Origin of the sequence: Thalassolituus marinus, assembly GCF_020320395.1 — a bacterium.
GTDB classification, from domain to species: Bacteria; Pseudomonadota; Gammaproteobacteria; order Pseudomonadales; family Oceanobacteraceae; genus Venatoribacter; species Venatoribacter marinus.
In genome coordinates this window covers 143,527-193,403 of sequence record NZ_JAEDAH010000088.1, presented here as the reverse complement: position 1 = coordinate 193,403, position 49,877 = coordinate 143,527, and the positions used below count along the sequence as shown (strand labels likewise).

The window sequence follows — 49,877 nt, the reverse complement described above, 5'->3', positions numbered from 1 at the left end:
TCGGTTTTGTTTGGGTTTTGGCGAATGCAAACTTAACCGATTTTACTGCCGTTCTCATTTTTCACGCTTAAATGCGATGAACCAAAAAAAAAGCCCGGAATGAACCGGGCTTTCTTTAATCAGGCTTCCACTTTCGCTTTAGGTGGACGGCCACGACGCTTTGGCGCTGCCGCCGCAGCAGATGCTGCTGGCTTCGCTTTCGCTGGACGACCACGACGCTTAGGCGCTGCTGCAGGTGCAGCGGCTTTTGCCTTAGCCGGACGACCACGACGCTTCGGCGCTGCTGCTTCAGCTGCTGGCTTCGCCTTTGGTGGACGACCGCGACGCTTAGGTGCCGCATCTGCCGCTGGCTTAGCTTTAGCCGGACGGCCACGACGCTTAGGCGCTGCTGCAGGCTTAGTCAGAGCTTCTGCTTTGGCTTTCAGCTTTTTAGCTTCAGCCGCTGCTTTTGTATTCTCTTTTTTAGTGCGTGCCGCAACTTTAGCTGCATCCTGCTTGCTGCGGGTTTTCTTCCACTTAGCTTCAAAAGCGGCAACGGCTTTAGCCAGATCAGCATCTGCTTTAGCGGCCAGTGTGGCAGCAAAAGCTTCAACAGCTGCTTTCGCTTTAGCAGCGGCTTCTTCGCCTTTCGCTTCAATTTCAGCCGCTTTAACTGCGATGGTGGCAGTACGTGCAGCTGCTTTCAGAGAAGCCAGTTTTGCTTTTTCTGCTTTCAGAGCTGCTGCAGCAGTTGCCGCCGCACGCTTACCAGCAGGGGTTGTTTTTGCTTTAGCAGCATCTGCTTTTTTACCAGCAGCTTCTACCTTAGCCATTTGTTTAGTGACGGCTGCGGCTGCTTTTTCAGCTGCGGCTGCTGCTTTTGCTACAACAGCAGGTACTGCATCAGCAGCTTTAGTCGCTGCCGGCTTACGACCGCGTTTAGCTGGAGCTTTTTTAGGTCTGGCCATTTTGCTTTCCTCTGAAGTTTTTCTGATCAGGTAATCTGAACGCTAGCACAAATATATATGCACTGAAGCTAACCAGAATCAATAATAGTATTTTTATTATACAAATACCAAAATATTTAACGGACTAAGCAGGCCAGAGCGGTCTTTTTACTTACCGGGTGTAAAATAAGGCGCCGATATTTATTCTCGCGAGTCGTTAAATCATAAAGCCGGAAAATGAATATCACTCTGCCAGAGGATTATATAACCGAACCTCAGTTCGTATTAATGGAATGAATTCTTCTGACTTATAAACTGTTAAGTAAATACAGAAGCCGATATTCAATTAAGGTAACTTATTGAATGTCCTGAAAAAAGTTTGACTATTCAGTGACGCTTTACGGTTTTCTTACTATCCGGCTGAATACGCCGTGCACAAAAAAAGGGCCTTACGGCCCTTTTCTTCAATCGCGTCTGTTACTTCTGCAGAGAAGCCATTACACGATCAGTGATTTCCTGCAGGGAGCCAATACCTGGAATATGAGCATACTCAGGAGCCGCTTCACCTTTTTCTGCACGCAGAGACTTATAGAAGCTAACCAGAGGGGCAGTCTGATCGTGATAGATCGCCAGACGTTTACGAACGGTCTCTTCCTGGTCGTCATCACGCTGAACCAGATCTTCACCTGATTCGTCGTCTTTACCTTCCACTTTTGGTGGATTGTAAACAACATGATAAACACGACCGGAACCCGGATGAACACGACGGCCGCTCAGACGTTTTACAATCTCTTCATCAGCAACATCGATTTCAACAACATAGTCGATATCAACGCCTGCTTCGAGCAGCGCTTCAGCCTGAGGAATGGTGCGCGGGAAACCATCAAACAGGAAACCATTTGCACAATCTGCTTCCTGAATACGCTCTTTCACCAGACCGATGATGAGTTCATCAGAAACCAGACCACCGGTTTCCATGATTTCTTTTACTTTCAGGCCGAGTTCAGTACCAGCTTTCACCGCTGCACGCAGCATATCGCCAGTTGAAATCTGCGGAATAGCAAATTTGTCACAAATAAACTGAGCCTGAGTACCTTTACCAGCACCTGGCGCACCCAACAGAATTACGCGCATGCGCATACTCCTCGTGGTTAATAGAAACTGTTCAGCAGGCCTAAATTGTTCAATTTTCGACCAGCCTTGAGAAAAATAGGCCTAACCTTACTCCGAGCGCCACTATTGCTCAAGTGATTGTCACGAAAATACAGCCGTGAGAACGCCAGACTTTGGTATAGACGACAAAAAGAAACCGCGCCAATACTGGCGCGGTGCGGGGAATCAGCCAGTGTTACGCATACCAGCGGCGATGCCGGCCATACTGACTTTTAACGCCTTTTCAACTTCAGCGCTGATCACATCCTGATCCTGACGCTCGCGATAGAGCAACTCAGCCTGCAGGTAGTGCAAAGGATCTGTGTATGGATTACGTACACTCATCGACTGCTGCAATGCCAGGTTATTCTGCAGCAGGCTTTGCTGCTCCTTAATCTGCAGAACATGAGCACGAATAGTGGCCATACGACTGCGAAGCTGACTTCCAAGTGGCTGCAATTCAGGCTCCACCAGGCGCGCTTCATAATAATGGGCGATTTCTGCATCGGCTTTCGACAACACCATTTCCAGCATATCGATATAAGTACGGAAAAATGGCCAGCCCTGATACATCGATCGTAGCTCATCAAGCTTTCCGGCAGCTATTGCTGTGCCGAGAGCTTCGTCAGAGCCTAACCATGCGGGTAACATCAGACGCATTTGCGTCCAGGCAAAAATCCACGGAATTGCACGCAAGGTTTCAATACCACCACCGCTTTTACGCCGCGCCGGACGGCTACCTAATGCCAGCTTGCCCAGTTCCTGCTCAGGGGTTGCTGAACGAAAATAACGAACAAAGTCGGCGGTATCGCGCACCATCGCCCGATAGGATTTGACGCCGTCAGCAGCCAGCTGCTCCATCATCTCACGCCATTCCTCACCCGGAGCTTCTGGCGGTAGCAGGTTCGCTTCGAGTACAGCAGAAACGTATACCTTCAGGTTACGGGTAGCGACGTCGGGTAAACCGAATTTAAAGCGGATCATTTCGCCCTGCTCTGTCACCCGCAAACCATTTGCCACTGAACCCGGCGGCTGCGCCAGAATCGCCCGGTGAGCAGGGCCACCACCACGCCCAACGCTGCCACCGCGACCATGGAACAGGCGCAGACGAATGCCTTTGTCGCGAGCCACCGCAGATAACGATTCCTGCGCCCGGTACTGGGCCCATACCGCAGCCAGCTGTCCGGCATCCTTGGATGAATCGGAGTAGCCGATCATCACTTGCTGAGCGCCCTGACAGTAATCACGGTACCATTCCAGTGACCACAGTTTTTCCATACGTGGTGATGACTGTTTCAGGTCATCCAGGGTTTCAAACAAGGGGACAATGGGCAGATGATCACGTACGCCACAGGCTTGTAACAGCAATGCAACGGCCAGCACATCCGATGGCTCACTTGCCATGGAAATGATGTAACACGACACCCCGTCGCCGGCTCTGGTAGCCAGTACGTTCATAGTATCCAGTACTTCCTGTGCTTCAGCCGAGGGCTGCCAGCTGACCGGTATCAAAGGACGGCGCGACTTCAGTTCAGTGATCAGAAACGTCTGCTTTTTCTCTTCGTCCCAGCTGTGGTAATCACCCCAGCCGTAAAAATGACAAATCTCCTGCAACACATCAGCATGACGCGTAGATTCCTGACGAACATCCAGTCGCAATAAAGTCAGGCCAAAACAGGCAACGCGGCGCAGGGTATCAAGGAGCAGGCCATTAGCGACGCTCTCCTGTCCGCAGTCGACCAGGCTGTGATAGCAAAGCATTAACGGTTGCAGCAGCTCTTCTTCATCCAATAATGGCTGGCAGTGGCTGTCCTGACCTTTCGCCATCGCCGCCGCCCACACCTTGGTATCTTCCAGGCGTTCTCGCACGCTATGCAGACAACGCCGGTACGGCTCAAGCGTTTCCTCGCCAATGTAATGTTTCAGCTCGGCAGATGCTGCAGACATCGATAACTGCATGCTTAACTCTTCAACGTCGCGTAAAAACAGATCGGCCGCCATCCAGCGTGCCAGATGCAGCACTTCACGGGTAACCACTGAGGTTACGTTCGGATTGCCATCACGGTCCCCCCCCATCCAGGAAGAGAAACGCACCGGTGCCGCGGTCAGTGGTAATGCACCGGCACCACGCTCACGCAATGATTCATCCAGATTGCGCAGTAAATCCGGCACAGCCTGCCACAACGAATTTTCAATAACGGCAAAACCCCATTTTGCCTCATCTACAGCAGTAGGACGCACCTGACGAATTTCATCGGTGTACCAGATTTCTTCCACCAGAGAAGACAATTGCTGTTCTATGTGTGGCAGCGATGGATGGTCATCACGCAGGTCATCACGCTGTTGTAGCAGACTCGCGATCAGGTCGTATTTCTGAATAAGGGTCCGGCGGGTAATTTCAGTAGGGTGAGCCGTCAGTACCAGCTCAATATTGGTATCGGCCACTTTGTGTGTCAGTTCGACACCATCCACACCGGAGGCCTGCAGCCGGTCGAGCAGGGAATTAAACATCTGCTCGACTTCATCCTGATGAAAATCCTGACGGCGCCAGCTGGCTCCATGCTGTTGCTCAGCAATATTGGCGAGATTCAGGAACTGATTGAAACCTCGCACTACAGGAACCAGTGCGTCATCCGGCATGGTTTTCAGCAGTGCCAGCAGGCGATCACGTTCAGCGTTGTCACCAGCACGGGCTTTTTTCGCCTGTTTACGGATATCTTCAATACGCCGCAGCATTTCGTCGCCGTACTGATTTTCGATGGTGTGACCGAGAAGGTTTCCCAGCAGGCGGACTTTATCTCTCAGCAAGGGGTCTAACTGCAAGGCTTCCTGTTTGCTCATAACTGCTCCTCTGCCCATGATTCTATGAGTGTGCGGAAATTCCATGAGTAGCAATATGGCACTGAAACAGCAACCGATGCCACACCCTTTCCACGATAGTCGTACAGGCCACAAATTGCATCAAATGTCAGGATTTCGGTAACACTTTGTTGACGAAGCAACCTTTCTCCCCACGAACGTTCTAAGCTGAAGGAACTCAGCAAAGGAATTAACCGCATGAAAGCTTCAGAATTATTAACCCATTGGGAAAAGGAATTTGGCGAGCCGCTGACCGAAACTCAGTATGCGCTGCCATTAAATGTACGCGATGCTGCACGACTGGAAGCACTGGCAGAAATGTTTCCAGGATGTACGAAAGAAAGACTGTTGAGAGACCTGATCAGCGCTGCTCTGTCTGATCTGACCAGCGGATTCCCATACGTCGCCGGAGACAAAGTCATTGAACGCGATGAAGAAGGCTTCCCGGTGTATGAAGATGTCGGGCCAACGCCACAATTTCTGGAGCTGACCCGAAAGCATATGGTACGCCTGCAGAAAGACGCACATTAACAGGGCTCAGTCTGCCTTAGCTTCCTGTTGCTTGGCGTACTGCCAGGCACTTTCCATGCTGTCCTGGGTGGCGGTTTGCCAGCCACCCTGTTCGGCTATGCGCTTTTCAACGTCGGCAAAGCGCCGACTGAAACGATCATTGGCTGAGCGTAAAGCAGTTTCTGGGTCAATTTTCACGTGCCGTGCCAGATTGGTCACAGCAAATAAAAGGTCACCGATTTCATGCTGCAGCCGGGACTCATCCCTTTGCTCCAGCTCGTCCTCCACTTCGGCCAGTTCTTCGCGGATTTTATCCACAACGCCTGCGATATCAGGCCAGTCAAAGCCCACCTTGCTGACTTTCTTCTGAATTTTCACCGAACGTGTCAGCGCCGGCATTGCCACCGGAACATCGTCCAGCATACTTTCCGCTATCTGTGGCTTAAGGGCTTTTTCCTGCTGCTTGATCGCATCCCAGTTGGCATTAATCTCTGCCTCTTGCGGACTGACCGCCGGGTCGCGCTCACTGTGCAGGGTTCCCAGTGGAAAAACATGAGGATGACGGCGAATCAGCTTTTCCACCAGGCGGTGGATTATTGACCCTAAGTTAAACAGCTTACGTTCATCAGCAATCTGGCCATAGAAGATCACCTGAAACAAAAGATCGCCCAGCTCTTCTTCCACATGCGACCAGTCCTGGCGTTCAATGGCATCAGCCACTTCATAAGCCTCTTCCAGCGTATGCGGAACGATAGTGGCGAAATCCTGCTTCAGATCCCACGGACAGCCGGTCTGCGGATCACGCAGACGGCGCATCAGATACAGCAGATCGTCGAGCTGATACATCACAGACGCGCTCCATTGCGCACGCGTTTGGCAGATACCACGTTCGGCAGCTGTGCAATTTTATTCATCAGACGACCAAAGCGCTCAAGGCTCTCAACCTCGATGGTTATCTGCATGTTGGCCGTGTTCTCACCCTGATTCGACAGCGTGTTCACGGCGATAACGTTAACCCGTTCATTCGCCAGCACAGCCGACACATCACGTAGCAAACCAGTCCGGTCGTACGCCTGAATCAGCATGTCCACAGGGTAAGTGTGGTGCGGACGGTTACCCCAGCTTACCTGCAACACCCGCTGTGGTTCGGTCGCTTCCATATGCAGCAAATTGTCGCAGTCACTGCGATGCACGGTCACGCCACGCCCGATGGTGATGTAGCCTTTGATATCGTCACCCGGCACCGGCTGACAGCATTGCGCCAGATGGGTCAGCAGATTGCCGACGCCTTCAATATAAATGCCGTCAGATTCAGTATTACGCGTCGCGGGCTCAGAGCGGCGTGCCAGCGGCAGCTCCTGCTGCGGGGTACCAGAATCCACTCGCTTCAGTACCGCATGTACAATCTGACCGACCCGCAGGTCTCCGGCGCCAACAGCAGCGTACATGTCGTCAACGGACTTCATGTTCATGTCCTGCGCGACATCCACCAGCGGTTCGTTGGCCAGATCAAGACGGTCCAGCTCGCGCAGCACCATCTGCCGGCCTTCGTCGATATTCTGATCGCGTGCCTGTAATTTAAACCAGTGCGCAACTTTAGCCCGCGCCCGCGTGGTGTGAATATAACCCGCATCCGGATACAACCAGTCGCGGCTTGGGTGGGCATTGGCGCTGGTGAGAATTTCAACCTGCTCACCGTTTTTAAGCAGATACGTCAGCGGTACGATGCGGCCATTTACTTTAGCCCCACGACATTTATTGCCGACTTCGGTGTGCACGCGGTAAGCGAAATCAACCGGGGTTGCCTTCGGCGGCAGATCCACCACGTGACCTTCCGGAGTGAACACGTAAATCCGATCCGGATTAATATCTGCACGTAATTCACCCGCCAGTTCCGGCAGGTCGTCCAGTTCTTCGTGCCATTCCAGTACCTGACGCAGCCAGGCGATTTTCTGTTCGTAGCCCTGATCCTTGGCATTGAGGTCAGTGCCTTTGTATAACCAGTGAGCACAGACACCAAGCTCGGCATCTTCGTGCATAGAGTCTGTACGAATCTGTACCTCAAGCACTTTCCCTTCCGGCCCGATTACCGCGGTATGCAGAGAGCGATAGCCGTTTTCTTTCGGGTTGGCGATGTAGTCATCAAATTCGTTGGGAATATGTCGCCACTGGCTGTGAACAATACCAAGCACGGCGTAACAATCGCGTACTTCCGGCACCAGAATACGCACTGCGCGAATATCGTAAATCTGAGAAAAATCCAGATTTTTACGATTCATTTTACGCCAGATACTGTAGATATGTTTGGCCCGGCCATACACATCACATTTGATACCAACGCCGTGAATTTCTTCACGCAGGCGTTGCACCACTTCATTAATGTAGTCCTGCCGTGCCAGACGTTTTTCATCCAGCAGCTTAGCAATTTTCTTGTAGGAATCCGGCTGCAGATAACGGAAGGCCAGATCTTCCAGCTCCCACTTCAGATGACCAATACCCAGACGGTGAGCCAGTGGCGCATAAACGTTAAAGACTTCTTCCGCCACACGACGACGCTTGTCTTCCGGGCCATCTTTTACCGCACGAATGGCGGTGGTTCGTTCGGCCAGCTTGATCAGGGCGACACGGACGTCATCAATCATGGCAACCAGCATTTTGCGCAGGTTTTCCACCTGAGCTTCACGCTGACCCAGCACGATTTTATCGCTGGTTTTCTGAATCGCGCTGATGGCCGCCATACGCAACACACCTTCAATCAGTTTGGCGACTTCTTCACCAAACTCACGCTCAACTTTCAATAACGCCAGACGACCTTCACGCACCGCTCTGTAGAGTACGGCCGCAACCAGAGAGGCACTGTCAAGGCGCAGATCGAGAAGAATCTGAGCCATTTCCATACCCATCTGCATACTGTCGATAGACCAGTAAGTACGGTTGGCGATTGCTTCATCGGAAACCTGTTTGGCAATATGCAAAGCACGACCAAGGACCTCCGGGTCCTTGATGTCATATTGCTGCTTAACGTTCTGCAGCCAGCTCTCTACATCCAGTGAGCCGTCATGAAGCAGTGGGTGGTCTTCTCTGACCTTAACCATGACTATTAGCCTTCTGTCGTCGCCTGAAACCGTACGCAGGATTCAGGGCTTATATAATGATTGTCTTATGACACGTCAGACGTGCCATCCATTCCCTTGTTCAGCTGTCAGCGACGACCCGCTTCCAGCAACACCATGGTTTCAACATGGTGCGTCTGCGGGAACATATCCATGATCCCGGCTTTTTTAACTTTATAACCTGCAGCCACCAGCACATTCAGGTCTCGCGCCAGCGTCGCGGCATCACATGACACATAAAGTACGCGCGGTACCTTACGTTCGACGAGCTCGTTCATCACACCTGCGGCACCGGCACGCGGTGGGTCCAGCAGCACGGCATCCGGTTGTGGCAGATCAGCCAGCCCGCCCTGACCACTGAGGTCGGCGCATTTTGCCTGCAAAGGAAGGGCCAACTTCTCAGACTGTTGGCTTAGACTGGCCACCATAGTCTCGTCGCCTTCCACCGCAAAAACACCTGAACAGCGTTTTGCCAGCGGCATACTGAAATTGCCGTGGCCGGCGAACAGATCCCACAACACTTCGTTCTCACCTGGCGCAAGCCATGTCATTGCCTGCTCAACCATGGCCCGGTTGACCGCACCATTCACCTGAACGAAATCATCCGGCTGAATACGCAGCTCCATGCCATCGACGACGTGGTGCAGAGGCTGAGGCTTATCCGGCCAGACGCAATGTGGCGGCTGGTCTTTGTCTGTTTTCAGCCACAACTGCAACTCTACGTCCGACGCCAGCTCCTGCAGGGCATCAGTCAGAACCTGCTGATCAGCGGCGGATAACGGTTTGAGAACGCGCAGCACCAGAGCCAGAGCATTATCTGCGAGTAAGGGTTCAATCTGAGTGATTACCGCCCGCCCCTGCAGCTGCTGAATCAGCTCGCGCCACCAGGCCCAGTCGAGTGCCGGGTTGTCGTCCAGTACCGGACAGCGATCAATGTTGGTCAGGTGCTTCGATGCCGCCTCTCGGAAGCCAACGAAAACCTCATCACGCTCCTTGCTTGAGCGCACACCCAGGCGGGCTTTGCGACGGTAGTGCCAGGGTTGGCCGGTAATAGCATCCGCCCACTCAGGCACGTCAACCTTCTGACGCATCAGTTCACGCGCGACGCGATCCTGCTTAAAGCTGACCTGGCCCGCATACGCCAGATGCTGAAGATCACAACCGCCGCAGCGCTGATAATGAGGGCATTGCGGTTGTACGCGCTGGTCGGAGGTTTGAATAATATTAAGCAGGCGAGTCTGCCAGACTTTGCGGCGACGCCCGTCCAGAACGACTTCCACCTCTTCTCCCGGCAAGGCTCCGGGTACGAAATAGATGTCCCTGTTGCGACGGGCAACCCCTTCCCCGTCGGAAGTGAGGTTATCAATCTGAAGTGTGAGTCGTTGTGAAGAGCTGGCCGGTTTCACCTGTAATCCTTATCGTCGTGGCGATGGCCACGGAGTCTGGCGCACAGTATGGGGGCCAGCCAGCCTTTTTCAACCGTTAACGCGGGGCAAAGACCCCGGATGACAGGTAGCGGTCACCGCGATCACAGATAATCGCGACAATCGTGGCGTTCGTGACCTGCTCGGCGATACGCAGCGCCCCTGCAACAGCACCACCAGATGATACACCGCAGAAGATACCTTCACGACGCGCCAACTCGCGCATGGTGTGTTCTGCCTCCTCCTGACTGATATCCAGTATCTGATCGACGCGATCACGTTCGAAGATGGTCGGCAAGTACGCCTCCGGCCAGCGACGAATCCCCGGAATAGCAGCGCACTCTGCGGGCTGCAGACCAACAATCTCAATCGCCGGGTTCTGTTCCTTCAGGTAACGTGACGTGCCCATAATGGTGCCGGTTGTTCCCATTGAACTCACAAAGTGGGTAATCTGCCCCTGGGTCTGGGCCCACAGCTCCGGACCTGTGCTGTAATAGTGAGCTTCCGGGTTATCGCCGTTACCGAACTGATTAAGCACCTTGCCTTCGCCCTTCGCTTCCATCGCCAGTGCGAGATCGCGCGCGCCTTCCATGCCTTCTTCTTTGGACACCAGAATCAGTTGTGCTCCGTAGGCTTCCATCGCCCAGCGACGTTCCATGGTGGCGTTGTCCGGCATAATCAGAATCATGCGATAGCCTTTGATCGCCGCCGCCATGGCCAGCGCAATCCCCGTGTTACCGCTGGTTGCTTCAATCAGCGTATCACCCGGATGAATATCGCCCCGGCTTTCAGCCAGATTAATCATCGACAGTGCCGGGCGATCCTTCACCGAACCCGCCGGATTGTTACCTTCAAGCTTCAGCAATACGGTATTGCTGCTGTCGGCAGGCAGCAGGCGCTGCAGGCGAACCAGAGGAGTATTGCCAACGCAATCGGCAATAGTAGGGTAACGAATATCGGTCACGGTGAATCTCACTTATCACTGCTTATAACTGAAAGGCGCACAGTGTAACTGCGACTACCGGGCTGCGGTAATATCAATTGGTGATTTGGTTATATCTTCTGCCGCCCACCTGCGGCGTGTGTGTCCATTGCGCCCCGCCGGGCAGACCTTTATTCTGGCCCTTTACTCCATCGTTACCGGGTCACTATGAAAAGCTGGACCATTCAGAGCCGTATTCTGTTTCTGGCCTTATTGCCAGGCATTATTATTTCGCTGATTCTCGGCAGCTTTTTTATGACGCAGCATTCCGGCAATCTCGATGACCTGCTGGACCAGCGTGCTCTGGCTATGGCCAAACAACTGGCGCCAACCTGTGAGTACGGCATCATGACCGGCAACAGTGGCATCCTGCAGAACATCGCCAACAATATGCTGGAAGAACGCGACGTCCGCTCCGTCAGTATCTACAACCAGGACGTCGAGATTCTGGCTCACTCCGGGCCGAAAATGCTCACTGAACGTATTGGCTCAGCCGAACTGACCGATAACCAGCTGCAACTGCTGAACACCGAAGGCTCCGTGCGGGTGCGCGCGCCGGTATTCGCCCAGAATCTGGTAATTCCGGATCAGCTGTCGGATCAGTTTTACGCTCTCGAAGCACAGGAAATCCGCCTGCTGGGCTGGGCCGAACTGGAACTATCGACGGCCAATACTCAGCTCGCCCGCTACCAGCACATTGCAACGTCATCGACGGTAATCCTGCTGACCCTGCTGATCTGTACCCTGATTGCCCTGCGTGTAAGCCGCCAGATCTCCGAGCCGCTGTCGAATATTGTTGGCGCCATCCGCAATCTTGAAGACGGCCAGCTGGATACGCGCCTGCACATTTCCGGCGCAACGGAATTTCAGCAGCTGTCGTCCGGTATTAATGCGATGGCCAGCGCACTGCAGCGGGCCAACAGTGAGCAGCAACAGAATATTGAACAGACCACCCGCGACTTGCAGGAAACGCTGGATGAACTGGAAGTACGTAACCGCGAGCTGAACATCGGCCGTAAGCAGGCACTGGAAGCCAGCCGTATGAAATCTGAGTTCCTCGCCAACGTCAGCCATGAAATTCGTACGCCTCTGAATGGCATTATCGGCTTCAGTGACCTGCTGGCACGCACCCACGTCGATGACCGCCAGACCGACTACCTGCAGACTATTCGTCGCTCGTCCTCCGACCTGCTTAAAATCATCGACGATATTCTCGATCTGTCGAAAATTGATGCTGGCAAACTCATCATTGAACGCACCGCCTTTAACCTGCGCGATGTTATCGACGAAGTGCTGACGATGCTTGCACCGGTGGCCTACGCCAAGGGACTGGAGCTGTCTCATCTGATTTACTCCGAAGTGCCGGTCCACATTCAGGGTGATCCACTGCGCCTGAAACAGATTCTGACCAACCTGATCAACAATGCCATTAAATTCACTGAACGCGGTGGCGTAACCCTGCGTGTGTCGCTGATCAGCAGTGACGACAAACGCGCCAGTATCAACTTCGACATTCAGGATACCGGCATCGGTATGAGCGATGAGCAGATCAGTAAGATCTTCACCGCCTTTACTCAGGCCGACGCCAGCACCACCCGCCAGTTCGGTGGTACCGGACTGGGTCTGATTATTTCCCGTGCTCTGGTTGAGGCCATGCACGGCGACATCCGCGTCAGTAGTCAGCAAGGTCGCGGTTCGACCTTCTCGTTCCACATTCAGACCGGCCTCAGCGAACCAGTGAATGCGCTTGCCCCACTTGAAACCGGCAATGTGCTGCTGCTTGAGCCGTCGTTGCTCAATCGCATGAATATCGCTGCCCTGCTGACCCAGTGGCAGGTTAATCACCAGGAGTTTGAAACACGCAACCAGCTGCTGGATCTCATCAGCAGCGGTGCAACGTCCGGCTGTGTAGTGCTGTCGGTATCTCGTGCCCAGCTGCGTGACACGGCAACCATGTCGCTGCTGAGCCGTCTTGATGCTATGCAGGTCGATGTACTGGCCATGGTCGACAGTGTGCGCCATGAAGACCTGGACCTGCTCAAATCCTATGGCGCTCGCATCAGCCTGAGCCAGCCGTTCAGCCACCGCAAACTGCATCAGGCGCTGGCGCATATTTTACGTGGTGATGAGCTCAGCGATCACAATCAGCAAAACCTTGCTCAGGGTGGCCAGCTGGCACCTCAGGAAGCGCCAGTGGTACTGGCAGTCGATGACAATGACGCCAACCTGAAACTGGTGGTTACCCTGCTCACCGAGCTGGGAGTTAAAACCCTGTCGGCAAACAGCGGCCGCGAAGCCATCGACATGGTGGCCGAAACCCAGGTTGATATGGTGTTCATGGATATCCAGATGCCGGGCATGAACGGCCTGGAAGCCACACAGGAAATTCGTTTACTGCCAGGACGCAGCTCTCTGCCGATTGTGGCTCTGACCGCCCACGCGATGGCTGACGAAAAAGAAGCACTGCTGAAGGCAGGCATGAACGACTACCAGACCAAGCCAATCAGCCAGGAGCAGTTATCAGCCTGCGTTGAACGCTGGACCGGCTTCCACTGTGCGCTGGCTGAAGAAGCAGAAACCCAGCCGTTAGCCGTCAGTCCTGAACGTGACAGCCGTTGCGATCAGGTCTTTGACGCTCACACAGCACTGCGCTGCGCCAGTCGTAAACTGGATCTCGCCGAAGATATGTTCACTATGTTGCTCGACTCTATGAGCAAAGATATGGAAGTGGCGATGGAGGCCTGGGAAGAGGAGAACCTCGACCTGCTGCTGGAGAAAGTGCATCGCATACATGGCGCTACCCGCTACTGCGGTGTGCCCTGCCTGCGCAGTACACTGGAACGCTTTGAAACCAGCCTCAAATCAGGCAATAGCGGTGACTATCCGGCGCTGATGCGGCAGCTGACCGAAGATGCCGCCACTCTGCAAAACTGGGCACACACTAACAACTGGCGTCAGATTCTGGCAGCAGCGCTGAACGATCCAGCTCAGCAAAGCACAGAAAACGCCTGAATCAGATCGCCTTCGTCGGACAAACTGACGAAGGCCTTTTGCCCACCCAGCGCCTGCAGACGCTCAGCCGCAGCACCATACAGAGTCACCAGCGGAGCTCCCGCGTCATCAGCAAGCACTTCCAGTTGCTGAAAGCCCACGCCTTTCGCAATACCGGTGCCCAAGGCTTTCGCCAGCGCCTCTTTGGCGGCGTAACGTTTGGCGAGAAAATTCAGGCTGTCAGCGCGCTGATGATAAATCTGCTGTTCCCGCTCAGTCAGAATGCGCTTAACAAAGCGTTCACCGTGACGCGCCAGCGCGGCTACGATGCGCTGTGAATCCAGCAGGTCGGTACCGATTCCGACCACCTGCTCCAGCGGAAATTCCGGTTGCTCATTCATGGGCGAAAAGTAGCGGCTTCCAGTAAATCACGCATCTCACGCACGGCGTCTTTCAGGCCGACAAATACCGCACGCGCGACAATAGCGTGGCCAATGTTAAGCTCATTCATGTACGGAATGGCCGCGATGGCTTCAACATTGTGGTAATTAAGACCATGGCCCGCATTAACGATCAGGCCTTTGTCGTGGGCATAACTGGCAGCATGACGAATACGCTCCAGTTCGGCCTGCTGTTCCGCTTCACTTTCGGCATCCGCATAACGACCGGTGTGCAATTCAATCACCGGGGCGCCGACACGCACCGTGGCGTCAATCTGTGCTTCATCGGGGTCGATAAACAAAGAAACTTCCGAGCCGATCGCCTGCAGGCGCTCCACCGCACGACGGATATGCTCTTCCTGACCACAGACATCCAGACCGCCTTCAGTGGTCAACTCTTCGCGTTTTTCCGGTACCAGACAAGTGGCCGGCGGCATGACTTCTTCCGCCAGCTCGAGCATGGCATCAGTGACCGCCATTTCCAGATTCATGCGTGTGGCCAGAGTTTCTGCCAGCACGTAAACATCACGGGTCTGGATGTGACGACGATCTTCACGCGGATGAATAGTAATGCCATCGGCGCCGGCTTCTTCAGCGATAAATGCCGCCTGAACCGGATCGGGATACGTAGTACCACGGGCCTGACGCAAGGTCGCCACATGGTCAATGTTCACACCCAACAGTACACGTTTTGGATTTTTCACTTTGGCTCCTTAACCTTCCCGGCTGGGATCGGCATAAATAATTCACGGCTGGTTAACGGCCGCTCCAGAAGATCATCGATGGCGATGCGCAGCACCTGCTTGGCCGTAACCCATGCTGCCGGATTGTCACGTTCTGTGCGGGCAAAGGCAATCAGATCAGCTCCCTTAATACCCCGCTCGCTGATGGCGAAGCCTTCACGCGGCACGAACAGGTAACGGCTGTCAGCCTGCAGCGGTTGCCCCTGAGCATCCTGCTGCCAGGAGAACCCATAGCCCAGCGCGCTGAGTAATCGCACTTCAAATAATCGTAACCAGGGGTCGGGCAGCTGACTGACCGCCAGTGCCTGCAGCGTTTCCTGATACGCCAGAAAGACGTCCGGCAACGCTTCACCACGGGGCAGTAAGCGTGTCAGCAACTCCGTGATATACAGGGCGCAATACAGCGCGGGACCTTTCAGCGAGGATGCCTGCGCAGGACGCAAGCCACGGATACGAGGCCAGTCTTCGGCACTGACCCAGTCTCCATCACAGCACTGTAATAAATCAGGAATCTGGTTACTGCGACCAGCAACCACAGACAGTCGGCCGTGCTGCTGCGAAAAAATATCCAGCAGCCATTCATGTTCACGCAATGGCTGCCGGCGCAGCAGATACAGGCTGGCCATATCAGCTCAGGCGGTCGTCGTAACCCAGACTGCGCAAGGCGCGCTCGTCGTCAGACCAGTTGGCTTTAACTTTCACCCAAAGCTTGAGCATGACCTTACAGTCGAACAGAATTTCCATGTCCTTGCGCGCTTCAATACCGATCTGTTTGATACGGTAACCACCATCGCCAATCACGATGCGTTTCTGCGACGCCCGCTCAACCAGAATCAGCGCAGAGATTTCAATCAGCTCGCCTGAATGAATGAATTCTTCCACTTCCACGGTCATGGAATACGGCAATTCATCACCTAACTGGCGCATGATTTTTTCACGCACCAGTTCGGCTGCCAGAAAACGTGAGGTACGATCGGTGATCTGATCTTCCGGATAGAAATAACCACTTTCCGGCATATAGCTTTCGATCAGACTTTCCAGACGTTCGACGTTGTGACCGGTTTTAGCGCTGACCGGAATCACCTGGTCGAAGGTGTGCTTTTTACTGACCTCTTCCAGAAATGGCAGCAGCTCTTCTTTTTCACGAATAAAGTCGACTTTATTCACCACCAGAATAGCCGGCGCTCGTTGCGACTTAACTGCCTGCAACGCCATTTCATCTTCATCGGTCCAGCGCAGACGATCGATCATCAGGATAATCAGATCCACATCTTTCACGGCTGTAGTAGCCGCTTTATTCATGTAGCGATTGATCGCCTTATCGTTAATCTTGTGAATCCCCGGGGTATCCACATACACCACCTGCACATCGTTCTCGGTTTTGATACCGAGGATCTGATGCCGGGTTGTCTGCGGCTTACGTGAGGTGATAGAAAGCTTTTGCCCCAGAATACGATTCAGCAGAGTGGACTTGCCCACATTCGGACGACCAACAATGGCTACATAGCCGGTACGCTGTGTCATTCCTCTTCTCCTGTAGTATCTGTTTCACCAAGCATAGTCAGCATCTGCGCCGCCGCTGTCTGTTCTGCAGCGCGACGGCTGGTACCCTGGGCGACAATAGCATCTGCCTGCTCAGGAATACGCACCTCGACGGTAAAGATCTGTTCGTTTGTCGGGCCTTCTACATTCAGCACTTCGTAGCGTGGCAGGCTGGATTTATTAGCCTGCTGGTATTCCTGCAGACGGGTTTTCGGATCTTTGATCGGATCTTCCAGCGTCAGCTCGTTCAGCCGCGTCTCAAACCAGCTCAGAATGCGTTCACGAACAACATCCATGCCTGCATCCAGATAGATCGCACCGATAAGCGCTTCAACACTGTCAGCGAGGATCGAATCGCGCTTATGACCGCCACTTTTTAATTCACCTGAACCCAGCAGCAAAAAATCGCCCAGGCCGAATTCACGGGCAATGGCTGCCAGCGTATGGCCTTTCACCATACGCGCACGCAGGCGGCTGAGTTTGCCTTCTTTCGCCTGACTGAAACGACGGAATAAATCTTCGGCAATAACAAAATTAAGAATGGAGTCGCCGAGAAATTCGAGGCGTTCGTTGTTGGTGCCACCTTTACTGCGGTGGGTCAGCGCCAGGGTCACCAGCGCTTCGTCTTTGAATTCGTAGCCGAGACGCTGGGAAAGCTTAAGCAGAGGGTTATTCACTGTGGGTAAATTCTTTGTGCTGATTAAAGCGGACAACCAGATCGACGTTGGCCAGCCAGGTTCCGCGAACTTCGTATGGCCAGTCGAGAACCAGCGCGTGTTTGTGAGGTTGAATAGTCAACTGGTCAAAGTTCATACGCAGGCCGTTGCGCAGCATGCGCTGCTCCAGCAACTGCTTTACTTTGTTGGGCTTGGAATCAATGGTCACTTCACCGGATTCCGCCATGGTGTCGAGAACGGTGGTCAGCATTTTGTTATCCCAGTACATAGGGACAATAGCAATTGCCGCTTTGATCAGCAGCGCAATTAAGGCTACCAGTGCAACCACCGACGAAAATGACATACCGCTCTGACGACGCATGTTAAAACTCCAGCTTAATCATCAACTTTAAGTACTGCGAGGAAAGCAGACTGTGGAATCTCCACGCTACCGATCTGCTTCATACGCTTCTTACCTTCTTTCTGCTTCTGCAGCAGTTTCTTCTTACGGCTGACGTCACCACCATAACACTTGGCGGTAACGTTCTTACGTAATGCTTTCACTGTGGTCCGTGCCACCACCTGATTACCAATGGCTGCCTGGATTGCCACGTCGAACATCTGGCGCGGAATCAGCTCTTTCATTTTTTCAGTCAGGGAAGCACCACGGCGGCGAACGCTGTCACGGTGCATAATCACTGCCAGAGCATCCACTTTCTCGCCGTTAACCAGTACGTCCAGACGCACCAGCGGTGCCTCCTGGAAGCGAACGAAGCTGTAGTCCAGTGAAGCAAAGCCTCGGCTGGCAGACTTCAGACGGTCGAAGAAATCCATAACCACTTCGGCCAGCGGAATTTCATAGCGCAGTGAGACCTGAGTACCTGTGTACTGCATATCAACCTGCACACCACGTTTCTCGATACACAGCGAGATCACATTACCCAGATAATCCTGTGGCACCAGAATATTACATTCAGCGATTGGCTCGCGCATTTCTTCGATAATGCCGGCATCCGGCAGTTTCGATGGGTTATCGACGCGCAGGGTTTCGCCCTTACGGGTAACCACTTCGTAAATTACCGTTGGTGCGGTGGTGATCAGATCGAGATCGTATTCGCGCTCCAGACGCTCCTGAATGATTTCCATGTGCAGCATACCGAGGAAGCCACAGCGGAAACCAAAGCCCAGTGCATCGGAGTTTTCCGGTTCATAGAACAGCGAGGCATCGTTCAGCGACAGCTTTTCCAGCGCATCACGGAAAGCTTCAAAATCATCGGACGATACCGGGAACAGACCGGCATACACCTGTGGCTTCACTTTCTGGAAGCCTGGCAGCGACGGAATATCGTCTGCATTTTTGGTGGTTACGATGGTATCGCCAACTGGCGCACCGTGAATGTCCTTGATGCTGGCCACCAGATAACCTACTTCACCGGTACCCAGCTGCGGGCGCTTGGTCATCTTCGGTGTGAAGTAACCCACATCGTCAACGATATGGTCGCGACCAGTCGACTTCAGACGCACCTTGTCGCCTTTTTTGATGGAGCCGTTTTTCACCCGGATCAGGGACACAACCCCCAGGTAGGAGTCAAACCAGGAGTCGATGATCAGTGCCTGCAATGGTGCTTCCGGATCACCTTCCGGTGGCGGAATGTGAGCCACCAGATCTTCCAGCACGTCTTCAACATTCAGGCCGCTCTTGGCACTGCAACGCACCGCTTCGGTGGCATCAATACCAATAATCTCTTCAATTTCCTGTGCCACTTTGTCCGGATCAGCCTGTGGCAGGTCCATTTTGTTCAGAACCGGACGAACTTCCAGGCCCTGCTCAATGGCGGTATAGCAGTTGGCTACCGACTGAGCTTCCACACCCTGAGCCGCATCCACCACCAGCAGCGCACCTTCACAGGCAGCCAGCGAGCGTGATACTTCATAGCTGAAGTCAACGTGTCCAGGGGTATCAATAAAGTTCAGCTGGTAGGTTTCACCGTTACGGGCTTTGTATTCCAGCGTTACGCTCTGGGCTTTAATGGTAATACCACGCTCTCGTTCGATATCCATCGAATCCAGAACCTGGGCCTGCATTTCACGGTCGGAGAGGCCGCCACATACCTGAATAAAACGGTCAGACAGTGTCGATTTGCCGTGGTCGATATGGGCAATGATGGAGAAGTTACGGATGTGGTCCAGCTGGCTCACAGAATAAAACCCGGTCAGTAATTGAAATGGCTGGGGATTTTACTTGAAAGGCTGATCAAAGGCTATTTGTCAGCTTAGGAAGTGATCAGGCCCGGTGTGATACCGGGCCTGATGAGCGTTCGACCGGTGCTTACTCAGCGATACGCAGAGGGATAAACATTGCGGCTCCGCGGCGCACAATGCGCATAGGTACGCTGCGGTTGGCCGGAATATCGGCGACGATACGCTCAAAGTCTTCCACCGAACGTACCGGCTCACCCGAGATCATAGTGATCACGTCGCCGTTAACCAATCCGGCGAATGCTGCCGGGCCACGCGTCACTTCGCGCACCACAACACCGTCACCAGTCGATTTACGCTGGGCGTCGCTCAGCTCACCGATTACCACCCCCAGGCGCTTACTGCTGTGCTCCTGAGGGTTGCTGCTGTTCATGGCCAGCTCGGCACCATCACCATCCGGCAAGGTACCAATGGTTACCTTGATACGCTTACGCTTGCCGTTACGCACAACATCCAGCGTTGACTCCTTGCCCGGTTTCACCCGGCCTACCTGATGTGGCAGGTCAGAAGACAGATTGATAGCACGGCCATTAAAATGCGTAATGATATCGCCATTCTTCACGCCCGCAGCTTCCGCAGGACTGCCCGGAACCACCTGAGCGACCAGCGCACCTGCGGCCTTTTCCAGACCGAAGGATTCCGCCAGATCCTTGCTTACTTCCTGAATCACGACGCCCAGCCAGCCGCGGCTGACCTTGCCTTTTTCTTTCAGCTGGTCAGCGACATCCATAGCCACATTGATCGGAATAGCGAAGGAAACGCCCATAAAACCACCAGAGCGGGTATAAATCTGGGAGTTGATGCCAACCACTTTGCCATCGAGATTAAACAGCGGACCACCGGAGTTGCCCGGGTTGATGGCCACGTCAGTCTGAATGAATGGCACATAGCTTTCATTTGGCAGGCTGCGGCCCTTGGCGCTGACAATACCGGCGGTCACGGAGTAATCGAAGCCGAATGGCGACCCGATAGCGACCACCCACTCACCCACTTCAAGCTTGTCTGAATTCCCCAGCTCAACGGTGGGCAGGTCATCGGCTTCTACCTTCAGCAGCGCCAGATCCGAGCTTTCATCAGCACCAATCAGTTTTGCATCCAGCTCACGACGATCATTCAGGCGGACGACGATTTCGTCGGCATCCTTGATCACATGATTGTTGGTCAGAATGTAGCCGTCGTCAGAAACAATAAAGCCGGAACCCAGTGAAGAGCGCTCCTGCTCACCACCACCCGGAGACTGTGGGGCACCAAAGAAGTGGCGGAAAATCTCCGGCACATCCTGAGGCAGACCGTAGCGTTGCTGGAAACCCGTTTGCGTCACATGCTGAACGGTACTGATATTCACCACCGCCGGAGAGGTTTCTTTTACCAGCTCGCGGAAATCCGGTAACTCGGCCCGGGCGCCTGCGGCAACAAACAGCAGGAGGGCAATGGTCAAACGCTGAAGCAAAACACTCATAGAGATTCCCTACTTAACTTCTACATGAGGAATAAGTGCGCATCCCGGAACAATTCGCGGTTCCCAACGATGCTTAACCTGTTCTGAAATCCTGCGGGCAGCGAAGAATCCGGCAGTCAGGCCCGTCAGACCGAAAATGGCAGCGAGCAGATCACCAGACGACTGGCCCAGCGCCATGCCGACGATCAGGCCCAGTAATGGCAGGCCGTACAGCAGCAAAGCGCTCAGCGCGAGCCCGCCGGATGGGATACTGAGAACCACTTCCTGCCCGGCTTGCAGGTGTTCACCACCAGCTACCCAGAGGCGCATTGGTCGCCCCAGTTTGCTCAGACTGTGCTGACCACAGCCAGAGCGGGCATTACAGCTGTTACAGGCACTGCGTTGTACCGCCTCGACCCAGACACCGCCATCCGCGATTTCTGTAACTTTGACGATTTCCTGCGACATGAATTCCCACCCTGACAATTATTTACTCTCAACGGCCTGATAAGCGACGGAGCCCGCGATCTTTAAGATAGCGTCACTCGGTAGTTCGCCCACCGCCGTAATGCGATAGCGGAGTTTATCATGGGTAAGATAGCGCACAGCAGCAGAGGTCGCGCCCCATTGCGAAACAATTTCCGGCAAGCCTTCAGCCCCGGCGGGATCAACGAACAGAGTGAACGACGCCAGACCATCGGAATACATCAGCCGCAGAGGCTGTGCATCGTCCTCGTTACCCGGCTCTACCGCGACCTGTCCTGCAGACGCCAGCTGAAAACCCTGCGGTACCCAGGCAGGTACCCAGTTCACGGCCTCTGCCGGGGTTTCGTTAATAGTTTCATGACGATGCTGCGCCAGAGTATGGCCATCACCTTGCGGAGAAAAATCGTCTTCCGTCAGATTCAGGCCGATATTGATATCGGCAAACTGGAAGCGTTCCAGTACCTGTTGCTGCAGATTCACCAGCTCTGAGCGCAACAGCAGACCGGTTTCCTGATCCAGCCAAAGGTTGTAACCGTAACGGAAATTATCCTGCGGAATAACACGGATATGCTGAGCATAACGACCGGCTACCCGGCTGACTTCGCGCATCTGGAATTCATAGACCGCGCCAATATCCGAGCCGCCATCGTAGCCAACCAGAGGAACAGGCAAGGCAGTGTCCAGACGGGTGCTGTGTTCACCTGGGTGAATGCAGGTGGTTTCATCGCCACGGCGAATGATTTCGCGGGGGATGCCGGTCAGATGCCGGAATTTTTCATACTCGGTATTGTTGATCAGAGCATGGCTGACCGACAGTGTCTGCCACTGCCGGTCATTACCAAATATAAGTACACCCTGATAACTGGACTCACGAAAGGCTTTGCTCATGCGCTCAAGCCACTCGCTGGCCCCCTGCTCTGCTGCGTGTCCAGTCAGTACCGGAACCAACAGCGACAACAACAGCCAGCGTCTCATAATCAGCGCTTCTCCTCTTCGGTCGCAAAATTAACGACCCGGGCGTACGGCATCATGCCGCGACTGGCTGGCAGCGTTGCCTGCTCGGTATGCTGCAGCACATATTCCTGCAGCTTACGCTGAGCTTCTTCCAGTTTCTGTTCATTCAAAGGCTGACCATCGGCAGCTGCCAGGCGAGTCACACTGACCGGAGCCTGTACCACCGGGGCTACATCGCTGCCATCGGCAACCATCAGCGACTGATCATCGCCTTGCATACCACGCACTCCCAGTAGCACGGCAAGCGTCACACTGGCTGCCACAGCACCGGATGCCAGCCAGCGCATACGTCCACCAGCTGCTGCATGAGCGGCCGTTGCCGGTTGCGCTACTTCGTCCATTGGCTCACCGTCGATGGCCTGCATAATGCCACGCGACAGGTCAACGGTTGACGCGGCTTCACCACGCATCAGAGCACCAATGGTCTGGTAACGCTGCCAGGTTGCACGCAGTTCTTCGTCTTTATCCAGCTCGTTGAGTAAACGGCGGACTTCCAGTTCATCGGTTTCACCGTCAACCAGAGCGGATAAGGACTCATTCATACGATCATTCATGCTGCTTCCTCAGGCGATGGCGTTGTGGGTTTCAGACAGCAACGGCTGCATCTTGCGATCAATGGCTTCACGCGCGCGGAAAATCCGCGAGCGCACAGTACCGATCGGGCAATCCATCACTTCTGCGATTTCTTCATAGCTGAGACCCTCAAGCTCACGCAGGGTAACCGCCATGCGCAACTCTTCCGGCAATGCTTCAATGGCGTCAAACACCACTTTCTGCAGCTGATCTCGCTGCAGCAGGCCGTCCGGGGTCTCGGTATCTTTCATATTAGCTTCATCAGCAAAGAACTCCGCATCATCCAGATCAATATCCCGGACGGGGGTTTTACGGCCTTTGCTGACCAGATAATTTTTGGCGGTATTCACCGCAATACGGTACATCCAGGTGTAAAACTGGCTGTCTCCGCGAAAAGAAGGAAGAGCACGATACGCTTTGATAAAGGCTTCCTGCGTCACATCCTGGGCTTCAGCGAAGTCCGCGATAAAGCGGCTGACCAGAGCCAGAATCCGGTGCTGATACTTGATAACCAGCAGATCGAAGGCCCGCTTATCGCCTTTCTGTACCCGGGCGACCAGCTGTCGGTCGTTATGTTGTTGATCTGTCATGCCCTGTTCCGCTGTCGTTGGCTTAATTGCCAGCGCCGTCGCTGTTGTCATGTGTCCTGCTCCTGTGTCCTGGTAGACCAGATTCAGGGGTGTAGAGGCAGAATATTCGGAATAGTTCCGCTCCGGTGTATCATTGGCACATTATAGGGTGGGATTGACCTGAAAATCGGCCATTCCACCAACCTTTTCCTAATTCTGACGTACTCCTGATCATGAGCCAATCCTATAGTTACGATGTTCTTATTATTGGTAGTGGTGCTGCCGGTCTGACCCTGGGTCTGTCGTTGCCCGAGCACCTCAATGCGGCCATCATCAGCAAGGATGAACTGGATGCAGGCTCTACCCGCTGGGCTCAGGGGGGCGTGGCAGCCGTGCTCGACGAAGAAGACAGCGTTGAAGCTCACGTACAGGATACGCTGATCGCCGGCGCCGGCTTGTGCCACGAGCCTTCAGTGCGCTACACGGTAGAGAACTCCACCGCCGCGATTCAGTGGCTGATTGATATCGGTGTGCCTTTCACTCAGGACAGCCCTGACCACTTCCACCTGACCCGTGAAGGTGGCCACAGTGCCCGTCGGATTATCCATGCCGCCGACGCCACAGGCTTCGCCATTTCCGAGACCCTGCTGGCGCGCGCCAGAGAAAAGAAAAACCTGCATCTGAAACAGAACTACATTGCCATCGACCTGATCACCCATGAGAAACTGGGCGTTGAAGGCCATGGCTGCATCGGCGGTTATTTCCTCAACAATGAAACCGGCGATGTCGATGTCATTACCGCGCGCGCGGTGGTGCTGGCCACCGGCGGTGCATCAAAGGTTTACCTCTACACCAGCAATCCGGACGGTGCCTCCGGTGACGGTATTGCCATGGCCTGGCGCGCCGGCTGCCGTATCGCCAATATGGAATTCAATCAGTTTCATCCGACCTGCCTCTACCACCCGCAGGCGGGTTCATTTCTAATCACTGAAGCCGTGCGTGGTGAAGGCGGCAAGCTGCTGCTACCCGATGGCTCACGCTTTATGCACCACTTTGATGAGCGTGAAGAACTGGCTCCGCGCGACATCGTTGCCCGCGCCATCGACCATGAGATGAAGCGTCTGGGTGCCGACTGCCTGTTCCTCGATATCTCGCACAAACCGGCTGAGTTTATTCAGGAACACTTCCCGACCATCTATGAGCGCTGCCTGGAGCTGGGCATCGACATCACCAGAGAACCGATTCCGGTGGTGCCGGCCGCACACTACACCTGCGGCGGCGTGGTCACCGATACCCGTGGCCGTACCGATATTGAAAACCTGTACGCCATCGGCGAAACCGCCTGTACCGGCTTACATGGCGCCAACCGTCTGGCCAGTAACTCGCTGCTCGAATGTCTGGTGTTTGCCCGGTCGGCAGCGGAAAGCATTGCCAGCGATATCGACTTCTCACAGCCGGCCCCGGATGCACCGGCCTGGGACTCCAGTAAAGTGACCGACTCCGACGAGGACGTTGTGATTGCCCACAACTGGGATGAACTGCGGCGCTTTATGTGGGACTACGTTGGTATCGTACGCACCACCAAACGCCTGCTGCGGGCAAAGCATCGGGTGGAGTTACTGCGTCAGGAAATTCAGGAGTTCTACAGCAACTACCGGGTAAGTAACGACTTACTTGAGCTGCGTAACCTGGTGGATGTCGCCGATGTGATTATCCGTTCGGCGCTGCTGCGTAAGGAAAGCCGTGGCCTGCACTTCAGCCGCGACTACCCGCAACCATTGCCGCGTGCCTTCGATACGGTATTAACACCTAAGTACCTGAAAGAGCTGGGTGAGCTGTAAGCACACAGCTACAAAATATATACGTTTCATATATACTCCGCATAAATTGATTATGCGGAGTTCCTTTTATGGGCATCGTTAAAATATCTGATCAGCTGCACGAAGAAATTCGTGACGCCAGCGCAGTCATGGCGCGCTCCATCAATGCCCAGGCAGAATTCTGGATCAAAATCGGCATGCTGGCCGAGTTCTATCCTGAACTGAACTACAACCAGCTCACACGTAAACTGCTGGAAAGTCCGGAGCTGCCACTGGCACGCCTGCGCAACGAAAGCACCGCGGAGGCCAGCTGATGAGTATCCACCTGAAATCTGCCGACGAACTGGCCCTGATGCGCGAAGCCGGTCAGTTGCTGGCCCGTGTATTCGCGATGCTGGATGACTTTATCGTTGCTGGTGTCAGTACTATGGACATCAACAATCGCGTCGAAGATTACATCGTTAACGACCTGCAGGCGCGACCAGCCAGTAAGGGACAGTACGATTATCCCTATGTGCTCAATACCTCAATCAATCATGTTGTGTGTCACGGCATGCCGAAAGACGGCCAGCTGCTGCGCAAAGGTGACATCATTAACTGCGACATCACACTGGAAAAGAATGGCTTTATTGCCGACTCCAGCAAGATGTACTGCGTTGATGCGGTTTCACCAATTGCCGAGCGTCTGGTGCGTACCACCTACGATGCCATGTGGGCCGGTATCCGCACGGTAAAACCGGGCGCCACCCTGGGCGATGTAGGCTACGCAGTACAGAAAGTTGCCGAAGCCGCGGGTTACAGCGTAGTTCGCGAATACTGTGGCCATGGCATTGGCCGCGAAATGCATGAAGAGCCGGAAGTCACTCATTATGGCCGCCCGGGAACCGGGCTGACGTTAAAGCCAGGGATGGTGTTCACCATCGAGCCGATGATTAATCAGGGCAGCCACAAGCTGAAGCATATGAGCGATGGCTGGACTGTGATTACCCGCGATAAGAAATTGTCAGCGCAATGGGAACATACCATTGCCGTTACCGACGACGGCTTTGAGGTACTGACACTGCGCGAAGAAGAGCGACTGGCGGGGCTATAAGCCCGCCGTTCACCAGCTCTCGTAGAGCCGCGCTTTGAGGCGGCGAAAGTCATCCGCCGAGTTCAGACTGTCAGCCCGCAGCAGCAGATTATCACCGGGGCGCCATGACCAGCGCAGACTCACATAATGGCGCTTACGCACCGAACCACTGCGCCACTGCACATACTGACGCTGCTGGTGCTGTTCGATCCACCAGCCATGATCGTCCACACCCAGACGCTGAACATCGGGCCCGGGCAATGCCATGACCATCAGCAGAATGAGGGTTGTGAGCAAAAACCAGTCGACAGAACCGAGCAGAAACATCAGAAGGGAAAAGACCGCCAGCAACAGCGCATTCAGACGTCGCTGTTGCCTCGACGGTCGCAGCTGCCACTCAGCGGCTGCGCGCATGCTCACGAACAATCTCAACGATGCGAGCCATATCGGCATCGTCAGGCGTGATGTGTTCCATGAACCAGGTAAACAGATCCGGGTCCTCACGTTCGAGCAGGTCACGATAACGTTGCTGATCGTCGTCGCTCAGGTCGGCGTAGGCTTCCTCAGCAAAAGGCACCAGCAATACATCCAGTTCCAGCATGCCACGACGGCTATGCCAGCGAACGCGTTTTACATCAATTTCATCAGCCACTTGCATCTCCTGTATTCACTGCCGGACCGCTCCGGCGGCGGCAGTATAACAAAAACCCGGTCACTGCCGTGAACGCTGTGTTGCGCTGCCAGCTGTGTGCTTTTTGCAGTAGAATCGGCACTTCACTGATATCAGGAGGCACCATGACCGACGCCAATCCACTTCCCATCGTCAACCTGAACCGCTTCGCTTTACTGTGCATCGATGGCGCAGATGCCGAACGCTTCCTGCAGGGCCAGCTGACCTGCGACGTGGTGAAACTCGCGGATATGCATTGGGAACTGGGTGCCTGCTGCACCGCCAAAGGCCGTATGGTGGCAAACTTTGTCATTGCCCGCATCGGCAATGCGTACTGGTTGCGCCTGCCGCAGGCTCAGGCTGAAGCACTGAAACAGCACCTGTCGCGCTACGCCGTATTCTACAAAACCAGCATGACGCTGGTTAGTGACCACGTACTGTGGGGTACCCTGCCTGCGCAAGCGCTGCAAGTCACCGCTGCCGGTCAGCACGCGGTCAGCCGTAGTGACGAGCTGATTACGCTCAGCTGGCCTGACGGGCGCTGCGAATACTGGGGAACCACTGCACCAGACAGCACTTCAGATGAAGGCTGGCAGGCTCTGGATATTGCTATGGGCGTGGTGTGGGTTAACGCCGACAGCCATGAAGCCTGGGTACCTCAGTATATCGACTGGCAGGATCAGGGCGGCATTAACTTTCGCAAAGGCTGCTACACAGGTCAGGAGATCGTGGCCCGCCTGCAGTATCTGGGCAAAACCAAGAAGCACCTGGCCAGCGCCACGGCTTCTGAGCCTCTGAGCCTGGCTGTCGGCGAGCAGCTGAGCGACAGCGATGGTAAGCACATTGCCGAAGTCGCCAGCTGGCAAGGTCAGAACGGACTGGTGATTATCAGCGGTGAAGTACCGGCCAATGCCTTCTTTGGGGAAAAATCCGTCACTCTGGGTCAGCTTTTCTATACTGAAGATCAGGATTCATCTTCAACCCCGTAATAGCCCGCCCTACTCAGTTAGCGCCGGGCAGTGAGGCTTCAGCATGACGAACCTGGCGCTACAGGTAAAAGACGATATCGTCGCTCAGATTAAAAATGACGAACTGGTACTCCCGACGCTGCCGGAAATCGCCCTGCGGGTGCGGGAAGTAGCAGAAGATGCCAACGCCACCATTCCCCAGCTGACGCAGATCATTACTCAGGATCCGGCGCTCAGTGCGCGTATTGTTAAAGTCTCCAACAGCCCGCTGATTCGTGCCAGCTCACCGGTCACCGACCTGTCGACGGCCATCTCCCGACTGGGCATTAACTTCACCAGCAATCTCGCGGTGGGGCTGGCGATGGAGCAGATGTTTCAGGCCACCCACGACATTGTCGACCGCCGTATGCGTGAATGCTGGTCGCGGGCCATGGAAGTAGCGGCCGCCGCACAGGTACTGGCCAAACACTTTACCCGCCTGCACCCGGATCAGGCGTTGCTCGCAGGCCTGGTGCACCAGATAGGTATGCTACCGATTCTGGCTTACGCCGAGACCCATGAAGATCTGCTGGCCGACAGCCTGACACTGGATAAAGTGATCGAAAAACTGCACCCGTCACTCGGTGCCTACATTCTGCGCAGCTGGGAGTTTATTCCCGAACTGGTAGCGGTTCCGAAAGACTATCTGAACCTGAACCGCGAAGCTGACCAGGTCGATTACTGGACCTGGTGCAGGTCGCCACCTTGCAGGCTTATGCCGGGACCGAACACCCGTTAGGTAAAGTAAATCGATCAGAAGTTGGCTCGTTCCAGCGCCTGGGCCTGGACGCCGATGACGAAGTCACCCAGTGGGAAGAGCTGTCAGAAGAAATGGACGCCGCAGAGAGCGCCCTGCGCATCTGAGCGCTCAGAGATCGCGCAGCGGGTGTTCAGCGGCAGGCCATGGTGACTTCATCAGGCCTTCGACCCAGCTGCGTGGTACCTCGTCCACACTCGCATGCTGCCATTGCGGGCGGAAGTCTTTATCCACCACCATGGCGCGAATACCTTCGGCAAAATCCGGATGACGGACGGACTGGTAGGCCAGCACCAGCTCCCACTGCACCGCCTCTTTCAGGCTCATACACTGGCCACGTTGCAACTGTTCCATAATCAGGTGTGCGGTTGCAGGACAGCCAGCCTGAAACTGACGAATCCCCTGCTGCACCCACTCGTTGCTGCCAGCGTAGGCTGCAAAGCGCTGTGAAATTGCCTTCAGGTCGTAATCCACCAGCAATGCCGAAATATCGTCCCATGCCGGATGCATCTGGCTTTCTGGCAGCCCCTGCGGACAATCCGCTTCCAGCCGGTGCAGGCAATCCCGCACCCGATGATGATTCTCAGCGTTGTTGGCAGTCCACTCGGTGTTTTTCAGCAAGGCTTTCATATCATCGAACTGGCTGTGAGCCAGCGCATATTGCGTGAGTCTGAGTTCGCGACAATCCACGGCATTCATCTGCATGCCGGTTAACGCCATCCAGTAACCCACCGGTTGTGTCAGATGTGACAGATACCAGGTGGCCGCCACATCCGGAAACAGGCCGATACGCACCTCTGGCCAGGCCAGCTTCAAGGTTTCCGTGCCAACACGGTGATTGGCACCGATAAACAGCCCCAGACCACCGCCCATCACAAAGCCATTACCCCAGGCAATCAGCGGTTTGGTAAACAAATGAACACGATAGTTCTTACCATACTCACCACTGAAAAACTGATCGGCGTAGCGGTATCGCTCGTCACCTTCAGCACACATGCTGTCATACAGCTTGCGGATATCGCCGCCGGCACTGAACGCTTTGTCGCCGGCGCCACGCATAATCACCGCCACCACGTCGTCGTTTTCTTCCCAGCGTTTCAGCTGGCGATCAATGCGGTTGACCATATCAAGATCCACCGCGTTCATCGCCGCCGGCGCATTCAGCGTCAGCAATCCCAGCTTGTGGCCGGAGCGGGTTGCAACAGTACGAAAGATGACGGGTTTTTCAGCAACAGATGACAAATCGGGCGCCCTCAGTAAACAGCATTCGGTGCAGGTGACGAATAATAAGGAGTGTTACACTCTTCGGCAAAACCTCATTGGATGAGCTTATGCAGACAACGCTGATGATTCCGTTGCTCAGCCTGTTCGTGGTCGCGCTGATTATCGGCCTGATGATCTTCCTGCTGCTAGTCGACTCAGGTCGCAGAGGGGCCGCACTGCGCGCAGCCGGTGAGGCACTGGGACTGAGTTACCGCCCGTACGCCAGCGTCAGCCAGCGCATCATCGATGCCCACTTTCATCTGCTCGATATCGGCCAGTTTCGTCATTTTCGCCATTTGCTTGAGGGGCGACTGAACGCCGGTCCGCATGTAAACCTGTTTGATTACAGTCTGGTGGTTCCCGCTGGCACCTCCACCCAGACCCTGTTATTGGTTGAAGCACCGCTGCAAGGCCTGTCGGCATTCAGCATTAACCGCGACCACTGGCTCAGCAGCGACACCTTCAGTGAGTCCCATCATCACCCGCGCCAGCCTCTGCGTAACGAGCAGAAGCCGCTGTTATTACGCCGCTGGCAGGTAAAAGCCGCCAATCCGCAGCAACTGTGGCCCAGACTTACGCCTGAAGTCTGTGACTGGCTTTTGGCGCATCCTCACCTTCACATTGAGTGGTCTGATGGCATTCTGCTGGTCTGTCGTCCCGGCCTGCTGCTGGAGGCAGAGCAGCTGCAACCCGCCATTGACCAGGCCTGCTTGTTTATCGCGCTGCTGCAACACACACAACAATAATCACAGGAACTCACGCTATGTTCAAAATCACCCGGGGAAATGCCACCCGTACCCTGCTGTCTGTGCTCGCAGCCGGTGCCTTACTGACGACAGGCTGTACCGCCAATCAACAGGATGCCCTGTACCACAAAGTCGTTGAACTGGGCCGCGATGCAGCAGGCTTTGAAGTGAAAAACCTGCTCACCACCGACGTCAACATGACCTATATGGAACGCGCAGGTAGTGGCCCGGTCGTGCTGATGGTGCATGGTTTTTCCGCCAACAAAGACACCTGGCTGAAACTGGCAATGGAACTGCCCGCGGATTACCGCCTGATTGCTCCGGACCTCGCCGGCCACGGCCAGACACCCGCTCCGGACAGCAACAGCTACGACCTGGTTGATCAGGCTGAGCGTCTGCACGCCCTGATGCAGAAACTGGGTGTAAGCCGCTTCCACATTGCCGGTAACTCCATGGGCGGCGCCATCAGTGCCATCTACGCCACGCAGTATCCGGATGAAATTCAGAGTCTGATTCTGATTGACTCCGCCGGTGTTGATGCACCGCAGCCAAGCGAATTTATTCAGGGGCTGGCGCAGGGTAACAACCCGCTGATCGCCACTGACGAAGAAAGCTTTGAAACCCGCTGGAATCTGGTGATGCACAAGCCACCGATGTTGCCATGGCCACTGCGTCCGGCGCTGGTACGCGACACCGTTGCCCGTGCAGACATCAATAAGGAAATCTTCGACGATATGCTGGCCACCCGCGAGCGCCTGCTGAATATCAACTTCGAGCAGCAGCTGCAGGACAAAGTGCATATGCCAGCGATGATTCTGTGGGGTGAACAGGACCAGGTACTGGATGTCTCAATGGTTGATGTTTTCAAAGAAAAGCTGCCACAGGCAGAAGTGAAAATTCTGAAAGATATTGGCCACGTTCCGATGATGGAAAGCCCGGTGGAAACCGCCACTGTGATGTCGCAGTTTATTGCTGGCGTCGAATAAAAACAGGGGGCTTAGCCCCCTGTTTTCGGGGATCCCCCCAGATTAAACCGACCGCTCAGATTGATATCGTCGCGAAGAAATAACACTTTCCTCAGGCGTTAATCTGCAGCGGTCAGTGCCTTCGCTTACTGACGCGTAAAGCTCTTGCTGAAACTTTCCTGATACTCGCCACTCACCTTATCCACGGTTACGGCCGTCGCAGTCAGCTGATCGCCTTCCACCACCAGATAGAAGAAGCCCAGCGTGTCACCCTGCTGCCAGTAGGCATCATTGCGCTCAGTGTCTTTCAGTGAACGACTCTTGGCACCGGCACCGGAAACAATGTGCAGGGTTTTGCCACAGGAATCATCGGCTTGCAGCAACTGCATATCATGATCGTGACCGGCGATAATCAGATCTGCACGATCGCAAACGTGTTTGCGCAGCATGTCATAGTAAATAACACCGGCGCCAGGTACACCATCGTACATACCGGCGTTACCGTGATTACCGTTAGACAGGAACGGGTGGTGAGCAAAAGCGATTTTCCATGGGGCGACGGAGGTTTCCATCACGTTATCCAGCCATTCTGCCTCTTTCTTTTTGTACGGCAGTTGCCAGTACTCAGCATCGGCATCACCCACCGCCGCCAACGGGTTAGAATCCATTGAGATGAAAGTAATCAGCGGTGTTTCCTCTGCCAGTGGCGCATTAAAGGTGTAATAACGTGCAGGCATGTTCCATTTATCGCTCTGACGATTTTCATGGTAGTGATAATCCACCTGAATATCGCCACGATCGTTGTCCAGCCCATCACCACCAAACAACCAGCTGTTATCGTGATTACCCAGTGTCATGTAGAACGGCATATTGAGCGCAGCGTATGGCTGCTCAAACTTGGTGACAAACTGCAGATCATCGACGTCATCGACGCCGGATTCATACACGTTATCCCCCAGACCGAGAGCAAAATCGCAGCCCTTCTGTTCACACAGCGCCTGCATGGCCGCAGCCACTTTGTACTGACCATCTTCACCGGTGCCAGTGTCACCAACCGCGATAAACCGCACGGTTTTATTTACGGTGCCCTGATCTGGCAGAGCATCCGGGGTTCCTGACATGGCCATTGCGCCTGCTGCAGGGAGGAGCAGCATAGCAGTCATCATTGTATTCAGTTTCATTGTGCGTATCCGAAGTTAGTGAGGGGGCCCATGCTGCCGATGGATCGTTGCATTTTTGTTATCGGTTAATGACAGTGGGCGAAATAACAGCACGATCGTACCAATTAATACAGGACAATCAGCGACAAGCGGGCCAGCAATCGATGTCATTCGGGCCATAGCGACACGCGAAAGAGTCGATTAGACTCCGGCCTCCACTGAAAAAGAAGAATGGTTATGGCTAAATCAAACCGCCTCAGCTCTGTTGTTAGTAAAGTTAATAAGCTTCCGGAAGGTCTTCGTCCCTGGGCTCTGTCGAAAGTCATGGGCAAAGTGATTCCTTTTGCTGGCACGTCAGGTACCCGAGTAGAGAAGCTGACTCCGCAGGAGTGCGTCATTGTGATGCGCAACAAAAAGAAAGTTCAGAACCACATTGGCAGCGTGCACGCAGCCGCTATGGGTCTGCTGGCGGAATCGGCAACCGGTTTTATGTGTGGCATGAGCGTACCGGACGACCGCATTATTGTTATCCGGTCAATGGAACTGGAATATCTGAAGCGTGCCAGTGGTGACATGACCGCAGTCGCCAGTTTTTCTGACGAGCAACTTGCGTACGTGAAAAACACCGAAAAAGGAGACATTCAGGTGCCGGTAAAAATTACCGATGCGACCGGCACCGAAACAGTGAAGGCCACCATGATCTGGGCCTGGACTCCGAAGAAGAAATAAATTCTCTGCGCTGCAGATTAATTATTTTGCCCTGCGCTGGTATTACTCGATACCAGCGCTGCACTCTGCATTAGCAGGTTCAATTTTACAGCGTACCTTACGCTGCAACGTCAGCATTTTACCGTCGTAATAACCACGATCACGCAGTGCCACCCTGGCCTCCTGCATAAGTACCTGATATTCGCTCTTTTCCTGATCGGTAATGGCTATCCATACTGATTGAGGTATATCTCCGGTCTGCTGTTCAACCTGAGCTTCAATTTCATGGAAATGACGGTAGAAATCTTCACGCACCAATTGCGCAACCTCAGTCGGAAATTTATCGCGACGACCAATCAGCTGCAGTGTCAGCTGAGAAAACGGATAATCCACAATGCCGCCTTTCTCACCCATACCGCGGTACAGTTCAAGAATGTTGTAGGCCACCAGCGGTGCAGGTAATACATCAACTGAATTATTATTGAACTTACTACCCGCGCTGACCGTACTGGTCGGAACCGGATTTGCGCCCAGTCCGAGAATCATCTCGGCCTGCACCGGATCGTAATCCATCACCGCAATACGCTTACCTGCAGCCTTGGCAAGCGTACTGATCTGGCGATCATTGACAAAGATATACGCTGACCCCATCGGTGCGAATCCCATCACCACAAAATCGTTTTCTTCCATATTGGCTGCACTGGATGGATGAGAAAGCACTTTCATCAGCAAATTCATATGCTGTGGCGAAGGAACCGCTCCGATAGCATCGAGCGTACCGGTAAAGCGATTAAAGCTACGCGCACGCAAACCGGTCATCAGCGCCGCATCACACTGCCCCGCCTTCAGGTCTTCTGCCAGCACGCCTTCATTGGTGTAGGCATCCATTTCCACCTGCACACCCAGGTCCAGCAATTTTGCCTGCTGGTCCTGAGCAGCCGCATAGATGGGCCCTCGTTTACCCAGCAAGTCCCAGACACAGACACGTCGTCGCGGAATACGGCCATCCTGCATTTGCTGCGGATACAGCGCAGCAATGGCTTGCATACGCTGCGCCTGTGTCAGTGACGGGTCCATCGCTCTGGACGACAGGCTCTGCTCGCTCTGAGCAGTCACCAGAGATGAGAACAGCAGACCACCGATCAGTAGCCCACGGTAGATAGAGGACAAGGAGCGCATAGGATTTACCATGTGATTATTATTATGGCTTACAGAGTAAAGGCATCAGGGCTAAAGCCGGGGGGTGAATTTACGCGGATTTCATCCACTCGCTGGCAGGATCATCCCGCTGCCCACCTTCAGCAAACTGCGGATATAAAAAAAGGAGCCGAAGCCACTGCTGTCCCACAAATTTTTATTTGAACTTTTGTGAAATATTCATAGCCCCTTGTCCTCATAGAGGGGCCTTCCGAAACGTCGGACCGCCCCTATCGCCGGACGGGCGTGACTCCTGACCGCCATGGATGGCGGAAATGCAGGTTTTGCAGGAGCTAAAACCGGCCCGCTTCGCGCTGTCCTGGCTCGTTTACCCTTGAAACCTTGATATTTCCTGACCTCGCGCCCCATCGGCCATCCATGGCCGGGGCCGCTTGCCCGAGTCCCTTCGGGCTGGTCGGAAATATCTACACTTTCTGCGGCGAGCCCAGAGGCGCTGTGTTAGTTAACCTCACAGCCTTATTTCAAACGTCACCCAGAATCTGAACTTCATGTCTCTGACTGAAATTCAGAGTAGGCGTTGTACTAAAAAGCAGCTTTAGAGGAAGCCATTCCTTCGCATTCTGGAGCGCCGAAATGAACGATGATTTTTCCGGTCCGCCGGGCAAGGATGCCCGGCGAGCGGACGGCGACAGGGATGTCGCATGGGCGCGTGGCTGAAAAATCGAGGGAGTGAGGGTAACGCTCCAGGAGCGAAAAGCTGGGGTCGGCCCTGCCGGCCAGGGGATAAGTTCCCCTGGTAGGCAGTAGGCATTGCAGATTTAAAAGTCGTTTATAGAAAACAGATATCTTTAAAACTGTGGGACAGCAGTGAGCCGAAGCTCCCTTTCGGCAGATTCTGCCCGATCAGCCAGCAGAGGCCATATACTCACGACGTTTCTGCTCGCCGTCGATGTATTTGATCCATTGGTCGGCCATTTTCTCAGCTTCAGGATAATCCTTCGCTTTAGCAAACATATCGTGCGCGTAGCCCAGATCATCGAGGTTGAAAAGAATATTGCCTTTCAGGATATAGGCTGCTGAGGTCTTTTTCAGATCACCCGCGCTGATCGCAGCATTAACGTTATCCAGTGCCAGCTTCCATTCCTGACGCTCGGTATGAATCTGCGCCAGTTTAAAGAAGTCATCACCGGCTCCGGAGGCTTTAGCCGCCTGTGCCATAACGACAATGGCTTTATCGTATTCTTTGGCCAGCATCCAGGCATCACCCAGGGTCGACAGGTTCTTGGCGGTTGGCTTAATCACCTCATCTTTCAGACCTTTCTCCAGCACTTTGGCTGCTTTAAAAGGAATCTCCTGCCCCATCAATGCGTAAGCAAGATTCATCAGTTCGCCTTCACGGGTCAGCATATTCTGATCGTAAGCGTTTTCCAGCGCAGTCAGCTCTTTCAGTGGCTGACCTAGCTCACTGTATACCGCCGCCAACTGCACCCAGTACTGTCCTTTAGGATATAAGGTCGCCAGGTCCTGCAGACAGCGTGCAAGGTTCTTGAAATCCTTGTTCTGGTAGTAAACAGCACGCTCAAGCATCAGCCAGTTTTCTTTCGGCTTATTGCCCTGCTCTTTCACCATAGCGATGGCTTTCTTCACATCCGGAAGTGCTTTTGAATACTGCTCCAGCTGGAACTGCATCTGCGCACGCAGAATAAAGGCTTCCGCTCCCGGCTTTTCGACAACCGTGAACCATTTATTCAGGGTCGTCAGAGACTCTTTGTAGTTTTCCTGCATCAGGTAAAGCTTGGCCAGACTGTACAGTGTGGTCTGCTCAAGGCTTTCTGGAATATTATCGACTGCCAGTACATTGTTGTAGGCACCGATAGCACCAGCGTAATCTTCTTTATTGAAGTACACGTAGGCATACATATTGTGAGTCATCGCCTGCTCGTAAGAGTTGCGACGAACTTTTTCTACAGAAGCCAGATCATCCAATGCTTCGTCATACTTTTTCTCGTCGGCCAGCGCACGTACAGCATCAAGCTTCTTGAAGATTACCGGGCGCAGAGTCTGTGCACGACGTACACGCTTTTTGCTGGCTTCTTCAGTCTGTTCAGCCGCCTGCGCCTGACTGACTACCGGTGTTACAGCCACCAGGCCATAGGCCAGTACAGCGCTCATCAGAATGGAAACGGATTTGTTCATATCCAGCTCCTTAGTCGGGTTGGGCGCGCTGAAAAATCAGCGCGCGCTTTTATCTAATTCAAAACGGATAATGTTGCGTACGCCTTTCACTTCGATTGGCTTACCATTTTCCATTTTTGGTTTGTACTTGAACTTGGTCACTGCCTGAGTCGCTGCGCGGTCAAAAATTCCCGGCGGATCGGCTTCGATCACCCGGGGGTCAACCACAGTACCCAGTGTTGTGACGGTAAACTCAACCACGACATACCCTTCGATGCCCTTCTGAGCAGCTCGGCGAGGGTAAGTCGGTGCAACTTTCACAATTGGCAGATATTCACCATCACCGGTACCACCGCCAAGTCCCGCATCAACATTCAGGTCGGCCGATAAATCGAAACCGCCCACGTCAAAAGCAGAGGTATCAGCTTTGGCAAACTCAGGCTGCTGCATTTCCGGCTTAGGCGGCTCTTCCGGTGGCGTTGGTGGCTTGCGCGGTTTACGGTCTTTTGTCTGAACATCGTCATCCGGTTTGCTCATTACAAAACTCTGTAATTTACCGAAATCCTGTTCATTCAATACCGAGCCACCACTGCTGATCAGGCTTTGCATTACCCAGAAAACAGCAAAAGTGGCTACCGCTGCTACCGCCAGTGCTGAGCCGAAGCGAAGCATGGTGGATTGCATGATTACTTCTCCGTCGCCAGCGAAACATCGTACACACCAGCAGCTCGGGCAGAATCCATGACCGATACCAGCAGGCGGGTTTTCGCTTCCTCGTCAGCCTGAATCACCACGGTTCCCTGTGGATTTTCGGCGTGCATACGTTCGATGTTTGCGCGCACCTGGCTTTCATCAACCTTACGTTTATCAATCCAGATTTCGCCCAGATCGTTAATCGCAATCAGAATGTTGGCGCGCGGCTTAGCCTGTGAGGTGCTGGCGTCCGGACGATTAACTTCAATGCCCGATTCTTTTACGAAAGAAGCCGTCACAATAAAGAAAATCAGCATGATAAAAACCACGTCGAGCATTGGCGTGATGTCGATTTCGCCTTCTGCTTCCTGAGCGGCCATATTTGAGAAACCACGTCTCATAACAGTAATCCTGAATTAATGATCAAAAGTTAACTGGTCTTCAAGGTGAATTCTTTCACGCTTGATAAAACGTTCGAGCAACGACTGAGCAAACACCCCGGTCAGTGCACCAACCATCCCCGCCATGGTAGGAATAGTGGCTTTGGAAATACCGGAAGCCATTGCTTTCGGACTGCCATTCCCGAGAAACGCCATCACATCAAACACCTCAATCATGCCGGTAACTGTACCGAGCAGACCGAACAGAGGTGCCAGGCCAATAAGCATTTTGATAGTGCTCATATTGGCGTTCAGATCGATGGTCAGAGTGCTGATCAGATCCTGACGAATCTGATGCGCTGCCCATGAGCGACGTTCATTTCGGGCTTCCCACTCGGCAACGGCTGTTGCCACTGCCTTGCGGTGAGCAAAAATAAAGTACGCGCCACGTTCAAGAACCAGTAACCAGAGGATAAAAATCAGTCCGAAGATGGCGTAGAGGACGTCGCCTCCACGCTCCATGAACAGATATACGGGTTCGTAAAAATCGACGAACATAATGAATTACGCCGCTTTAGCCTGTTGCTGTTCAGCCTGGCGAGCCAGGATACCGGTTGCACGCTCTTCGAGAATCATCATCAGCTCACGGGAACGGTTGTTGGTCAGGGTGTGCAGGAATACACAAGGAATTGCTGCTACCAGACCCAGAACGGTTGTTACCAGTGCCTGAGAAATACCGCCGGCCATCAGTTTCGGATCACCGGTGCCAAACAGAGACATGGTTTCAAACACGTCGATCATACCGGTCACAGTACCCAGCAGACCCAGTAGCGGTGCGACCACAGAGATAATTTTGATCCAGCCAATTGCACGGGTCAGACGTGGAATTTCAGCAGCGATGGCTTCACCCAGGTGCAGTTCCAGTGTTTCAGTGTCGGCGTTTTTATTGGCATTAAACACAGCCATTACACGACCAAGAGCATTATTCTCGTTCGCGTTATCAGACTTCATCTGTGCCTTAATACGACCCGCTTCGCCGTACAGAACGATCATGCGCCATACCGCCAGCAGCACACCGATAGCACCCAGAACCATAATGATGTAGCCAACCACACCACCCTGATCAACACGGTCGCCCAGCTCTGGTGACTGACCCATGATTTTCAGTAACTGGCCACGGGAAGGATCAACCCAGAAACCGGTTAGTTCAGTACCAGAAGCACTTTCCAGTTCAGCAGCCGGACCGTTGTAACGGCCACCCGGTTGCTTATCCAGCTCAACCAGACGACCCGCTTCCAGATCCCAGTTCAGGTAGTTGCCCGCCGCTACGGCATTGAAGCCACCAACACGAACAACCGTTTTTTCAACGGTTTCACCGGATGGCATAACCACTTCGGCGTTGTAACGGGAAATACGGCCGCTGTAAGTCGCTTCGCGCTGCATTTCAAACCACAGTTTTTCCAGATCCTGAATGGATGGCAGCTTCGAGGAAGAGCCCGCAGTCTGGATAAGATCGGTCAGGAAGGCTTCGCGGCCTGGCAGCTCTGAGCTGACAACAGAGCCTTCAAATACCGATTTGGTATCGCCAGCAACCTGTTGCAGAACACCGAACAGTTCCTTCAGGGAACCCAGACGGTTAGTCAGACGCTCCTGCGCTTCAGCGATCGCTGTTTCATTTTGCTGGAACTGTGCTTCTTTGCTGGCACTCAGTTGCTCCAGACGGCTGCGCTCATCCTGCGCATTACTGACCAGTTTTTCCTGTTCTGCTTTAGACGCATTAAAGCGTGCCATGCGAGCTTTAAAAGATTTGTCATCACGGGCCTGGCCCTGTTCTACCAGCTTCAGCAGGTCATCAACCGTCAGGGTATCCGCGGCCTGAGCAGGCATGGAGATGGCAACAGTGGCTGCAACAGCCATGAAAATAGAACGCAGTTTCATTAGTTTGCCTCCTGGTTAGCGCTTACCGGCGCAGCAACAGGTACTTTAATCAGATCAGGTGCTGACTGTTCGCGAGCGATACGAATACCCGCCATCAGCTTGCTTTTATAGGATGGGTCCAGTGTTTCCCATTGCGCAGAAGCCGTGTTCCACACGCCCAGATTCTGGCCATCAAGTGACTGGTACATCAGCGCAATACGACCAACACGCAGGAAATCGACTTCACGTGCTTCACCGGCAACATCCAGCGTTCCACGGTAAGATTCGATGGTGCGACCGTAGTCGACTTCAGCCTGATAGGCTTCCATTACCTTGCGGTATTTTTCCGCAACGGTAACGTCGGAACGCCCCATCAGATCTTTCAGTCCCTGCACACGCTGGCTGCGCTCATCTTTCAGGAAAGGCACGTCAGCCGCGACGAATTGATCAACAGCGTCGATCATGCGCAGCATCAGAGGAGTAATCTGGCGCTCTACCAGCGTCACATTTTTGATGCTTGCTTCAATGCTGGCCATCTCATCTTCCTGAGCAGCCAGTTGTTTATCCAACTGCTGGATATAAACATTCAGGCCGTCGATTTCCTTAATCAGGCCACGGTACTCACGCTCAGCAGAACGGATGCTGCTGTCGATGGAGTCAATCTTCTGCTGTGATTTTTGTGCTGTTTCAGCACGGTTAACACCTTTGTCCAGTGCGCTGTCGATGGTCGCAGCGGTAGCGCTCATTGCCATACCTGCGCTCAGAACGGCCGCAGCCAGAAGGTGACGAGTTTGCAGTTGCATATCTAATACCCGTTGTGATCGATAACACCTGCCAGAGCAGGATCTCAGAATTCGGGAAGCAAGATACTGCAGTTCTGTGACAGTTCTGTGACATGACAGAATGGCTGCAGTTTTGTGACAGCGATAAAACGCGGAAGAATTTCAGGCAAAAAAAAACGGCACCCGAAGGTGCCGTTTTCATCAGGCAGGTAATTACTTACTCGCCCTGGGTCTCGATTCCGTCCATAGAACCTTCGATCACCCAACCGTACCACCATGCATCTGCTTCAGCAGTACCCGGAGCAACAGCACCGACATAGTTAGTAGGCTGGAACGCAAAGCCAGAACCGTTATCTACTGGTTCCCAGGTAGTCACGCTAACAGTGCTGGAAGTCAGAGCTGCGGCTTCGTCCAGGTCGATAGTCGCTGCACCTACAGTACCGTTCTCGTGATCAGCGTCACGCTTAGCGTAGAACTTGTCATCGCAAGAACCGATAACGTTGGTCAGAGTCACGTCAGATACTGCATCGATACCAGTTGGCATACCAGTACCGGTAGTAGCTTCGTTTTCATCAGTGTCAGCATCGTCGATACGAACACAGTCGTCGAAGTTCAGAACCAGAGAGTTATAGAGACGTGCAGTCAGAGCACCACGCAGACGCATGCCTGGCTGCAGGCCATCGCCTTTGCTGTTTTCTGCTTTGTTCACTTCAGAACCAACGATGGTGATGTTGGCCAGTGCACCTTCAGTTTCCCGAACGAACTCAGCGTCAGAAGAGTTCGCTTCAATACCACGTGGATCGTTAGAACCGGATGGAGCAGTTTTGGTAGGGTTCTTACGCACGATAGCGAATTGGATGTTACCTTTGTAACCAGTATCGAAATCGATATCGTCGTCGTCGTTGCTGGTCAGTACAGCGTGGGTTACGTTAACAGTACCACCGAACCACTCGATACCATCATCCAGGTTAGCGTGAACCTGTACGTAATCGATGGTAGTACCATGACCAACACCCTGCAGAGTCAGACCGTTGATTTCGTTGTTAGGACCAGCCACTTTACCGCCTTCGGCGATACGAACGTATTTCAGAGTACCGGAGTTATCCGCTGGCTCGTTACCGCCGTAGAAACCTACGCCAGTGCCGCCTTCACCCTGAACGTTACATACTTCGTCAGTGTTACCTACGAAACATGCACCAGTACCACCAACACCATACTGTGGAGCGAAGCCCTGGATGATCACACCACCCCATTCGCCTTCGCCGTCCAGGTTATCATCCTGGTAAGAAGAGAATGTGATTGGTGCCGCAGGAGTACCAACGGCTTCCAGTTTAGAACCACGAGTTACCAGCAGAACACCGTCGTTCAGAGCACGTACGTGAGTGCCTTCTTCAACAGTCAGAGTTACACCGTTGTCTTTCAGTGCCTGTACGTCTGCAGCGCTGCTCACGCCACCGTTACCCAGACCTACTTTAACAAAGCCACTCAGTACCCAGGTTTTGTCAGCAGTCAGAGTGTAATCTTCGTCGATAGTACCGCTCAGAGTACAAACGTCGTTTTCACAGCTTACGAACGAGTCCGCTGAATCGTTGCTGCTTGAGCTGCTGTCGCCGCCACAACCAACCAGAGTTGCAGACAGTACGGCGAGTGCCAGGTAGTGTTTTTTGAGTTCCATCGAATAAATCCTCGGTAGATGTTTTTAATTCTCGCCGGCTATTCTCAGCCGGCTTTATTACACTAAAATTACAAATCGTTTAATCAGAACAAATATTCCAGCGATGCAGTGATATCAGCACCGTTGTAATAGCTTTCAATTTCCTGATCAGCACGTGCATACGCGACTTTTGCATCGGTAATATTTTTAGCTTTCGCTTTTACTGTCATGACATCGCTTACGTCATAGCGATACACCAGATCCAGAGTGGTGCGACCACGCTCTACTTCGTATTCCAGATCACCACGGTTAGCGGCATAAATACGATCGTCGAAGTAATTCACCAGCAGCGTCAGTGACTGGCCACTGGTCAGATGATCAAAACCGAACTGCAGGTTAGCCAGATATTTTGACTGTCCCTGCAGCTGACGGCTGTCACGGCCTTCCAGTTTGGCGGTTTCCGGGCTCAGGGTTACTTCCGCATCGATATACGTCAGGTTGCCGGAAATAAAGCCGGTCAGACTGTCGGTATCGAGGGTATTTTTACGGAAATCAATTTCGACACCACTCAGATCCGCAGTGTCTTCATTGCGGAAGGTAAAACCAGTTGCTGCAGAACCATCGGCATTCGCTACGGTGCGTTCGATCGGTGAATCAACGGTTTTGTTGAACAGTGCCAGTGTGATGTTTTCTTCATCAGAGAAGTAATATTCAGCACGCAGATCCAGGTTAGTAATATCGGAAATTTCCAGATCCGGATTACCCTGCAGTGGATCGTCTGTTTCAGGATCGTACTGCACAGAAGCAGAACGTTCAGTCAGACCCGGACGCGAAATTGTCTGGCTGAAGCTGGCACGGAATTGCAGTTCGTCATTGGCGCGCCAGATCATACCGGCCATTGGCAGCACTTTATCGGAAGTTAATTCATTATCAGACGCCGAGGCATCCGGATATTCCAGTGTCTGCGTCGAGCTTTCCATGCGCGCACCAGCAATCATGGTCACACTGGCAACATCCACTTCACCCGCCAGATAACCAGCCAGCATCTCATCGGTAGCGTCGTAATTGTCGGTTTCTGTGGTCAGTGTATTAATCGCGTAGTCATAGTTTTCAAATGCGGTATCACTGAGAATTTCTTCCAGCGTACCCACCTGAGAAGCATCACTGTTCAGTCGCTGAACACCGAAACGCCCCATAGTGACTTCACGGTCTTTATTGCTGACCATAAAGCCGGTCTTCATACGGATATAAAGATCGTCACCGGCGAGCATTTCCATTTTATAATCCAGACCAAGATCCATTGCTGTTTCTGTCAGTTCAGAGTAACGACGTTCCAGAGAACCGGTCAGAATGTTTTCGTTAATGAACTGATAGCTACGACGATCCGGTTCGTAACGCGTGGTCTGTGCAATACCAGCACGCCAATTGATGGTGTGTTCGGTATCACCTGAATTAAAGATATGTTCACCCGAGATCTGTTCACCCAGATACTGACGCTCTACCCATTGCAGCAGTACGGAATCAACCTGCTGATCCTTGGAGTCGTCGTATACCGACTTGGTGGAAATGGTGTCGTCCGTCTTACGCAGCAGAATCGTCTTGCTGCTGTAGCTGCTGTTTTCATCTTCCATGCCAGCAACGAAGTAACCAGCAACGTCGATATTGCGTTTTGTACGTTCATACGTACCGTAAACACCACCATCGTCAACCTGGGCATCGTGACGGGCAGACCATTTATCTTTGTATGAGAATGCACCGTACAGACCAACGCCAGAATCCAGCAGTTTACCGGTCGACAGCGAGAAACCTTTTTCAGGACGCGCCTGAACCTGGTCTACGTTGTAAATATTTTCAAACGACTTACTCAGTTCAACACCCTGATCCGGTGTCAGGCACAGAGCCGCGTTAGAGCAGTAGTTGATTGAATCACGACCACCGTTGGTCAGAGAGTCTGCATAGGATGGCAGCTCACGGGTGCCATCATCAAAGCCCATAAAGTCATATTCACCACCTTCATAGCCATTCACATCGCTGAAGGTCGTGCGGGTATTAAGACCCAGAGTAACGGTCGCTTTTGAGCCGTCTTCATCCGGCATACCTTTGGTGCTCATACGAATGGCACCACCGGTTGAATCTCCCGGCATATCGGCAGTGAAGGTCTTCTGAATATCGATACCACCGAGTACAGAAGCCGGGAACAGATCGAGTGGAACATCGCGACGCATAGGGTCGGTACTTGGCATCGGGCTACCATTCAGGGTGGCTGAGATATAACGACCTGCCATACCACGTACAACGGCGAACTGACCGCCAACTACCGATACACCGGCAACACGGGTCAGCGCAGATGCTGCACTGGAATCACCGAAGCGAGCCATCTGCTCGGCACCAATCGCATCCAGAACCGCAGAGGAATCACGTTCCTGTGCAGTGGCGGTTGAAGGAATATAGGAACCGACCGCTACCACTTCTTCGATCATGCCATCGCCGGACATACTCATAGTCAGGTTAACGCCGGTATTAACGTTACCCATCACGCGGATGCCAGACACATCGCGCTTACCGTAGTTCGGGTGATTAACGACAACATCGTAAGCACCGCGCGGTAATTCAAAGCTGAAAAAACCGTCGTTGTCTGTCATTACAGCCAGCTCCGTACCTTCGACCGTTACGCGAGCACCACTGACCGGACCACCGGTTTCTTCCGACTGCAGATAGCCGGAGATCTGACCCAGTGCGACTACCTGTTCTTGTCCCGGGGTATAAACATTAATGTCTGGCATGGCTTCACCACCCAGCATTTCTACCTGAACTTCCGCATTTTGCTGGCTGTTTTCAGTTTCGAAATTGAACTCACCCAGCCATTCACCATATTGGGAAAGCTCGACTTTATGGTCGCCATTTTCGATATCAAACACGACAAAGCCGGAAGAACTGACCAGTTTTTTCTTGCCGTCGACAGTCACTGCCAGATCGCGCACAGCGCTACCTTCTTCAGTCACATAAAACACAGCCTGGCCAGCCATTACCTGCACGGTGAACAGTGCAGAAGCAGCACCGAGCAGTATTGGATTCAGTTTCATTTTGCCCCCTATGGAACGCAGGATTTCTTCACTTCAGAAAATGTCCGGTGGGCGTTATTCAGTATTTTTGCCGCAATATTGCAGCATCGGAAAACGACCGCACCACGATTAAACGCGGTGCAGTATGTTGCGAATATGTGACACTTAGATGACAGACTGACGAATAGAAATCGTCACAGTGTGCGGATAGAAGGAACGATTGCGGTTAGCGGCAAACAGGTAAACACCGAGGTCATGGCAGCATCCAGTTTACCATTTCGGCTTTCTGCAACGATGATATCCAGTGCTTTCTCCAGCGGTACAGCCGGTTTATAAGGCCGGTCCGTTGCGGTGAGTGCATCAAAAATATCGCAGATAGCCATAATCTTTGCCCCCGGCGGAATATCGGCAGCTTTTAATCCATACGGGTAGCCACTGCCATCCAGTTTTTCATGGTGTGCTCCGGCAATTAACGGCACTGAACTGAGCTGCGTGGTCCAGGGGATAGTTTCGAGAAAGCGAATGGTGTGACTGACATGACTTTCAATTTCCCGGCGCTCACCGTCGGTTAGCGATCCCCTGCGCACTGCGAGGGCGAGAAAATCGTGGTCATCCAGCAGTGGTACATCCTGACCGTCGGCATCAGTGAAGCGCTCTTCACACAGAGCCTTCAGTGACTCGAAAGTATCGTCACCCAGTACGCTGGGTTCATTCGCCAGTGTCACGGCCTCTTTCATGGCCTGCAAGCGCTGTAAGGCCTGAGCCTCCTGCTGGTGCAGTTGCTCTTCTCGTTCACTGCTCAGCCGGTGTTCACGTTGCAGCGCCAGACGCTGGCGCAGAAAATGATTCATCACTCTTTCACGCTGAAGCTCTATACGGTACTGAAATCGTAACCAGGACTCGGGAGTCAGTTTTCTTGCCTTCACCAGCACATGCTCACGCACGCCCACTTTACCAAAGTCGTGCAGCAGCGCCGCATAGCGCAGTTCCCGCATCTGTTCACTACTGAAACGCAGAGAAGCAAGCTCATGCTGCCGGCTGCTATCAACGGCTTCAGCCAGTGCAACGGTCAGGTCGGCAACGCGGAAAGAATGGCCACTGGTGGTTGGATCACGTTGTTCAATGGCATGAACCGATGCCCGCACGAACCCTTCAAACAGGTTATTTATCTGCTCCAGCAACTGATTATTTTCGATGGCGACCGCCGCCTGACTGGCCATGGTTTCCAGCAACCTGACCAGAGGCTCATCAAACGCCAGAGTTTCGGTCTTACACAGCTGAGCTGTGGTCAGCTTCTGCTGCCGGTTTTTTTTACGGTTAATAAACTGAATGACACCAACAACGCGGCCATCGTGGCGCTTCATCGGAATCACCAGCATTGAACGTGTGCGATAACCGGTACTGAGATCAAAGGCTTTGTTAAAACGATAAGGGCTGACCTGAGGAAGTCGGTATACATCACTGAAGTTCAGCACCTCTCCGGACAACGCTGCGAAGCCTGCCAGCGAGGTACGATCTAACGGGAAGCGTTGCTCGCTCACATCAAACGCCACGGAATCATTCTGTGTCAGTTTGAACACCAGCTGCTCTCTGCCATCATCACCAGGCTCGATGAGGAAAATGGAGGCCGCATCACAACTGGCAAACTCGCGCGCCTCGCGCACAATCAACGCCAGTAATCGCTGATGATCCTGCTCTGCGGACAGGGCAATGCCAATCGACATAAGTCGCTCGAACTGCCGTTGCTGAAACTCACTGTCAGCGTTCAGGCTGTCGGCCTGCTGCTGTAACTGCCAGTGGCGGATAACCTGAGTAAGGGCGTTACGAAGAAAAGCAGGAGGAAAGTTTTCCGGAATGAGGAAGTTTGCCAGCTCCGTGTCTGGATGGCCGGCTTCAATCAGATACAGAGTAGCGGCATCATCACTATCCGCGCGGAAATCGCTGTGCCTGCCCAGAATTACGATATCGGCTGTTTCCGCATCGGTCGGCAACAGGCTACCGGCCTGTATAACCGCCGACAGCTGGCTGAGCGTTTGCTCAGGCAACTGATCACAATAACAACCGGGTATCCGGGCCATACGATCTCCCCTGATCTGACCAACAGATTCAGACTAGCAGGGAGGTGAGCGCACGGCCAGAACCTCAGCTTACGGGCATGTCCGGGAATTCAAGTAATTCCCGAAAGGCCGCCATCATTTCTTCTGCGCTGCAATTTTCGTGCAGCATGGTCTCGAGTTTATCGACCTCTTCAACAATAAAGTCGATAAATACCCTTACCTTACGTGGCAGATACTGACGTGACGGATACGCCAGCGTAACGGGGACTGGCTTCAGCTGCCAATTGTGGAAGATGGGGACCAACTGCCCGGTGAGGATGTATTCAATCGCCAGCAGATAGGGAATGCTACCAATACCACCACCCTGCAAAATTGCCCCCAGAGCAGTATCCATAAGGTTTGTGATCAGCTTAGGGCGCAAACTGATGGAACAACTTTCGCCACTATCGCTGACCAGCTCATGCACCTGATCCTGTGCACCGGTACCCAGCTTGATACAGTAGAGACCGATGATATCGCGCGGATGCTGGGGATAGCCGATTTTTTTCAGATAGGATGGCGATGCACACAGCACAGAGTCAGCATCCAGAATCTGCCGGCCGATTAAGGTCGAATCAGGCATCTCACCCTGAAACAGTCCGACATCAAATCCTTCCTGAATCAGATTGACACTCTCGTCATAGTGGACCAGTTCAACACGAATATCAGGATACAACGCCTGAAAACGCGAAGCGTAACGCCCCATAATGGTCGTGCCTGAGTTCATTGGTGACGCTATACGCAGAATGCCCTGAGGGTTTTCCTCCCGGTCGGCAATCATTTCGTGAGTGTCGAGGATCTCGACGACCAGATGCCGGCAGCGATTGTAGTAGGCTGCCCCAACCTCAGTCAGACTGAGCTGGCGCGTGGTGCGCTGCAAAAGACGCGCTCCCAGTTTGTCTTCGAGATCAGCCACCATCCGACTGACGCGGGACTTGGGCATTCCCAGTACTTTACCCGCGCCGGTAAAGCTTCCCTCATCCACCACGCGGATGAAGACACTGAGTTCGTTAAGATCGAGCATGACTATCACGCCTTATTTGTAATTTTTCTGACTGAAACGAAAAAACCTTGGCAAATCAAACACCTGGAGAGGATGTTCGGAAGCACTGTTTTGTAGAGTCAGAAGTCCGCTTGTGGTACGATGGTGACACTACAAAAATAATAAATCAGGCTTCACCATGAACACGTCCTGGAATAAATGCGCCCTGGCGTTGGCTATGTCATCCTTTCTTGCCGCATGTAGCAGCGGTTCTGGCAGCAGCTCGTCTGCGTCAGCCTCCGATACTTCATCAGACTCTGCAGATAATGCAGAACAGACCGTTGTGGCTAAGAAAACGCCGGTAGACTATTCCCTTATCAGCGATGCTAACTTCAGTCAGTGTCTGCAGGACACTGGAATCGCGTTCACAGAACAGCTGCAGATGCTGGAGTGCGCCGACTATAACATTCAAACTATAGACGGAATTGAACAGTTTCAGGAACTCAGAGTCCTGAATTTGAAACTGAACAAGGTAGAGGATGCCACCCCACTGGCGTCCGTTATGAAGCTCGCTCATCTGGATATCAGTCATAATGGCGTTCAGGATCTGAGCATACTGGCACCTCTGTCCAGCCTGAAGACTCTGGTAGCTAATGACAACGCCCTGACCTCGCTGAATGGCGTTGAAGCGCTGTCTTCACTGACTCGTCTGTACGTCAGCAATAATCGTATTGCCAGCCTTGAACCAGTCTCCTCGCTCAATGCTATTGAACACCTGACAGCCGAAAATAATCCGGCGGCGTTGCCACTGAGCATGCCTGGTACACTGCAAACCTTCCGTATCTGATAAGAAGTACACACCCTGCTGACTATCATTTCAGCAGGCATAAAAAACCGGCATCAGCCCACTAGTGTCCCACAAATTTTCATTTGAACTTTTGTGGGATATTCCGGGCCCCTTGTCCTCATAGAGGGGCCTTCCGATACGTCGGACCGCCCCTATCGCCGGACGGGCTTAACTCCTGACCGCCAAGGATGGCGGAAATGCAGGTTTTGCAGGAGCAAAAACCGGCCCGCTTCGCGCTGTTCTGGCTCGTTTACCCTTGAAACCTTGATATTTCCTGACCTCGCGA

General features: G+C 53.4%; 46 protein-coding genes. 12 read left to right on the top strand and 34 right to left on the bottom strand.

The window, feature by feature from the left end; translation table 11 throughout:
- Positions 1–119 precede the first annotated feature (119 nt).
- From I9W95_RS13895 to ppc, 3 genes are all read right to left on the bottom strand, one after another.
- Entirely contained in the window at positions 120–947 is an 828-nt protein-coding gene (locus tag I9W95_RS13895; RefSeq protein ID WP_225675907.1) for a hypothetical protein, read from the bottom strand.
- A gap of 456 nt (positions 948–1,403) precedes the next feature.
- The gene (gene adk / locus I9W95_RS13890; protein ID WP_225675905.1) at positions 1,404–2,060 is read right to left on the bottom strand and encodes an adenylate kinase; all 657 of its coding nucleotides are present in this window, start codon (positions 2,058–2,060) and stop codon (positions 1,404–1,406) included.
- Positions 2,061–2,264: 204 nt separating this feature from the next.
- On the bottom strand, positions 2,265–4,919 hold the full coding sequence (gene ppc, locus I9W95_RS13885) for a phosphoenolpyruvate carboxylase (protein WP_225675903.1): 2,655 nt from the start codon (positions 4,917–4,919) through the stop codon (positions 2,265–2,267).
- A gap of 216 nt (positions 4,920–5,135) precedes the next feature.
- Here ppc and I9W95_RS13880 point away from each other — a divergent pair, with 216 nt between their 5' ends.
- Positions 5,136–5,468, top strand: a complete 333-nt coding sequence (locus tag I9W95_RS13880; RefSeq protein ID WP_225675902.1) for a hypothetical protein — start codon at positions 5,136–5,138, stop codon at positions 5,466–5,468.
- Positions 5,469–5,474: 6 nt separating this feature from the next.
- On the opposite strand, the gene mazG is transcribed toward I9W95_RS13880, so the two are convergent.
- The 4 genes from mazG to cysM form a co-directional block, all read right to left on the bottom strand.
- Complete coding sequence (mazG, locus tag I9W95_RS13875; RefSeq protein WP_225675919.1) at positions 5,475–6,293, bottom strand: nucleoside triphosphate pyrophosphohydrolase; 819 nt, start codon at positions 6,291–6,293, stop codon at positions 5,475–5,477.
- On the bottom strand, positions 6,293–8,542 hold the full coding sequence (gene relA / locus I9W95_RS13870) for a GTP diphosphokinase (protein ID WP_225675899.1): 2,250 nt from the start codon (positions 8,540–8,542) through the stop codon (positions 6,293–6,295). Before relA ends, mazG begins: the two co-directional genes overlap by 1 nt.
- 107 nt (positions 8,543–8,649) lie before the next feature.
- The gene (gene rlmD, locus I9W95_RS13865) at positions 8,650–9,966 is read right to left on the bottom strand and encodes a 23S rRNA (uracil(1939)-C(5))-methyltransferase RlmD (RefSeq protein ID WP_225675897.1); all 1,317 of its coding nucleotides are present in this window, start codon (positions 9,964–9,966) and stop codon (positions 8,650–8,652) included.
- 76 nt (positions 9,967–10,042) lie between these two features.
- Positions 10,043–10,939, bottom strand: a complete 897-nt coding sequence (gene cysM / locus I9W95_RS13860; protein WP_225675917.1) for a cysteine synthase CysM — start codon at positions 10,937–10,939, stop codon at positions 10,043–10,045.
- 195 nt (positions 10,940–11,134) lie between these two features.
- Between cysM and I9W95_RS13855 the strand changes: the two genes are divergently transcribed.
- Positions 11,135–13,978, top strand: coding sequence for a response regulator (locus I9W95_RS13855; protein ID WP_225675895.1), 2,844 nt, complete (start codon positions 11,135–11,137; stop codon positions 13,976–13,978).
- Here I9W95_RS13855 and acpS read toward each other — a convergent pair.
- The 12 genes from acpS to rpoE form a co-directional block, all read right to left on the bottom strand.
- The gene (acpS, locus tag I9W95_RS13850) at positions 13,954–14,358 is read right to left on the bottom strand and encodes a holo-ACP synthase (protein WP_225675893.1); all 405 of its coding nucleotides are present in this window, start codon (positions 14,356–14,358) and stop codon (positions 13,954–13,956) included. The genes I9W95_RS13855 and acpS overlap by 25 nt on opposite strands.
- On the bottom strand, positions 14,355–15,101 hold the full coding sequence (gene pdxJ, locus I9W95_RS13845; protein WP_225675891.1) for a pyridoxine 5'-phosphate synthase: 747 nt from the start codon (positions 15,099–15,101) through the stop codon (positions 14,355–14,357). Before pdxJ ends, acpS begins: the two co-directional genes overlap by 4 nt.
- On the bottom strand, positions 15,098–15,766 hold the full coding sequence (gene recO / locus I9W95_RS13840; RefSeq protein WP_225675889.1) for a DNA repair protein RecO: 669 nt from the start codon (positions 15,764–15,766) through the stop codon (positions 15,098–15,100). The genes pdxJ and recO overlap by 4 nt, the downstream gene beginning before the upstream one ends.
- Position 15,767: 1 nt before the next feature.
- Positions 15,768–16,664, bottom strand: coding sequence for a GTPase Era (gene era, locus I9W95_RS13835; RefSeq protein ID WP_225675887.1), 897 nt, complete (start codon positions 16,662–16,664; stop codon positions 15,768–15,770).
- Positions 16,661–17,359, bottom strand: a complete 699-nt coding sequence (gene rnc / locus I9W95_RS13830) for a ribonuclease III (protein WP_225675885.1) — start codon at positions 17,357–17,359, stop codon at positions 16,661–16,663. Before rnc ends, era begins: the two co-directional genes overlap by 4 nt.
- Positions 17,352–17,720, bottom strand: coding sequence for a DUF4845 domain-containing protein (locus I9W95_RS13825; protein ID WP_225675883.1), 369 nt, complete (start codon positions 17,718–17,720; stop codon positions 17,352–17,354). Before I9W95_RS13825 ends, rnc begins: the two co-directional genes overlap by 8 nt.
- Positions 17,721–17,734: 14 nt before the next feature.
- Positions 17,735–19,537 carry a translation elongation factor 4 gene (gene lepA, locus I9W95_RS13820; RefSeq protein ID WP_225675881.1) on the bottom strand — a complete coding sequence of 601 codons (1,803 nt, stop codon included), beginning with the start codon at positions 19,535–19,537 and terminating at the stop codon, positions 17,735–17,737.
- 130 nt (positions 19,538–19,667) lie between these two features.
- Positions 19,668–21,056: a DegQ family serine endoprotease gene (locus I9W95_RS13815; RefSeq protein WP_225675879.1), complete on the bottom strand. Its 1,389-nt coding sequence runs from the start codon at positions 21,054–21,056 to the stop codon at positions 19,668–19,670.
- 9 nt (positions 21,057–21,065) lie between these two features.
- Positions 21,066–21,503, bottom strand: a complete 438-nt coding sequence (locus I9W95_RS13810; RefSeq protein WP_225675877.1) for a SoxR reducing system RseC family protein — start codon at positions 21,501–21,503, stop codon at positions 21,066–21,068.
- A gap of 18 nt (positions 21,504–21,521) precedes the next feature.
- Complete coding sequence (locus tag I9W95_RS13805) at positions 21,522–22,496, bottom strand: MucB/RseB C-terminal domain-containing protein (RefSeq protein ID WP_225675875.1); 975 nt, start codon at positions 22,494–22,496, stop codon at positions 21,522–21,524.
- Positions 22,497–22,498: 2 nt separating this feature from the next.
- The gene (locus I9W95_RS13800) at positions 22,499–23,089 is read right to left on the bottom strand and encodes a sigma-E factor negative regulatory protein (protein WP_225675873.1); all 591 of its coding nucleotides are present in this window, start codon (positions 23,087–23,089) and stop codon (positions 22,499–22,501) included.
- A 9-nt stretch (positions 23,090–23,098) separates the two neighbouring features.
- A complete protein-coding gene (gene rpoE, locus I9W95_RS13795) occupies positions 23,099–23,698 on the bottom strand; it encodes an RNA polymerase sigma factor RpoE (RefSeq protein WP_225675915.1) in 600 nt (199 codons plus the stop codon).
- Between the two features lie 212 nt (positions 23,699–23,910).
- Here rpoE and nadB point away from each other — a divergent pair, with 212 nt between their 5' ends.
- From nadB to map, 3 genes are all read left to right on the top strand, one after another.
- Positions 23,911–25,518: an L-aspartate oxidase gene (gene nadB / locus I9W95_RS13790; protein WP_225675871.1), complete on the top strand. Its 1,608-nt coding sequence runs from the start codon at positions 23,911–23,913 to the stop codon at positions 25,516–25,518.
- 68 nt (positions 25,519–25,586) lie between these two features.
- Positions 25,587–25,811 carry a ParD-like family protein gene (locus tag I9W95_RS13785; RefSeq protein ID WP_225675869.1) on the top strand — a complete coding sequence of 75 codons (225 nt, stop codon included), beginning with the start codon at positions 25,587–25,589 and terminating at the stop codon, positions 25,809–25,811.
- Entirely contained in the window at positions 25,811–26,590 is a 780-nt protein-coding gene (map, locus tag I9W95_RS13780) for a type I methionyl aminopeptidase (protein ID WP_225675866.1), read from the top strand. Before I9W95_RS13785 ends, map begins: the two co-directional genes overlap by 1 nt.
- A 9-nt stretch (positions 26,591–26,599) precedes the next feature.
- Here the strand turns inward: map and I9W95_RS13775 are convergent, their stop codons facing one another.
- Together I9W95_RS13775 and I9W95_RS13770 are read right to left on the bottom strand one after the other, a co-directional pair.
- A complete protein-coding gene (locus tag I9W95_RS13775) occupies positions 26,600–26,989 on the bottom strand; it encodes a protein YgfX (RefSeq protein WP_225675864.1) in 390 nt (129 codons plus the stop codon).
- Complete coding sequence (locus tag I9W95_RS13770) at positions 26,967–27,227, bottom strand: FAD assembly factor SdhE (RefSeq protein WP_225675862.1); 261 nt, start codon at positions 27,225–27,227, stop codon at positions 26,967–26,969. The genes I9W95_RS13775 and I9W95_RS13770 overlap by 23 nt, the downstream gene beginning before the upstream one ends.
- Positions 27,228–27,364: 137 nt before the next feature.
- Here I9W95_RS13770 and ygfZ point away from each other — a divergent pair, with 137 nt between their 5' ends.
- Genes ygfZ through I9W95_RS13755 form a run of 3 tightly spaced genes read left to right on the top strand, consistent with a single transcriptional unit; the run spans position 27,365 to position 29,110 of the window.
- On the top strand, positions 27,365–28,228 hold the full coding sequence (gene ygfZ, locus I9W95_RS13765; RefSeq protein WP_225675860.1) for a CAF17-like 4Fe-4S cluster assembly/insertion protein YgfZ: 864 nt from the start codon (positions 27,365–27,367) through the stop codon (positions 28,226–28,228).
- A gap of 43 nt (positions 28,229–28,271) precedes the next feature.
- Positions 28,272–28,985 carry an HDOD domain-containing protein gene (locus I9W95_RS13760; protein ID WP_225675859.1) on the top strand — a complete coding sequence of 238 codons (714 nt, stop codon included), beginning with the start codon at positions 28,272–28,274 and terminating at the stop codon, positions 28,983–28,985.
- On the top strand, positions 28,952–29,110 hold the full coding sequence (locus I9W95_RS13755; protein ID WP_225675857.1) for a hypothetical protein: 159 nt from the start codon (positions 28,952–28,954) through the stop codon (positions 29,108–29,110). The genes I9W95_RS13760 and I9W95_RS13755 overlap by 34 nt, the downstream gene beginning before the upstream one ends.
- 4 nt (positions 29,111–29,114) lie before the next feature.
- Here the strand turns inward: I9W95_RS13755 and I9W95_RS13750 are convergent, their stop codons facing one another.
- On the bottom strand, positions 29,115–30,245 hold the full coding sequence (locus I9W95_RS13750; RefSeq protein ID WP_225675855.1) for an enoyl-CoA hydratase/isomerase family protein: 1,131 nt from the start codon (positions 30,243–30,245) through the stop codon (positions 29,115–29,117).
- Between the two features lie 89 nt (positions 30,246–30,334).
- Between I9W95_RS13750 and I9W95_RS13745 the strand changes: the two genes are divergently transcribed.
- Both I9W95_RS13745 and I9W95_RS13740 read left to right on the top strand, forming a co-directional pair.
- Positions 30,335–31,012, top strand: coding sequence for a hypothetical protein (locus tag I9W95_RS13745; RefSeq protein ID WP_225675853.1), 678 nt, complete (start codon positions 30,335–30,337; stop codon positions 31,010–31,012).
- Between the two features lie 17 nt (positions 31,013–31,029).
- Positions 31,030–31,998, top strand: a complete 969-nt coding sequence (locus I9W95_RS13740; RefSeq protein WP_225675851.1) for an alpha/beta fold hydrolase — start codon at positions 31,030–31,032, stop codon at positions 31,996–31,998.
- A gap of 125 nt (positions 31,999–32,123) precedes the next feature.
- Here the strand turns inward: I9W95_RS13740 and I9W95_RS13735 are convergent, their stop codons facing one another.
- On the bottom strand, positions 32,124–33,158 hold the full coding sequence (locus I9W95_RS13735) for a metallophosphoesterase (protein WP_225675849.1): 1,035 nt from the start codon (positions 33,156–33,158) through the stop codon (positions 32,124–32,126).
- Positions 33,159–33,374: 216 nt separating this feature from the next.
- On the opposite strand from I9W95_RS13735, the gene I9W95_RS13730 reads away from it, so the two are divergent.
- Positions 33,375–33,866, top strand: a complete 492-nt coding sequence (locus tag I9W95_RS13730) for a DUF4442 domain-containing protein (protein WP_225675847.1) — start codon at positions 33,375–33,377, stop codon at positions 33,864–33,866.
- 42 nt (positions 33,867–33,908) lie between these two features.
- On the opposite strand, the gene I9W95_RS13725 is transcribed toward I9W95_RS13730, so the two are convergent.
- The 11 genes from I9W95_RS13725 to I9W95_RS13675 all read right to left on the bottom strand — a co-directional run bounded on the left by I9W95_RS13725 (position 33,909) and on the right by I9W95_RS13675 (position 48,786).
- Positions 33,909–35,024: a putative solute-binding protein gene (locus I9W95_RS13725; protein WP_225675845.1), complete on the bottom strand. Its 1,116-nt coding sequence runs from the start codon at positions 35,022–35,024 to the stop codon at positions 33,909–33,911.
- Positions 35,025–35,906: 882 nt separating this feature from the next.
- Positions 35,907–37,199 carry a tetratricopeptide repeat protein gene (locus tag I9W95_RS13720; RefSeq protein ID WP_225675842.1) on the bottom strand — a complete coding sequence of 431 codons (1,293 nt, stop codon included), beginning with the start codon at positions 37,197–37,199 and terminating at the stop codon, positions 35,907–35,909.
- 36 nt (positions 37,200–37,235) lie between these two features.
- Complete coding sequence (locus I9W95_RS13715; RefSeq protein ID WP_225675840.1) at positions 37,236–37,862, bottom strand: energy transducer TonB; 627 nt, start codon at positions 37,860–37,862, stop codon at positions 37,236–37,238.
- A gap of 2 nt (positions 37,863–37,864) precedes the next feature.
- Positions 37,865–38,272 carry an ExbD/TolR family protein gene (locus I9W95_RS13710; RefSeq protein ID WP_225675837.1) on the bottom strand — a complete coding sequence of 136 codons (408 nt, stop codon included), beginning with the start codon at positions 38,270–38,272 and terminating at the stop codon, positions 37,865–37,867.
- Positions 38,273–38,287: 15 nt separating this feature from the next.
- Positions 38,288–38,809 (bottom strand): MotA/TolQ/ExbB proton channel family protein, encoded by a 522-nt coding sequence (locus I9W95_RS13705; RefSeq protein WP_225675835.1) that lies wholly within the window; start codon positions 38,807–38,809, stop codon positions 38,288–38,290.
- 6 nt (positions 38,810–38,815) lie between these two features.
- Entirely contained in the window at positions 38,816–40,189 is a 1,374-nt protein-coding gene (locus I9W95_RS13700; RefSeq protein ID WP_225675833.1) for a MotA/TolQ/ExbB proton channel family protein, read from the bottom strand.
- Positions 40,189–40,971: a DUF3450 domain-containing protein gene (locus I9W95_RS13695; protein WP_225675831.1), complete on the bottom strand. Its 783-nt coding sequence runs from the start codon at positions 40,969–40,971 to the stop codon at positions 40,189–40,191. Before I9W95_RS13695 ends, I9W95_RS13700 begins: the two co-directional genes overlap by 1 nt.
- Before the next feature lie 196 nt (positions 40,972–41,167).
- Complete coding sequence (locus tag I9W95_RS13690; RefSeq protein ID WP_225675829.1) at positions 41,168–42,625, bottom strand: hypothetical protein; 1,458 nt, start codon at positions 42,623–42,625, stop codon at positions 41,168–41,170.
- A gap of 83 nt (positions 42,626–42,708) precedes the next feature.
- Complete coding sequence (locus I9W95_RS13685) at positions 42,709–45,687, bottom strand: TonB-dependent receptor (protein WP_225675827.1); 2,979 nt, start codon at positions 45,685–45,687, stop codon at positions 42,709–42,711.
- A gap of 173 nt (positions 45,688–45,860) precedes the next feature.
- Complete coding sequence (locus I9W95_RS13680) at positions 45,861–47,744, bottom strand: HD family phosphohydrolase (RefSeq protein WP_225675826.1); 1,884 nt, start codon at positions 47,742–47,744, stop codon at positions 45,861–45,863.
- A gap of 64 nt (positions 47,745–47,808) precedes the next feature.
- Positions 47,809–48,786 (bottom strand): LysR substrate-binding domain-containing protein, encoded by a 978-nt coding sequence (locus I9W95_RS13675; RefSeq protein ID WP_225675824.1) that lies wholly within the window; start codon positions 48,784–48,786, stop codon positions 47,809–47,811.
- Between the two features lie 157 nt (positions 48,787–48,943).
- Here I9W95_RS13675 and I9W95_RS13670 point away from each other — a divergent pair, with 157 nt between their 5' ends.
- Positions 48,944–49,591, top strand: a complete 648-nt coding sequence (locus I9W95_RS13670) for a leucine-rich repeat domain-containing protein (RefSeq protein WP_225675822.1) — start codon at positions 48,944–48,946, stop codon at positions 49,589–49,591.
- The last annotated feature ends 286 nt before the right edge of the window (positions 49,592–49,877 follow it).

What these genes read in the sequence shown, in the direction of transcription:
- I9W95_RS13895 (WP_225675907.1), bottom strand. Translation starts at nt 947, where the DNA reads ATGGCCAGACCTAAAAAAGCTCCAGCTAAACGCGGTCGTAAGCCGGCA.
- adk (WP_225675905.1), bottom strand. Translation starts at nt 2,060, where the DNA reads ATGCGCGTAATTCTGTTGGGTGCGCCAGGTGCTGGTAAAGGTACTCAG.
- ppc (WP_225675903.1), bottom strand. Translation starts at nt 4,919, where the DNA reads ATGAGCAAACAGGAAGCCTTGCAGTTAGACCCCTTGCTGAGAGATAAA.
- I9W95_RS13880 (WP_225675902.1), top strand. Translation starts at nt 5,136, where the DNA reads ATGAAAGCTTCAGAATTATTAACCCATTGGGAAAAGGAATTTGGCGAG.
- mazG (WP_225675919.1), bottom strand. Translation starts at nt 6,293, where the DNA reads ATGTATCAGCTCGACGATCTGCTGTATCTGATGCGCCGTCTGCGTGAT.
- relA (WP_225675899.1), bottom strand. Translation starts at nt 8,542, where the DNA reads ATGGTTAAGGTCAGAGAAGACCACCCACTGCTTCATGACGGCTCACTG.
- I9W95_RS13855 (WP_225675895.1), top strand. Translation starts at nt 11,135, where the DNA reads ATGAAAAGCTGGACCATTCAGAGCCGTATTCTGTTTCTGGCCTTATTG.
- acpS (WP_225675893.1), bottom strand. Translation starts at nt 14,358, where the DNA reads ATGAATGAGCAACCGGAATTTCCGCTGGAGCAGGTGGTCGGAATCGGT.
- recO (WP_225675889.1), bottom strand. Translation starts at nt 15,766, where the DNA reads ATGGCCAGCCTGTATCTGCTGCGCCGGCAGCCATTGCGTGAACATGAA.
- era (WP_225675887.1), bottom strand. Translation starts at nt 16,664, where the DNA reads ATGACACAGCGTACCGGCTATGTAGCCATTGTTGGTCGTCCGAATGTG.
- I9W95_RS13825 (WP_225675883.1), bottom strand. Translation starts at nt 17,720, where the DNA reads ATGCGTCGTCAGAGCGGTATGTCATTTTCGTCGGTGGTTGCACTGGTA.
- I9W95_RS13815 (WP_225675879.1), bottom strand. Translation starts at nt 21,056, where the DNA reads ATGAGTGTTTTGCTTCAGCGTTTGACCATTGCCCTCCTGCTGTTTGTT.
- I9W95_RS13810 (WP_225675877.1), bottom strand. Translation starts at nt 21,503, where the DNA reads ATGTCGCAGGAAATCGTCAAAGTTACAGAAATCGCGGATGGCGGTGTC.
- I9W95_RS13805 (WP_225675875.1), bottom strand. Translation starts at nt 22,496, where the DNA reads ATGAGACGCTGGCTGTTGTTGTCGCTGTTGGTTCCGGTACTGACTGGA.
- I9W95_RS13800 (WP_225675873.1), bottom strand. Translation starts at nt 23,089, where the DNA reads ATGAATGATCGTATGAATGAGTCCTTATCCGCTCTGGTTGACGGTGAA.
- rpoE (WP_225675915.1), bottom strand. Translation starts at nt 23,698, where the DNA reads ATGACAGATCAACAACATAACGACCGACAGCTGGTCGCCCGGGTACAG.
- nadB (WP_225675871.1), top strand. Translation starts at nt 23,911, where the DNA reads ATGAGCCAATCCTATAGTTACGATGTTCTTATTATTGGTAGTGGTGCT.
- I9W95_RS13785 (WP_225675869.1), top strand. Translation starts at nt 25,587, where the DNA reads ATGGGCATCGTTAAAATATCTGATCAGCTGCACGAAGAAATTCGTGAC.
- map (WP_225675866.1), top strand. Translation starts at nt 25,811, where the DNA reads ATGAGTATCCACCTGAAATCTGCCGACGAACTGGCCCTGATGCGCGAA.
- I9W95_RS13770 (WP_225675862.1), bottom strand. Translation starts at nt 27,227, where the DNA reads ATGCAAGTGGCTGATGAAATTGATGTAAAACGCGTTCGCTGGCATAGC.
- ygfZ (WP_225675860.1), top strand. Translation starts at nt 27,365, where the DNA reads ATGACCGACGCCAATCCACTTCCCATCGTCAACCTGAACCGCTTCGCT.
- I9W95_RS13760 (WP_225675859.1), top strand. Translation starts at nt 28,272, where the DNA reads ATGACGAACCTGGCGCTACAGGTAAAAGACGATATCGTCGCTCAGATT.
- I9W95_RS13745 (WP_225675853.1), top strand. Translation starts at nt 30,335, where the DNA reads ATGCAGACAACGCTGATGATTCCGTTGCTCAGCCTGTTCGTGGTCGCG.
- I9W95_RS13740 (WP_225675851.1), top strand. Translation starts at nt 31,030, where the DNA reads ATGTTCAAAATCACCCGGGGAAATGCCACCCGTACCCTGCTGTCTGTG.
- I9W95_RS13735 (WP_225675849.1), bottom strand. Translation starts at nt 33,158, where the DNA reads ATGAAACTGAATACAATGATGACTGCTATGCTGCTCCTCCCTGCAGCA.
- I9W95_RS13730 (WP_225675847.1), top strand. Translation starts at nt 33,375, where the DNA reads ATGGCTAAATCAAACCGCCTCAGCTCTGTTGTTAGTAAAGTTAATAAG.
- I9W95_RS13725 (WP_225675845.1), bottom strand. Translation starts at nt 35,024, where the DNA reads ATGCGCTCCTTGTCCTCTATCTACCGTGGGCTACTGATCGGTGGTCTG.
- I9W95_RS13720 (WP_225675842.1), bottom strand. Translation starts at nt 37,199, where the DNA reads ATGAACAAATCCGTTTCCATTCTGATGAGCGCTGTACTGGCCTATGGC.
- I9W95_RS13715 (WP_225675840.1), bottom strand. Translation starts at nt 37,862, where the DNA reads ATGCAATCCACCATGCTTCGCTTCGGCTCAGCACTGGCGGTAGCAGCG.
- I9W95_RS13710 (WP_225675837.1), bottom strand. Translation starts at nt 38,272, where the DNA reads ATGAGACGTGGTTTCTCAAATATGGCCGCTCAGGAAGCAGAAGGCGAA.
- I9W95_RS13705 (WP_225675835.1), bottom strand. Translation starts at nt 38,809, where the DNA reads ATGTTCGTCGATTTTTACGAACCCGTATATCTGTTCATGGAGCGTGGA.
- I9W95_RS13700 (WP_225675833.1), bottom strand. Translation starts at nt 40,189, where the DNA reads ATGAAACTGCGTTCTATTTTCATGGCTGTTGCAGCCACTGTTGCCATC.
- I9W95_RS13695 (WP_225675831.1), bottom strand. Translation starts at nt 40,971, where the DNA reads ATGCAACTGCAAACTCGTCACCTTCTGGCTGCGGCCGTTCTGAGCGCA.
- I9W95_RS13690 (WP_225675829.1), bottom strand. Translation starts at nt 42,625, where the DNA reads ATGGAACTCAAAAAACACTACCTGGCACTCGCCGTACTGTCTGCAACT.
- I9W95_RS13685 (WP_225675827.1), bottom strand. Translation starts at nt 45,687, where the DNA reads ATGAAACTGAATCCAATACTGCTCGGTGCTGCTTCTGCACTGTTCACC.
- I9W95_RS13680 (WP_225675826.1), bottom strand. Translation starts at nt 47,744, where the DNA reads ATGGCCCGGATACCCGGTTGTTATTGTGATCAGTTGCCTGAGCAAACG.
- I9W95_RS13675 (WP_225675824.1), bottom strand. Translation starts at nt 48,786, where the DNA reads ATGCTCGATCTTAACGAACTCAGTGTCTTCATCCGCGTGGTGGATGAG.
- I9W95_RS13670 (WP_225675822.1), top strand. Translation starts at nt 48,944, where the DNA reads ATGAACACGTCCTGGAATAAATGCGCCCTGGCGTTGGCTATGTCATCC.